Genomic DNA, 57,671 nt, shown 5'->3' with positions numbered 1-57,671 from the left:
GTCCTCGATGCCGTCGATGCCGACGATCGGGATGGTCTTGCCGGCCTCCTTGAGGGCCTGCAGCGCGCCGAGGCCCATGTCGTCGTTCTCCGAGACCACACCACTGATCCGGTCGCCGAAGGCGGAGATCCAGTTCTTGACCTTGTTGACGGCCTCGTCGCGCTTCCAGTTCGCGGTGTCCATGGCGAGCACCTCGATGTCCGGGTACTTCGCCAGGACCTGCTTGATGCCCTTGGTGCGGTTCAGCTCCCCGGACTGGCCCAGCGGGCCCTGCAGGACGACGATGCCGCCCTTGCCGCCGAGGGTGTCGGCCATCATCTGCATCTCCGCGGCACCGGCGGCGACGTCGTCGGGCTGGACGTTGCCGGAGATGTCGGTGGAGTTCAGTTCGGCGTTGACCGGCACGAGGGGGATCCCGGCGGCCTTGGCCGCGGCGACCTGCGGCTGCAGGGAGTCGGCCTGGACGGGGACGACGATGATGGCGTCCACGCCGGCGTTGACGTACTGGTCGACCTGGGAGGCCTGGGTGTTGACGTCCAGGCTAGCCGAGTTCCAGAGCAGTTCGATCCCCTTGGCCTTGGCGTAGGCGTCCATGCCCTCCTTGCCGGCGGTGATGAACGAACTCATGTCGTACACGCTGACGCCGATGCGCAGCTTCTTCGCGCCGCCGGAGGCGTCGTCACCGGAACCCTTGTTCGCGGTGGGGTCGCCGGCCCCGCAGGCGGCCAGGGCCAGGGACAGGGCGCCGATCCCGAAGGAGGCGCTGAGCAGCGTGCGGCGGTTCAGGGCGGGGTTCGTGGACACGGTGGAGCTCCTCGGGGTTCGGGTGGCGTTCTGGTGCGGGTGGGCGGCGGGTCAGGCGCGGCGCTTGGTGGACCACACGTCGACGGCGACGGCGGCGACGATCAGGACGCCCTTGATGACGTCCTGCCAGTAGGTGGGGACCAGCAGCAGGTCCAGGCCGTTGTTGAGGGTCTGGATGAGCAGCAGGCCCAGGGCGGTGCCCCAGACCGTGCCGCGTCCGCCCATGAGGGACGCGCCGCCGATGACGACGGCGGCGATGGCGTCCAGTTCGTAGCCCTGGCCCAGGTTCGGGGGGCCGGAGATGACGCGGGAGGCGAGCATGACGCCCGACAGCCCGGCCAGCACCCCCGACAGGGCGTAGACGCTGAACAGGGTGCGCCGGGCGTTGACGCCGGCGATCTCGGCGGCGACCCGGTTGCCGCCGACGGCGTAGACGCGCATGCCGTAGCTGGTGCGGCGCATGACGATCCCCAGCGCGACGATGCCGACGATCATGACGATGACGGGGATCTGCAGGCCCAGCACCTTGGTGTTGGCGATGGAACCGAACTCCGCCGGCAGCCCGTTGATCGGGGCGCCGCCGCCGATGACGTAGGCGACCCCCGAGCCCGCGGTGAGCATGCCGAGGGTGGCGATGAACGGCGGGACGTCCACCCGGGACACGAGGATCCCGTTGACGGTCCCGGCCAGCAGGCCGACCACGAGGGCGGACAGGACGGTCAGCCATACCTGCCCGGGGTTCGCCTTGGCCACCGCGGCCGACGTCATGGCGGCCACGGCGATGACCGAGCCGACGGACAGGTCGATGCCGCCGGTGAGGATGACCAGCGTCTGCCCGAGGGCGATGAGGGCGAACGGGGCGGCGGCGATGAGGATGTTCTGCAGGTTCTCGGGGGAGGAGAACCGCAGGGAGCGGTAGGAGAAGAACGCGATGACCAGCAGCATCACGATGAGCATCGCGCGGCGGATGAGCTGGGCGACGATCCACTCCCGGGAGAACCGCCGCCGCTGGGCGGGGACCGCGGTGGTGTCGAGCTGGGTGGTGGCCATCAGGCGTCCTTCGTGTCGGTGCGGGGGGACAGGCCCGAGCTGAGCCGGAAGATGAGTTCCTGCACGCCGGGGTCGTCGAGCTCGTCGCGGTCCAGTTCGCCGACGACCCCGCCGTCGCGCAGGACCAGGGCCCGGTGCGACAGGCCCAGGACCTCGGTCATGTCCGAGGAGGCCATGACGACGGCCATCCCGGCCGAGGCGAGGTCGGCGATGATGCGGTAGATCTCCGAGCGGGCCCCGACGTCGACGCCGCGGGTGGGTTCGTCCAGCAGCAGCACGTCGACGTGCTCGGTGAGCCAGCGGGCCAGGACGACCTTCTGCTGGTTCCCGCCGGACAGGGTGCCGACGTCCTGGGACAGCCCGCGGCTGCGCAGCCGGACCGACTCCATGGCCTGGCCCACGGCGCGGGTGCGGGAGGCGCCCTTGAGCCAGCCGGCGACGGAGAAGTTCCTCAGCCGCGGCAGGGTCCCGTTGTCCAGCACGGACAACCCCATGACAGCCCCGGCGTGCTTGCGGTCCTCGGGGACCAGCGCCATCCCGGCGGTGATGGCGGCGGCGGGGTTCTTGCGCCGCACGTCGCGGCCGGCGACGGTGATCCGCCCGGCGGTGGTGGGCCGGACCCCGAAGATCCCCTCCAGCAGTTCGGTGCGCCCGGCTCCGACGAGCCCGGCCAGACCGAGGATCTCCCCTCGCCGCACCTGCAGGTCCACCGTCCCCGGCTGCCCGGTGACGGCGAGGCCCTGCACAGTGAGGACGACGTCGGCGTCGGTGGGCACGGTCCGCACGGGCGGGAACAGGTCCTCCAGCTCCCGGCCGATCATGGCGGTGACGATGTCGTCGTCGGACACGTCGGTCATGGCCTCGTCCAGGACGAGGCCACCGTCGCGCAGCACGACGACCCGGTCGGCCAGGTCGCGGATCTCGGCCATCTTGTGGGTGGTGAACATGATGGCCACCCCCTGGTCGCGCAGTTGCCGCACGACCCGGTACAGGCCCTCGACCTCGCGTTCGCTGATCGCCGAGGAGGGTTCGTCGAGCAGCACGACCTGGGCGCCGCGCGAGGAGTTCTTGACGATCTCGACGATCTGCTGCAACCCCACGGGCAGGGTGCCCATCCGGGCGCCGGGGTCGATGGCGACGCCGAACACCTCCAGCATCCGGCCGGCCTCCGCGGCCATCCGGCGGCGGTCCAGCGTGCCGAGGCGGGTCTTCAGCTCGCGGCCCACGAACAGGTTCTCGTAGACCGTCATGTGCGCGATGGAGGCCAGTTCCTGCGGCACGATCGCGACGCCGAGGCGGTGGGAGTCGCGGATGCTGCCCGCGGCGAGTTCCTCGCCCTGGACCAGCACCGACCCCTCGTCGGCGCGGTACTGACCGGCGGCGATCTTCATCATGGTGGACTTTCCGGCGCCGTTCTCGCCGGCCAGCGCGGTGACGGTCCCCAGTTCCAGGCGCAGGGAGACGCCCTTGAGGACGGGGACGCCGCCGAAGGACTTGCGCAGGTCCCGGCACTCCAGGACGGCGGTGGTGGTCTGCGTGCTCACGCGGCCCCACCGTCCGGGGTGCAGCGGGGGCGGGGTTCGGGGCGCGGGTCGCCGGGGGTGTCCGCGGCGACCCGCCGGACCGCACGGGTCATGGGGGTGCTCCAGTCGAGAGCGGGAGAACGGGGGGCGGTGCTGCCGTGCACCGGGTGGCCAGGTTTCCGGGACCGCGCTCAGGTGTCAATCAGGCTGCTCACGTGAGCAACGGGCCGGTGGATCAGCGGATCGTGTACCCGCCGTCGACGACGAGGTCGGCGCCGTTGACCATGTCCGAGGCCCCGGAGGCCAGGAACAGCGCCGCCCCGGCGATCTCGCGCGGCAGCGCGAAGCGGCCCGTGGGGATCTGCGCCTTGGCGGCCTCGCCCTTGGGTCCCTCCCACGCCTTGCGGCCCAGGTCGGTCAGGACGACGGTCGGAGAGATGGAGTTCGCGGTCACCCCGCGCCCGGCCCACTCCGAGGCCAGGACCTTGGTGAGGCCGACGACCCCGGCCTTGGAGGCGCAGTAGGCGGCGTGACCGTCGAGGGCTACGGTGGCGGCCTGGGAGGCCATGGTGATGACCTTCCCGCGGCCGCGCTCGAGCATCCCGCGCCCGACGGCCTGGGCGGTGAGGAACGTGCCGGTGAGGTTGATGGCCAGCGTGCGGGTGAACACCGCGGGGTCCAGCTCCTCGGCCGGGGCCAGGTCGACGATGCCGGCGCAGGTGACCAGCACGTCGACGGAGCCGGCGGCCGCCGCGAACTCGGCGACCGAGGCGGGGTCGGCGACGTTCCCGGCCAGGGCCAGGTGCTCGCCGGCGCTGGAGCGGGGCAGCGCCTCGGCCCGCGCCCGGGCGGCCTCGGCGTTCAGGTCGACCACGACGACCCGGGCGCCGGCCTCGGCGAACGCCCCGGCGATGGCGCTGCCGATGCCGGAGGCGCCGCCGGTGATGAGGGCGGTGCGCCCGTCGAGGCGGAAGGACAGGTCGACGGCCTCGTCGGTGGGTTCGGTGCTCGTCTCGGTGCTCACGGCGTCCTCCTGGTCGGGGTGCGGGTCGGGGTGCGCGGTCGTGCGCGGGCAGGTCCCGGCTCTGGAACCCGTGCGCACCGCCCGGTCTCGACGGCGAGGACCCGGCGCTGCGACCCCGGCGGAATGTTCGGCGCCGCCGCGCGCCGGGTCAACCGCGCTGCTCACGTGAGCACCGGGTGTGCGCACGTGAGCCGCCGTCCGCTTTCATGGCCGGATGGGCCCGGAGGAGCTGACCGAGCTGGTGGCCATCGCGCGCCGTCACCACGTCGACGGCGTCTCGCGCATCGACATCGCCGCCGAGCGCGGGCTGTCCCGGTTCAAGGTGGGCCGCATCCTGCAGGCCGCGCGCGAGGCGGGCATCGTGCGCGTCGAGGTCCGCGCCCCTGCGGGCATCGACTTCGAGCTGTCCGAGGAGCTGCGCACCCGCTACGGGCTGCGCCGGGCCCTGGCCGTCCAGACCGCCGACGAGACGCGGGTGCGCGAACCCCTCGGGCAGGTCGCCGGTGACCTGCTGCGCGAGATCGTGACCGCCGACGACGTGCTGGGCATCGACTGCGGCCGCACGCTGCGGGAGATGACCGGGCACCTGGCCGGCATCGCCGGCTGCGACGTCGTGCAGATCACCGGCATGGGCGGGCAGCTGGGCGACACCGCCACCGACATCACCCGCGTCGTGAGCGAGGCCAGCGGCGGGCGGGTCTTCTCGCTGTTCGCGCCCATCGTCGTCGCCGACGCGCGCACCGCCGAGGCCATGCGCACCCACCGCGCCTTCCGCCCGACCTTCGCGGCCTACGCGCGGGTGACCAAGGCGGTCGTCGCCATCGGCGCCTGGTCCCAGGAGCTCTCGCAGATCCCGGCGCTCATCGGCGAGGAGGAGTTCGCGCGGCTGGCCGCGACCGGCGTCGTGGCCGAGACCGGCGCTCTCCTGGTGGACGCCGAGGGCCGTCGGATCCTGGGGCTCGACGCGCGCCGGGTGGCGATCACCGAGTCCCAGCTGCGCGCCGTGCCCGACGTGATCGGCGTGGGGGGCGGGCGGGGGAAGACGACCGCCGTGCACGCGCTGCTGCGGGCGGGTCTGCTGAACTCCCTCGTGACCGACGTGCACCTGGCCCGGCGGCTGCTGCGCCGCGCGCCCTGAGACCGTGACCTACCGGGTGGCGGTCAGCGCCTCGGCCACGACCCGCACGGCGCCGGGGAACCGCTCGGGGTCGGGCCCGGAGTAGTTCAGCCGGACGAACGCCCCGGACGGTTCGGCGGGGAACCACTCGGCGCCGTCGGCGATGACGACGCCGCGCACCTCGCAGGCGCGCACCAGCGCCGCGGTGTCCGTCCCGTCGGGCAGGCGCAACCACAGGTTCAGGCCCCCGGCGGGCACCCGGTCCAGGACGGCCGCCGGCAGGTGCTCGCGCACGGCGGCCACCAGCAGGTCGCGCCGGGCCCGCAGCTGGGTCCGGGTGCGGCGCAGGTGCGCCCGCCAGGCGGGCTGGCTCACGACGTCGAGCGCCGCGGCCTGCAGCAGACCGCTGACGTACATCGTCTCCGCGGCCCGGTCGGCGCCGATCCGCTCGCGCACGGGGCCGCGCGCGACGATCGCCGCGACCCGCAGGGCCGGCGACACGCTCTTGGTCAGGGACCGCAGGTGCACGACGTGCCCGGCGTCGTCGTGGGCGGCCAGCGGGTGCGGGTCGGTGTCGATCGCCAGGTCGTGCGCCCAGTCGTCCTCGACGCAGAACGCCTGGTGGCGCCGGACGACGTCGAGGACGGCCTGCCCCAGCTCGGGCGTCCACTGCGTCCCGGTGGGGTTGGCGTACGTCGGCTGGGCGTAGAACGCGCGGGCCCCGGTGCTGCGGAACGCCTGGTCGAGGGCGTCGGGGTCCGGGCCGTCGGCACCCACCGGCACGGGGACGAGTTCCACCCCCACCTGGGCCGCGGCCAGGATCGCCCCCCAGTACGTCGGGGACTCCACCAGCAGCGGCCGGCCCGGGCCGACGACGGCGCGGAACACGGAGCTGAGCGCGCTCTGGCTGCCCGGGACGACGAGCACGTCGCGCGCCCCCGGCGGCTGGACGCCGGGCGGGGTGTGCCGGGCGAGTTCGCCCGCGAACCAGGCCTGCAGACCCGGCTCGCCGCCGGCGGGGGAGCGGGACACCGCGGCCGCGCCGCGGGTCGCGCGGGCCAGCGCCGCGCGCACGAGGCGTTCGGGCAGCAGTTCGGGGGCGGGGTAGCCGGAGTGCAGGGCGACCGCGTCGGGGTTCACGGCCCGCTGGGCGGATGCCGTGCCCAGCGGGGTGCTGCGCGAACCCAGCGTGGCGCTCTGCCAGGAGTGGTCGACGAGGCGGGGGGTGCGCTCGGCGCGCACGAACGTCCCCACGCCGGGACGGCTCTCGACGAGCCCCAGGGTCGTCAGGGTGCGTACCGCCTTCTGCACCGTCACCGGGCTGGCGGCGTGCCGGGCGCACAGGGCCCGGTTGGAGGGCACCCGGGTGCCGGCGGGCACGGTGGCGATCCACGCTCGCAGGCTCGCGACGATGCGGTCGCTGCTACCCTCGTCCATGGCTAGCAACAGTAGCGTTACTCACCAGGGTGCCCCGGTGTTACCGGGTGCCCCGGTGTCACCGGCCGGCCGCGCCGGGCTCGGGTGGGGTCTGCTCGGCGTCCTCGCCTTCTCGTTCACCGTGGTCCTGACCCGGGTGGCCGTGGTCGGGCTGTCCCCGCTGTTCATCGGGGCGGGCCGGGCCGTGGTGGCCGCGCTGCTGGCCGCCGTCGCCCTGCGCCTGACCCGCCAGCGCCGGCCGACCCGGGCCCAGCTCGTGCGCCTGGGCGTGGTCGCCGCCGGGATCGTCCTGGGTTTCCCGCTGCTGACGTCGTACGCGCTGCGCACCGTGCCCGCCGCGCACGGCGCCGTCGTCATCGCGGTCCTGCCCGCCGCCACCGCGCTCGCCGCCGTCCTGCGCACGGGGGAACGCCCCGGCCGGCGGTTCTGGGGGTTCGCCGCGGCCGGAGCCGTCGCCGCCGTCGGGTTCGCCACCACCGGGCCCTCGGGGTTCGGCGACGTCCGCGGCAGCGACCTGCTGCTCGTCGGCGCCGTCGTCGCGGCCGCCGTCGGGTACGCCGAGGGTGGTCTGCTCGCCCGCGAACTCGGTGCGTGGCAGACGGTCTCGTGGGCCCTGGTGGTGGCGCTGCCCGTGGTGCTCGCGCTGAGCGCCGTCTCGGCCGCCGCCGAACCCCCGCACGCCAGCGCCGGGCAGTGGCTGGCGTTCGGCTACCTGGCGGTCGTGAGCATGTACCTGGGGTTCTTCGCCTGGTACCGAGGCCTGGCGATCGGGCCGATGGCCCGCGTCAGCCAGGTGCAGCTCGTGCAACCCGTCCTGACGATCGCCTGGGCCCTGCTGTTCCTGCGCGAACCGCTGTCGTGGTCCGTCGTCGTCGGCGCCCTCGTCGTCGTCGGCTGCGCCGCCCTCACCGTCCGGAACCGCTCCGGGCAGAACCAGAACCAGAACCGGAACCCGGAGGAGAACCGCTGATGCTGCGCTCACCCCACTACCGCCTCGACGATGTGACCGAGGTGCGCCGGCTCGTCGCCGGGCACCCGTGGGCGACGTTCGTCTCCGCGACGTCGCAGGGCCTGGTGGCCTCGCACTACCCCGTCGTCCTGGACCCGGCCGACCCCGACGGGCTCACCCTCGTCAGCCACTTCGGGCGGCCCGACGACGAGTACCACGAGCTCGGGCGGCACGAGGTCCTCGTCGTCGTGGCCGGGGCCCACGACTACGTCTCCCCGAGCTGGTACCCGGCCGGGGAACTCGTCCCGACCTGGAACCACGTCACGGCCCACCTGTACGGGACCCCCGAGGTCCTGGACGAGGAGGAGAACTACCGGATGCTGTGCCACCTCACGGACCACTTCGAACGCGGCCGCGAGGGAGGCCGGTCCCTGCTGGAGGACGAGGAGGGGACCCGGCGCACCGCCCGCGGCACGCGGGGTCTGCGGCTGCGCGTCACCCGGTTCGAGGCGCGCTGGAAGCTGAGCCAGACGAAACCCGCCACGACCGTCGCGAACGTCGTGCGCGAGCTCGAACCGGTGAACCCCGACCTGGCCGCGGAGATGCGGGCCGTCCACCCGGGGTGCCCGGTCCGGGGCTGAGCGCGGGGGCTGGTGCGCAGGACGGGCGGGTGGGACCGTGGGCGCAGCGACGCCGAGGACCGAGGACGAGGAGGTGTCCGTGACCGACAGCCCCGACCCCAGGGCCCGCTGGCGCGAGCTGCCCGAACCCGTGCGGCTGGAGGACACCGTCGAGAGCCGCGACCCCGACCCCTTGCCACCGTTCGGCCCGGCGCAGGACCCGAACCGGCAGGCCGCGCTGCGGTTCGTCCCGGGGCTCTGAGCGGGCGGGCGCGGCGGGCGGGGAGGATGGGGCGGTGAGCACCCGTACCCGCGTCCGCGCCCCGCACCTGACCGGCCGCCGCTGGCTCAACACCGCCGGGGACGTGTCCCTGGCCGACCTGCGCGGCAAGGTCGTCCTGCTCGACTTCTGGACGAGCTGCTGCGTCAACTGCCTGCACGTCCTGGACGAGCTGCGGCCCCTGGAGGAGAAGTTCGCCGACGTCCTCGTGACGATCGGGGTGCACTCGCCGAAGTTCGCGCACGAGGCCGAACCGGCCACCCTCGACGCGGCCGTGGACCGCTACGGCGTGCACCACCCCGTCCTGGACGACCCCGAGCTCGCGACGTGGCAGGCGTACGCCGCCCGGGCCTGGCCCACCCTCGTCGTGATCGACCCGCAGGGGTACGTCGTGGCGTCCATGTCGGGGGAGGGGCACGCCCACGGCCTGGACGTGCTCGTGTCCGAACTCGTCGCCGAGCACGATACGAAGGGCACGCTGCACCGCGGCAGCGGCCCCTACGTGCCCGCGCCGGCGGCCGGTTCGGCGCTGCGGTTCCCGGCCCGGGCGGTCCGCCTGCCCGACGGCGGGGTGCTCGTCGCGGACACCGCCCACCACCAGGTCGTCGAGCTGGACCCGGACCTGGAGACCGAACGTCGCCGGTTCGGGACGGGTGAGCGGGGTCTCACCCCCGTCACCTTCGCCGAACCCCAGGGCCTGGCGCTGCTGCCGGCCGAGGTCGCCGCGCGCGTCGGGTACGACGTCGTCGTGGCCGACAGCGTCAACCACGCGCTGCGCGGCATCACCCTCGCCGACGGCACCGTGCGCACCGTCGCCGGGACGGGGAACCAGCTGCGCCGCCGCGAGGGCGGCGGTGCGGCGCTGGAGCAGGACCTGTCGACGCCGTGGGACGTGGCGTGGTTCGACGGGCAGGTCGTCGTGGCGATGGCGGGCGTGCACCAGCTGTGGGCGTTCGACCCCGTCGACGGCGTCGTGCGGGTCCTGGCCGGCACGACGGCCGAGGGCATCAAGGACGGCGCGGCCGAGCAGGCGTGGTTCGCGCAGACGTCCGGGTTCGCGGTCGGCGAGGACGACGGGGCCGAGGTGCTCTGGTTCGTCGACGCCGAGACCTCGGCGCTGCGGTCGTTGCGCCGCACGGGAACCCCCGACCGCTCCGTGCCCGAGGTGCACGACGAGCGGCTGGCCAACGTCGAACCCGTCGCGGGGGGCGGGTACGAGGTGCGCACTCACGTCGGGCAGGGGCTGTTCGACTTCGGGTTCCGCGACGGCCCGGCGGACCGGGCGCTGCTGCAGCACCCGCTGGGCCTGGCCGTCGCACCCGACGGATCGGTCCTGGTGGCCGACACGTACAACGGCGCCGTGCGGCGCTTCGACCCCGCCACGGGTGAGGTGTCCACGGTGCTGCGCGACCTCGCCGAACCCTCCGACGTCCTCCTCGACGGGGACACCCTCGTCGTCGTGGAGAGCGCGGCCCACCGGCTCACCCGCGAACTCGTCCCCGCCGCCCTGCGCGTGGACGCCGGTGCGCACCGGGTGCAGCGGCCGCCGACGGACCTGGCCCCCGGGACCGTGGAGCTCGCCGTGGGGTTCACCCCGCCGACGGGGCAGAAGCTCGACGACCGCTGGGGGGACCCGACGCGGCTCGTCGTGGCCGCCACGCCGCCGGAACTCCTCGCGGAGGGTTCGGGCTCGGCCGAGGGCCTGACGCGCACCCTGCGGTTCGCCGCGGGTTTCGACGGCGGGGTGCTGCACGTCAGCGTCCAGGCCGCGGCGTGCGACGGCGACCCGGTGACCGGCGAGGTCCCCGAGTTCGCCGCCTGCCACCTCTACCAGCAGGACTGGGGCATCCCCGTGCGGCTGGTGGAGGGTGCCCCCGCCGAGCTGCCGCTGGACCTGCGCGGGGTCTGAGGGTCGCGTCGACGGTCCGGACCCCCGGGGGCGGCCCGGTCGCCCGGCGGGGGCGGTCCGGCGGTCGGCCGCGGGGCCTGCGCCATCATGGCGCGGTGAGCCCAGCGGGAGGTCGACGACGTGTCGAGGCGTGAGGACATCGTGCGGGCCAGCGCCCAGGCGATCGCGGACCACGGCGTCCGCGGGCTGCGGGTCAGCGACGTCGCGGCCCGCGTCGGGGTGGCGACGAGCCTCATCTACTACCACTTCAAGGACCGCGACGCCCTCGTCGCGGCGGCCCTGGACCACGTGACGCAGCGGGCGCTGGAGTTCCGGCGCCGGCCGGGGGCCCAGCCGGCCCGGACGCTGGACCGCCTCGTGGAGCAGTTCGCGGCCGAGTTCGTCGACGAGCCCGACGTCGTCGACAACGCGCGGGCCTGGAACGAGCTGCGGGCCAGCGCCGTCCACGAACCGGGTCTGCGCGCGGCGATGACGGCGGCCTCGCTGGCGTGGACGCAGGACATCGCCGACGGGGTGCGCGACGCGCACGCGGCGGGCAACGTGGCCGCCGACGTCGACCCCTGGGACGCGGCCGTGCAGATCGCGGTGTTCATGGAGGGCCTGGACAGCCGCTGGCTGACCGGCGAGCTCACGACGCCGGAGGTGGTGCGCCTGCTGACGGACCTCGCGGTGCGGTTGCTGCGACCCGTGGATCCTGACTGATTTTTCAGTCTAGACTCCGCGGCACCCCCGACGATCGGAGCTGACGTGCCGGACACCGCCGACGGCGCCCTGTTCGACTTCTTCACCGCCCCCGCCCTGCCCGCCCCCGACGTGCCCGCCGACGAGCTCACCGGCCTCGTCGCCCGCGAGTTCGGGCTGCGGGTGCGGCTGCGGTCCCTGGGTAGCCAGCAGGACCAGAACTTCACGGCCCACGACCTCGACGACGACGAACCCGTGGCCGTGCTCAAGATCAGCAACCCGGCCTTCAGCGCCGCCGAGATCGACCTGCAGGACCGGGTGGCCGCGCTCCTGGCCCGGGAGCTGCCCGACCTGCGCGTCGGGCACGTCCTGCGCCGCGACGGCCGCGACCTGGCCGGCTGGTTCGACACCTCCCGCGGCCGCCTGCACCTGCGTCTGCTCACCGTCGTCCACGGCCGGACCCTCCACGGTTCGGGGTACCTGGCGCCGGCCGTCGTGGAACGCCTGGGGTCGCTGGCCGCGGCGGTCAGCGGGGCCCTGGAGCACGTCGAGGACCCCGCGGGGGAACGGGTCCTGCAGTGGGACCTGCAGCACGCCCGCCGCGTCGTCGAACTGCTGGCCCCCCGCGAACCCGACCCCGCCGTCCGCGAGCGCGTCCTGACCGCCACGGCGTCGGCGCTCGCGGTCCTGGAACCCCTCGCCGAGCGGCTGCCCGCGCAGCTGGGGCACTTCGACCTCACCGACGACAACGTCGTCGTCGCGCCCGGCGGCCGCCTGCCCGACGGGATCGTCGACTTCGGCGACGTCCTGCGCTCCTGGCGGGTGGGGGAGCTGGCCGTGACGATCTCCTCCGTCCTGCACCATGCCGGAGCCGACGCGCGCACCACCCTGCCCGCGGTGCGCGCCTTCGACGCCGTGCGGTCGCTGACCGAGGAGGAGGTCGAGGCGCTGTGGCCGCTGGTGGTCCTGCGCGGGGCGGTCCTCGTCCTGTCCGGGCGCGACCAGGCCGTCCTGGACCCCACCAACGCCTACGCCCAGGACGGCCTGGACCGGGAGTGGCGCATCCTGGAGCAGGCCGTGGAGCTGCCGCTGCCGGTGGTCACCGCGCTGGTCCGGAACGCGCTGGGCCGCTCCCGCCCCGCCCCCGCCCCGCTCACCGGCACGCTGCTGCCGGCCGGCACCAGGGTCGACGTGCTGGACGCCGGGACCCGCTCACCGCTGAACGACCTCGGCGCCTGGACCGACCCCGGCACGCTGGAGCGCGAGGCCCGGCGCCGGCTGCGGGCGGGGACCGCCGACGTCGTCGTCCTGCCGCACGCGGTGCCCGTCCTCACCGGCTCGCCCACCCTGAGCACCGAGGAACCCGCCACGGTCCCCACCGGGGTCACGCTCTGGGCCGGGGAGCCGTTCACGGCCCCCGCCCCGTTCGCGGGCGGGGTCCGCCCCGTCGACGGCGGCGTGGAGCTCACCGGCGCCGAGGGGGTCCTGCGCCTGTCCGCGCCCGGGCTCGGTGCCGTCGAGGGGGCGGCCCGCGCCGAGCCCGGCCGGCCCTTCGCCACCGTCCCCGCCGGCCGGGCCGTCCACGTCCAGGTCGTGCGTGACCCCGCCCTGGTCGTCCCCGCCCGCGTGCGGGCCGGGCACGCCCCCGGCTGGCTCGCGCAGGTCCACGACCCCGCGCCGCTGCTCGGGCTGGTCCCGGCGGCGCCGCCCACGTCCGCGGCCGAGGTGCTGGCCCGGCGCGGGCGGGTCCTGGCCGAGGTGCAGGAGCACTACTACGCCGAGCCCCCGCAGGTCGAGCGCGGCTGGCGCGAGCACCTCGCCGACGTCGACGGCCGGGTGTACCTGGACGTGGTCAACAACGTCACCTCGGTCGGGCACGCGCACCCGCGGATCGAGCAGGCCGCCCACCGGCAGCTGCGGCTGCTCAACACGAACTCCCGGTTCCACTACGCGGCCGTCGCCGAGTTCGCCGAGAAGATCGCCGCGACCCTGCCCGACGAGCTCGACACCGTGTTCCTCGTGAACTCCGGGTCCGAGGCCGTCGACCTCGCGCTGCGCATCGCGATGGCGGCCACCGGCCGCCGGCACGTCGTGGCGATGCGCGAGGCGTACCACGGCTGGACGTTCGCCAGCGACGCCGTCTCCACGTCGATCGCGGACAACCCGAACGCGCTCGCCACCCGGCCCGACTGGGTCCACACGGTCGACGCGGCGAACTCCTACCGGGGCCGGCACCGCGGCGAGGACGCCCACCGGTACGCCCCCGAGGCCGTCGCGACGATCCGCGACCTCGCCTCCCGCGTCGACCTGGCCGGTTTCGTCGCCGAGACGTACTTCGGCAACGCCGGGGGGGTCGCGCTGCCGCCGGGGTACCTGCGGGAGGTCTACGCCGCGGTCCGCGAGGCCGGGGGCCTGGCCGTCGCCGACGAGGTGCAGGTCGGCTACGGCCGGCTCGGGCACTGGTTCTGGGGTTTCCAGCAGCAGGGCGTCGTGCCCGACGTCGTGGCCGTGGCCAAGTCGGTGGGCAACGGGTTCCCCCTCGGCGCCGTCGTGACCCGCCGCGAGGTCGCCGACCGGTACCGCACCCAGGGGTACTTCTTCTCCTCCACCGGCGGCAGCCCGCTGTCCAGCGTGGTCGGCTCGACCGTCCTGGACGTCATCGCCGACGAACGCCTGCAGGAGAACGCCGCCGTCGTCGGGGGGCACCTGGAGCAGCGACTGACCGGGCTCGCCGGGAAGCACGAGCTGATCGGCGCCGTGCACGGCGACGGGCTGTACCTGGGGGTGGAGTTCGTCCGGGACCGGGGAACGCTGGAACCGGCCACCGCCGAGACCGCCGCGATCTGCGACCGGCTGCTGGAGCTGGGGGTCGTGGTGCAGCCGACGGGCGACCACCAGAACGTGCTGAAGGTCAAACCCCCGCTGTGCATCGCCCGGGAGTCGGTCGACTTCTTCGTCGACGCTCTCGACCGGGTCCTCGTCGAGGGCTGGTGAACGCACCGGGCCGAGGACCGCGCAGGTCCCCGGCCCGGGAGCGGTTCAGTTCGCGCGGTTCGCCAGGTAGTAGCGGATCAGCGCACCGGTCGAGGGGTCCTGCGCCTCGAGGGCGGCGGTGTCACCGGTCAGGGCCGGCGCGATCTCCAGCGCCAGCTTCTTGCCCAGTTCCACGCCCCACTGGTCGAAGCTGTCGATGCCCCAGACCGCGCCCTCGACGAACGTGGTGTGCTCGTACAGCGCGATGAGCTGACCGAGGACCGACGGCGTCAGCGACGGCGCGAGGATCGACGTCGTCGGCCGGTTGCCGGAGAACACGCGGGCGGGCACGACGTCCTCGGCCGTGCCCTCGGCGCGCACCTCCTGGGCGGACTTGCCGAACGCCAGCGCCTTGGTCTGGGCGAAGAAGTTCGCCATGAACAGGGCGTGCACGTCCGCGTCGCCGTCGACCAGCGCGTGCGTCGGGGTGGCGAAGGCGATGAAGTCGGCCGGGATGACCCGGGTGCCCTGGTGGATCAGCTGGTAGAAGGCGTGCTGGCCGTTGGTCCCGGGCTCGCCCCAGAACACCTCGCCCGTGTCGGTCGTGACCGGCTCGCCGTCGTAGCGCACCGACTTGCCGTTGGACTCCATGGTCAGCTGCTGCAGGTAGGCGGCGAACCGGTGCAGGTACTGCGAGTAGGGCAGCACCGCGTGGGTGTGGGCGCCGAGGAAGTTCACGTTCCACACGTTGAGCAGCCCCATGAGCAGCGGGACGTTCTGCTCGGGTGCCGTGGTGCGGAAGTGCTCGTCGACGGCGTGGAACCCGGCGAGGAACGCGCGGAAGTGCTCCGGGCCGATCGCGACGGCCAGCGAGGTGCCGATCGCGGAGTCGACCGAGTACCGCCCGCCCACCCAGTCCCAGAACCCGAAGGCGTTGGCCGGGTCGATGCCGAACGCGGCGACCTTGTCCAGCGCCGTGGACACCGCGACGAAGTGCTTGGCGACGGCGTCCTTGCGGGCCGCGTCGTCGTCGGCCAGCACGCCCGCCGCGGACAGCCCCGCCCACAGCCACGCGCGGGACAGCCGCGCGTTGGTCAGGGTCTCCAGGGTCCCGAACGTCTTGGAGGCGACGATGAACAGCGTCGTCTCGGGGTCGAGGTCCTTCGTCGTCTCGGCGACGTCGGTCGGGTCGATGTTGGAGACGAACCGGCACTCCAGGCCGGCCTGCGCGTACGGCTTGAGCGCCTCGTAGGCCATGACCGGCCCGAGGTCGGAGCCGCCGATGCCGATGTTCACGACGTGCGTGATGCGCTTGCCCGTCACGCCCTCCCACTCGCCGCTGCGCACGGCGTCGGCGAAGGCGAAGACCTTGCCCAGCTCGGCCTGCACGTCGGCGTCGACGTCCTGGCCGTCGACCACCAGGGCGGGGGAGGCCCCCGCGGGGCGGCGCAGCGCGGTGTGCAGGACGGCGCGGTCCTCGGTGACGTTGATGTGCTCACCGGCGAACATGGCGTCGCGCCGGGCCAGGACCCCGGTCTGCTCGGCCAGCTCCAGCAGCAGCGAGACGGTCTCGGGGGTCACGAGGTTCTTCGACAGGTCGACGAACAGGTCGGCCGCGGTGAAGCTCAGCTGCTCCGCGCGCTGCGGGTCGGCGGCGAACCAGCCGGCCAGGTCGGGCGTGGTCGCGGCCTGGTGCGCGCCCAGCTGCGCCCACGCGGGGGTGGTGGTGGGATCGACGGGTCCGGTGCTCATGGGGGTGACGCTAGCCAGCCCGCGTTCGGGACGCCTCACCGGCTGCTGGCACAGTGTCTGCGTGCAGCGGTGGGAAGACCTGTCAGACGTCGGACCCGGGTTCGGCCCCTCGGTCGTCACCATCGGCAACTTCGACGGGGTCCACCGCGGTCACGCGGCCGTGCTCGCCCAGGTCGTGGGCCTGGCCCGCTCCCGGGGGCTGGCCAGCGTCGCGGTGACCTTCGACCCGCACCCGCTGCAGGTCCTGCACCCCGAGCGCGCGCCCGGCCTGCTGACGGGCCTGGAGCACCGCCTCGACCTGCTGGCGGCCACGGGGCTGGACGCCGTGCTCGTCATGCCCTTCACGCCCGAGCTCGCGGGCTGGAGCCCGCAGCGGTTCGTCGAGGACGTGTTCGTGCGCGCGCTGCGGGCCCGCGTGGTGGTCGTCGGGCACGACGTGCGCTTCGGTCGCGCCAACTCCGGGGACCTGGCGACCATGCAGGAGCTCGGCGCCCGCTCGGGGTTCGAGGTCGAGGTGCTCGACGACCTGGGCGACTCCGGACGGGCGCAGCGCTGGAGCTCCACCGCCGTGCGCGAGGCGCTGGCCGCCGGGGAGGTGGGCCGGGCGGCCGAGGTGCTCGGGCACCCCCACCGCGTCACCTCCACCGTCGTGCACGGCGACCACCGCGGCCGCGAGCTCGGCTACCCCACGGCCAACCTGGACACCGAGCACGCCGAGGGGCTCGTGCCCGCCGACGGGGTGTACGCCGGCTGGCTCACCCGCGCCTCGGGGGAGCGGCTGCCCGCCGCCGTGTCCATCGGCACCAACCCCACCTTCGACGGGGTGCGCCGCCAGCTCGAGGCGTTCTGCCTGGACCAGGAGGGGCGCGAGGGCGGCCTGGACCTGTACGGCGAGCGGGTCGACCTCGACTTCGTCGCCCACCTGCGCTCCACGCAGCGCTTCGACGGCGTGGAGGCCCTCGTGCAGCAGATGGAGCGCGACGTCGCCACCTGCCGGCGGATCCTGCTGGGCCGCAGCCCCGCCTGACCGACCCCTGCCGGACGTGGGGTAGTCTGGTCGCTGCCGTTCGATCGGCCGCGGACCCAGAGCGCCCGGGTGAACCAGCCCCGAGGCACCGCGCAACGAGTGATCAGGAGAGTCGAGTGCCCCTCACCAACGACGTCAAGAGCAAGATCATCGCTGAGTACGGCACCTCCGAAGGTGACACCGGCTCGCCCGAGGTCCAGGTCGCGATGCTGACCCAGCGCATCCGCGACCTGACGGAGCACCTGAAGCAGCACCAGCACGACCACCACAGCCGTCGTGGTCTGCTCCTGCTGGTCGGTCAGCGCCGCAACCTGCTGAAGTACATGGCCAAGAAGGACATCAACCGCTACCGCTCGATCATCGAGCGTCTCGGCATCCGCCGCTGACCCCGTCGCCGACGGAGTCAGGGGCCTGACGCGGCAGGGGTGGTCCCGACACACGGGACCACCCCTGTTGCGCATTCCCGCCGCACTCGCGGCAGACTCACCCTGACGAGTCGCGACATCGCGCAGCGTCGCGCCGGTCCTCGGTAGTGGCCTCCGGAACCCCGGGAGAGATCCCCGGTCCGTGGGTCTCGATCGAAGGCCGGGGGCGCGCGGGTGTCGCACACCGCACACAACCCTGAGGAGGAACCCCTTGGAGGGTCCCGAGATCACCGCCGCCGAAGCCGTCCTCGACAACGGCTCGTTCGGCACCCGCACCGTCCGCTTCGAGACCGGCCGCCTCGCCAAGCAGGCCGCCGGTTCCGCGAGCGTCTACCTCGACGGCGAGACGTTCCTGCTGAGCGCCACCACCGCCGGGAAGTCCCCGAAGGACCAGTTCGACTTCTTCCCCCTGACGATCGACGTCGAAGAGCGCAGCTACGCCGCCGGCAAGATCCCCGGCTCGTTCTTCCGTCGCGAGGGCCGCCCCTCCACCGAGGCGATCCTGGCCTGCCGCCTGATCGACCGCCCGCTGCGCCCGAGCTTCGTCAAGGGCCTGCGCAACGAGGTCCAGGTCGTCGTGTCCATCATGGCGATCCACCCCGACGACGCCTACGACGTCGTGGCCATCAACGCCGCGTCCATGTCGACGCAGCTGTCGGGCCTGCCGTTCTCCGGCCCGGTCGGCGGCGTGCGCGTCGCCCTCATCGACGGCCAGTGGGTCGCCTTCCCGCGGTACTCCGAGATCGAGCGCGCCGTCTTCGACATGGTCGTCGCCGGCCGCGTCGTGACCGCCGCCGACGGCACCGAGGACGTCGCGATCATGATGGTCGAGGCCGAGGCGACCGAGGGTTCCTGGAACCTCATCAAGGACCAGGGCGCCACCGCCCCGACCGAGGAGGTCGTGGCGCAGGGCCTGGAGGCCGCCAAGCCGCACATCGCCAAGCTCGTCAAGGCGCAGGCCGAGGTCGCCGCCAAGGCCGCCAAGCCCACCGCCGAGTTCCCGCTGTTCCCGGACTACGCCGACGACACCTACCAGGCCGTCTTCGACGCCTCCGCGACCGAGCTGGCCGCCGCGCTGACCATCGCCGGCAAGCAGGAGCGCGAGACCCGGATCGACGAGATCAAGGACCGCGTCAAGGGCGAGCTGGCCGAGGCCTTCGCCGGGCGCGAGAAGGAGGTCTCCGCGGCCTACCGCTCGGTGCAGAAGACGCTGATCCGTCAGCGCGTCCTGAAGGACAAGGTCCGCATCGACGGCCGCGGCCTGGCCGACATCCGGACCCTGTCCGCCGAGGTCGAGGTCCTGCCCCGCGTGCACGGCTCGGCGCTGTTCGAGCGCGGCGAGACCCAGATCCTGGGCGTCACCACGCTGAACATGCTGCGCATGGAGCAGCAGCTCGACACGCTGTCCCCGGTGACGCGCAAGCGCTACATGCACAACTACAACTTCCCGCCCTACTCGACCGGCGAGACCGGCCGCGTGGGCTCGCCCAAGCGGCGCGAGATCGGGCACGGCGCCCTCGCCGAGCGCGCCCTCGTCCCGGTCCTGCCGGCCCGCGAGGAGTTCCCCTACGCGATCCGCCAGGTCTCCGAGGCGCTGGGCTCCAACGGGTCCACCTCGATGGGCTCGGTCTGCGCCTCGACGCTGTCGCTGCTCAACGCCGGCGTTCCGCTGCGCGCGCCCGTGGCCGGCATCGCCATGGGCCTGATCTCCGACACCGTGGACGGCCAGACGCAGTACGCGGCGCTGACCGACATCCTCGGCGCCGAGGACGCCTTCGGCGACATGGACTTCAAGGTCGCCGGGACCAAGGAGTTCGTCACCGCGATCCAGCTCGACACCAAGCTCGACGGGATCCCGGCCTCGGTCCTGGCCGGTGCGCTGACCCAGGCCCGCGACGCGCGCCTGTACATCCTGGACGTCATGGCCGAGGCCATCGACACCCCCGACGAGATGTCGCCCACCGCGCCGCGCATCATCACCGTCAAGGTCCCCGTGGACAAGATCGGCGAGGTCATCGGGCCCAAGGGCAAGATGATCAACCAGATCCAGGAGGACACCGGCGCCGACATCTCCATCGAGGACGACGGCACGGTGTTCATCGGGGCCGTCGACGGCCCCTCGGCGGAGGCGGCCCGCGCAGCGGTCAACGCCATCGCCAACCCGACGATGCCCGAGGTCGGCGAGCGCTACCTCGGCACCGTCGTCAAGACGACCACCTTCGGCGCGTTCGTCTCGCTGCTGCCCGGCAAGGACGGCCTGCTGCACATCTCGCAGCTGCGCAAGCTGTCCGGCGGCAAGCGCGTCGACAACGTCGAGGACGTCGTCTCGGTCGGCCAGAAGGTCCAGGTCGAGATCGCCGAGATCGACCCGCGCGGCAAGCTGTCGCTGGTCCCCGTGGTCGCGGAGGACGCCGCCGAGGGCGACGCTCCCGCGACGGAGAGCGCCGACGCCTGACGTGACGACCCACGTTCCCGGGAACCCCGTCGAGCTGCCCACCGTGGCGGCCGGCGGGGTTCCCGCTACCACCGTCCTGTCCACCGCCGACGGGGCCGTCGTCAAGCGCACGGTCCTGCCGTGCGGGGCGCGCGTGCTCACCGAGGCCATGCCCGGGCAGCGTTCGGCCAGCATCGGCTGCTGGGTCGGCGTCGGCTCGCGCGACGAGACCAGGGGCCACTTCGGCTCGACGCACTTCCTCGAGCACCTGCTGTTCAAGGGCACCGAACGCCGCGACGCGATGGACATCGCCTCGGCGTTCGACGCCGTCGGCGGTGAGGCCAACGCCGCCACCGGCAAGGAGCACACGACCTACTACGCGCGGGTGCTCGACTCCGACCTGCCGATGGCCATCGACGTCGTCACGGACATGGTCACCTCGGCCGTGCTGGACGACGACGACTTCACCAGCGAGCGCGAGGTCATCCTCGAGGAGCTCGCGATGAACGACGACGACCCCGGCGACGTCGCGCACGAGAAGTTCGCCGAGCTCGTCCTGGGGCAGCACCCGCTGGCCCGGCCCATCGGCGGCACGCCGGAGACCATCCGCGCCGTCGGCCGCGACGACGTCTGGGCCCACTACCGCGAGCACTACCAGCCCTCCACGCTGGTGTTCACCGCGGCCGGCGGGCTCGACCACGACGAGGTCGTGACCACGGTCCAGCGCGAGCTCGACCGCGCCGCCGGGGACCTGGGCGAGGCCGCACCGCGCCCGCGCCGCGTCTCCGGGCAGGTCGAGGGGGGTCTGGAACGCGGCCAGGCGCTCGTGGTGGACCGCCAGACCGAGCAGGCCCACGTCCTGCTCGGCACGACGGGCATCACCGCCACCGACGAGCGCCGGTTCACGCTGTCGGTGCTCAACGCGGTCCTCGGCGGGGGGATGAGTTCCCGGCTGTTCCAGGAGGTGCGCGAGAAGCGCGGCCTGGCGTACTCGGTGTACTCGTTCAACGCCAACTACGCCGACTCCGGCTACGTGGGCCTGTACGCGGGCTGCTCACCGGCCAAGGCGCCGCAGGTCGCCGAGCTCATGCTCGCCGAACTGGTGAAGCTGGGCGAGACCCCGCTGGAGGCCGAGGAGCTGGGCCGCGGCATCGGCCAGCTCACCGGTGGTCTGGTGCTGGGCCTGGAGGACTCCGGGTCCCGCATGAACCGCCTCGGCAAGGCCGAGCTGACCCACGGGCAGTTCCTCGACGTCGACACCGTCCTGGCCCGCATCCGCGCCGTGACGGCCGAGCAGGTGCAGGCCATGGCCGTCGACCTGCTGGCCCGCCCGCGCTCGGTCACCGTCGTCGGCCCGTTCGACGACGACAGCGCCTTCACCGGCGTCGTGCGGTGACGACCGCGCCGATCAGGGTCTCGGTCGCGGGGGCGCGGGGCCGCATGGGCTCGCAGGCCGTCGCCGCGGTCGAGGCCGCCGACGACCTCGAGCTCGTCGCCGCGCTCGGGCGCGGCGACGACCTCGCCGCCGCGGCGGGTTCGGACGTGTTCGTCGACCTCACCGTGCCCGATCAGGTGATGGCCAACGTCGAGCACGCCCTGGCGCAGGGCATGCACGTCGTCACCGGCACCACCGGGTTCACCCCCGAGCGCGTCGAGCAGGTGCGCCGGTGGGCCGACGCGGCCGGGCGCAACGTGCTCGTCGCGACGAACTTCGGGATCGGGGCCGTGCTGGTCATGCAGCTCGCCGCCAAGGCCGCGCGGTTCTTCGAGTCCGTCGAGGTCGTCGAGCTGCACCACCCCGCCAAGGTCGACGCCCCCAGCGGCTCGGCCATCCGCACGGCCAGGCTCATCGCGCAGGCCCGGGCCGAGGCCGGCCTCGGCCCGTCCCCGGACGCGACCGAGACCGCGCTGGAGGGAGCCCGCGGGGCCGTCGTCGACGGGATCCACGTCCACGCCGTCCGCATGCGTGGGATGACCGCGCACCAGGAGGTCATCCTGGGCGGGCCGGGGGAGACCCTGACCCTGCGCGACGACACCTACGACCGCGCCGCCTACATGCCCGGCCTGCTCGTCGGCGTCCGCCAGGTCGCCTCCCGGCCCGGGGTCACCGTCGGCCTCGAGCACTACCTCGACCTGGACTGACGGGACCCCACCGGTGCGCACCAAGGTCGTCGTCGCCGTCAGCGTCGCGGCGCTGCTGTTCTACTTCGTGTTCCTCGGCCGGCTCGGCGCGGCGCTGATCGGCACGGGGAACTGGGCCGGGATCGCGCTGGGGATCGCCCTGTTCCTGCTGCCGCTCGTCGGCCTGTGGGCCGTCGCGCGGGAACTGATGTTCGGCGTGGCGACCGAGAGGCTCGGCCGCGAGCTCGCCGCCCGCGGCGAGCTGCCCGTCGACGACCTGGACCGCACGGCGGCCGGGCGCATCGACCGGGCCGCCGGCGCCGCGGCCTGGGAACGGGCCCGGGCCGAGGTCGAGGACGCCCCGGACGACGCCGGGGCGTGGTACCGCCTGGCCATGGCGTACGACGCGGCCGGGGACCGCCGGCGCGGCCGCGCCGCCGCGCGCCACGCCGTCAGGCTCCACCGCCGCTAGCCTGCCCGGCATGACGTCCTTCGCGGACCGCGCCGGCACCTGGGCCGGGCAGAACTCCTTCCGCCTGCTGGCGACCGACGAGCCCCGCCCCGCCCCGGCCTCGGCCGTGCTCGGCGTGCAGGGTCCGCTCACCACCCTCGCGTACGCGTGGGAGCACCCCACCGACGGCGACCAGGCGGGGTCGCTGACCGTCGGCCCGGGCCCCGACGACGGCTCGGCCGTGGCCCTGTGGGGTGACAGCTGGCACCAGGCCCCCGAGGCCAAGGTGCTCACCGGCCACCGCGACGGCGCGTCCGTCACGGTCGGGTACGACTACGCCCCCGGTCAGTGGCGGTGGGAGATCACCCTCACCGCCACCGACGACGGCCTGGAGCTGCGGATGGACAACGTCCCGCTCGAAGGCGACGAGGAGCGCTACGCCGCGATGGCGGCCCGCCTCCACCGCACCTGACCTCTGACCCTTCCCGCGCGACGCACACGTCGGACCCCGGGAGAGGTGCTCGCGGGGGTCCGACGTGTGCGTCGCGCGGGAAGGGCGGGATCAGTGGTCGCGGTGCACCGGGGCCCGGCCGGGCGGTTGCGCCGGGCGGGGCAGCAGCGGGTGCACCGGGGCCACCGGGAGCGTGACCGGCTCACCCGAGCGGACCGTGACCTCCTGCCCGGCGTGCAGCAGGGTCAGGCTCGAGCCGTGGTCGCGCGCCGCGTACGTCACCTCCTCGGGGGTGATGTCCACGCTCAGCTTCACCTCGTGCCAGCGGATCGTGAACCGCAGCCGGGTCAGCCCCTCGGGCAGGTGCGGGTCGAAGCGCAGCGTGCCGCCGTTGTCGCGCATGCCGCCGAGGCCGTGGACGAGGGCCAGCCACGTCCCGGCCAGCGACGCCATGTGCAACCCGTCGCCGGTGTTGTGGTGCAGGTCCCGCAGATCGACCGTCGCCGCCTCGTAGAGGTAGTCGTGGGCCAGCTCCAGGTGGCCCACCTCGGCGGCCGTGATCGCCTGCACCGCAGCGGACAACGACGAGTCCCGCACGGTCCGGGGTTCGTAGTAGTCCACGACGCGGGCCTTGTCCTGCGCGCTGAACGCGTCGGGGAACCAGAACAGGGCCATCTGCAGGTCGGCCTGCTTGACGACCTGCTTGCGGTACAGGTCGAAGTAGGGCGAGTGCAGCAGCAGCGGGTAGTGCGGGTTCGCCGCGAAGTCCCACTCCGGGCGCCGGGTGAACCCCTCGCACTGCTGGTGCACGCGCAGGTCCTCGTCGTAGGGGACCGCGACGGCGCCGCCGGCGTCCCGCCAGGTGGCCTGCTCCTCCAGCGTGACCCCCAGGGACCGCGCCAGGTCGGGCTGGCGGACGCAGGCCCGCGCCGCGGCCAGCAGGTTCTGCGCCGCCCCCAGGTTGGTGAAGACGTTGTCGACGACGACGGCGGTGTACTCGTCCGGCCCGGTCACCCCGGCCACGTGCCAGCGGCCCTGCGCGTCGTGGTGGCCCAGCGACATCCACAACCGCGCGGTCTCCACGAGGACGACCAGCCCGCCGTCGGTCTCCAGCTCCAGGCTGCCCGTGGCGACCCGGTACCGCTCGACCGCCGCGGCGATGTCGGCGTTCACGTGGAACGCCGCGGTGCCCGCCGGCCAGTACCCGCTGGACTCCTGCCCGCGGATCGTCCGCCACGGGAACGCGGCACCGGACAGCCCGAGCTCGCGGGCCCGCTGCCGGGCGTCGTCCACCGTGCGCGCGCGCCAGCGCAGGGCGTCCGCCGCGGCCCGCGGCGCGGTGTACGTCAGGACCGGCAGCACGTACGCCTCGGTGTCCCAGAAGATGTGCCCGTCGTAGCCCGGGCCCGTCAGACCCTTCGCGGGGATCCCGCGCTGCTCGGCCCGGGCCCCGGCCTGCAGGACGTGGAACAACGCGAACCGGACCGCCTGCTGCACCTCCGCGTCGCCCTCGACGTGCACGTCGGCGGCGTCCCAGAACTCCGCCAGGTACTCCCGCTGCTCGCGCAGCAACCCCTCGAAGCCCGTGAACCGGGCGCCCGCGAGCGCCCCGGCGACCTGGTCGCGCAGCGCCGGGCGGGATCGCAGCGCCGACCAGCCGTAGGCCAGGTACTTCGTCAGCCGCAGTTCCTGACCGGCCTCCAGGGCGCACACGACGGTGGTGCGCGCCCAGTCCTCGGCGTCCTGCGTCTCGACGTCGACCCGGCCCGGGGCGTGGACGTGGTTCTCCATCCCGGCGGCCATCTGCAGGCCGCTGACCCGGGTGCGGTGCACCAGCGTCGCGCCGCTGCTGCCCTCCAGGCGGGTCGTGTCGTGCTCGACGCAGACCAGCGGGGACTCCAGCACGGCCGCCACGCGCGGGTCGTCCGCCGTCCGGGGCATCGCCTGGTTGGCGACCAGCTCGGACTGCAGGGTGAGGCGGACCCCGGCGTCGACGGCCTCGACGACGTACTCCACCGCCGCGACCGCCCGCTGCACGAAGGAGACCAGCCGGGTGGAGCGCACGCGGATCCGCTTGCCCGCCGGGGAGACCCACTCGGCGGTGCGGGTCAGGGTCCCCGCCCTCAGGTCCAGGACGCGCTCGTGGGCCAGGAGGGTCCCGTAGCGGACGTCGAACGGCTCGTCGTCGACGAACAGCCGCACGATCTTGCCGTCGGTGACGTTGACGACGGTCTGCCCGACCTCGGGGTAGCCGTACCCGGCCTCGGCGTAGGGCAGGGGACGTTCCTCGTAGAAGGAGTTCAGGTAGGTGCCGGGCAGGCCGTGGGGTTCGCCCTCGTCGAGGTTCCCGCGGAACCCGATGTGCCCGTTGGACAGGGCGAAGACGGACTCGGCCGACCCCAGGAGGTCCAGGTCCAGGCGGGTCTCGCGGACCTGCCAGGGGTCGACGGGGAACGCGTCCTGGGCGATCACCGCCCCTGCTCCAGCAGGTCGGCGAGGTCGGTGACGACGACGGTGGCGCCGTGCTCGCGCAGCGCGTCGCCGTGCCCGTGGCCGAGGCGGTCGACGCCCACGACCGCCCCGAAACCCCCCGCGCGCCCGGCCGCGACCCCGGACAGCGCGTCCTCGAAGACGACGGCGCGAGCGGGGTCGACCCCCAGGACCCGGGCGCCCTCCAGGAAGCTGTCAGGTGCCGGTTTGCCCTCGATGCCCTTCTCGCGCAACGTCACCCCGTCCACCCGTTCCTCGACGAGGTCGGCCAGGTGAGTCACCTCCAGGACCTGCCGGGTGTTCGCGCTGGAGGACACCACGGCCCGCCGCAGGCCCGCCTCGCGCGCGGCCCGCAGGTAGCGGCGCGAGCCCTCGTAGACCTCGACGCCGTCGGAGGCGATGCGCCGCAGCAGGTCCGCGTTCTTGCGGTTGCCGAGCCCTGCGACGGTCGTCTCCTCGTACGGCTGGTCCGCCGGGTCGTCGGGCGAGCCGTCGGGCAGGTGGATCTCGCGGGAGGCCAGGAAGTCGCGGACCCCGTCCTCGCGGGGTTTGCCGTCGACGAACGTGGCGTAGTCGGCGTCGGCGTCGAAGGGCCGGAAGGCCTCACCCGTGCGCTCGGCGCGGGCCCGCAGGAACACGTCGAAGGTCGCCTTCCACGCCGCGTCGTGGACGGCGGCCGTGTTCGTCAGGACGCCATCGAGGTCGAAGAGCAGAGCGGTCACGTGGTCGGGCAGTCCCAGCACGGTGCCGACCCTAGGAGACCGGCGCCCGGGGTGCAGGTCGGGCACACCCCGGCCCGGGTGGGGCGTCCTCCTCGCCCGGGCCTCGAGAACCCGGGCGCCCCGGTGCCGTCGCCCCGACGGGCCAGGGGCTGCTGCCGGGGCCGGTGCCGCCCCACCCCGCACGTCGCGCCGCAGGAGGTGGTCCTGCCGGTCGTCCTGGTCGCGGTGACCGCCGGCAGCACTGGTGTCGTCGACGCCGGGCGGTGCTGCTCGACGTCACGGCGTGGCCTCGCGCTCCGGGCGAGGTCGCTCAGTCGCGGGGGTTCAGGGCCTCCGGGTCGGCATCGGGGTCGGTCTCGGGGTCGGTCTGCGCTGCGCCGTCCCCGGAGGGGGTGTCGCGCAGGTCGCGCGGGTTGAGCTGACCGGGGTCGGCGTCCGGGTCCGATGTCGTCGGCTCGGTCGTCGGCTCGGTCGTCGGCTCGGTCGTCGGCTCGGTCGTCGGCTCGGTCGTGGAGTCGGTCGAGGAGTCGGGGGTGGGGTCGGGGGACTGGTGTTCGCTCATGCCTCCACCCTCAGCCCGGCCCGCGGCGGCTGCCCGGTGGAACGCCCGCGCGCGGCCTCGAGCCAGCCGAACAGGTCGTCGGCCGGCATCGGCCGTGCGTGCACGAAACCCTGCACCTCGTCGCAGCCGAACCCGGCCAGGACGTCCAGCGTGGCCTCGTCCTCCGCGCCCTCGGCCACCACCCGCAGCCCGAGCCGGTGCCCGAGGTCGACGGTGGCCGCCACGATGGCCCGCACGCCCGCGTCGGACAGCAGCCGGCTGGTGAAGCTGCGGTCGACCTTCAGCTCGGTGGCGGGCAGGTCCGACAGGTAGGCCAGGGAGGAGTACCCCGTGCCGTAGTCGTCGATGCTCAGCCCGAACCCCTCCCGGCGCAGGGCGTGGCACAGCGCCAGGCTGGCCTCCCCGTCCTGCATGAGGGCCGTCTCGGTGACCTCCAGGACGAGGTGCCCGACGGGGAACCCGCTGCGCGCCAGCCCCTGCAGGTGGGGCAGCAGGTCGGGGTTCAGCAGGCAGCTCGTCGACAGGTTCACCGAGACCGACAGCTCTTCGTGCCCCGCGGCGTGCCACCGCTGGAGGTCGGCGGTCGCGCGCGCCAGCACGTGGGTCGTCAGGTGGCCCATGAGGCCCTCCTCCTCGAGCACGTCGAGGAAGGCGCCGGGACCGAGCAGGCCGCGCTCGGGGTGCCGCCACCGGACGAGGGCCTCGACGCCGCTCGCGGTGCCGTCGGCCAGGCTCACCTGCGGCTGGTAGAAGACCTCGAACCCGGACGGGTCGCCCGAGTCCCACACCCGGTGCAGCTCGTCGGCGACCCGGGCGCGTTCGCGCGCACTCACGTCGAGGCCCTGGTCGTACAGGCGCACACCCGAGCCGGTGGACTTCGCCTGGTACATCGCGGTGTCGGCCCGGCGGAACAGCTCCTGGGCCGCGTCGTCCCCACCGGCCGCACCGGCCACGCCTCCGCCGTCCCCGCCGTCGCCGGCACGGGCGACCCCGATGCTCACGCGGACGCGGTGCTGGTCGTCCGAGCCCGCCGCGGCGAACAGCGCCCACGCGAGGCCGAGCGCGGCCGCGTCGTCCTCGGCCGGGTGCAGGACGGCGAACTCGTCCCCGCCGAGGCGGCACAGCAGCGTCCCCTCCGGCACGGCCGCGGCCAGCCGCCCCGCCAGGTCGGTGAGCAGCCGGTCGCCGGCGAGGTGCCCGTAGCGGTCGTTGACCTCCTTGAACCGGTCGAGGTCGAGGACCAGCAGCGTCAGGGGGCCGGTGTCGCGGTCCGCGAGCGCACGGGCGAAGGCCCGCCGGTTCGCCAGACCGGTGAGCTCGTCGGTGAGCGCCTCCTGCCGGCGCACGGCGAGGGAGGCGAGGTCGCCGATCAGGTGGACCACCCGGAAGCTGACGCCCACGACCGCGACGGAGGCGCACACCACCGACCACGTCGTGAGGGCGGGGGCGAGCCGGGTGTCCAGGACCAGGACGGTCACGGCGGCCAGGAGCACCACGAAGGCGCCGATCGTCAGCGACTGGGTCGTGGCCGGCTGCGGCCGGCTGGGGCGCACGGGCAGCCGGCTCGCGCCGGCGGTGGCCAGCAGCAGGACCGTGGTCCCCGGGGCGGCCCAGCAGGTGCTGCGCGTGGTGGCGTCCAGGACCAGCCCGGTCAGGGCGGCGCCCGCACCCGCGGCCAGCAGCCAGGGCCGGGGGTCGCGCAGCAGCGCACCCATGCTGGCCACGGTCAGCGTGGTCCCGAGCACCACGAACAGGGACCCGACGCCGACCAGCAGCAGCTGGACCGCCACCGTGCCGCCCGCGTCCCAGCCGGTCCGGGCCAGGACCAGGTCGCCGACGGCGGCCACGGCCAGGATGGCGCTCAGGCCGTTCAGCCAGTCGCTCGGGTCGGTGGTGCGGGTGCTGATCCGGTTCCAGACGATGAGGCCGCGGTACAGCAGAGCGCAGCTGACCAGCGAGGTCACCGTCGACGGCGCGACCCCGCTCGCGCCCGGGCCCGGCACGACGTCGAGGAGCGCCCCGAGGACCGCGACCGCGGCGGCGTGCCGGAACCAGCGCCACACGTCGCGCTCGTCGTCCACGCGGCGCACCCGCTCGTGCAGCAGCACGACGGCCGCGGCGCACGACGCGGCCCGCAGCGCGGCGCCGACCCGGTGCCCGGAGCCGGGGTCGAGGAGCGGGAGGGCGCACACGAGCACGCCGGCGCAGACCAGCAGGACGGCGGCGACGCCCGTGGCGCGGCGGCGGCCGAGGGCGATGGCCCAGGAGACCCGGGAGGACATGACGCACCGCTTCCGTGGAGGTCGAGGACGATCACCCGGTGGCTGCAGGCAACGAGGTCCCATCGGCGCCCGGGAGCGCCGGCTGGACCCGCGCGCGGACCGACGACCCGACCGGAGCAACGTCGCGGCCCCGGGCCGCGGCCCGGGGACCACCGGCGGGACCACCGGCGGGACCACCGAGGGGGCACGGGCCGGGTCACCCGGCCAGCACAACGCGGCACGGCGCAGGCTTGCCCCGCCCTCACGTTCGAGACAGGCTGCGCCCGTGAACAGAGTCGTGCGCTTCGAACGCTGGGGTGGGCCCGACGTCCTGGAGGTCGTCGACGTCCCCGCCCGTGAGCCGGGACGCGGCGAGGTCAGCGTCACCGTGCGCGCCGCCGGCATCACGGCGGGGGAGTCCGCGGCCCGCGAGGGCGCGCTCGCGCAGCTCTACCCCATGGCCTTCCCCACCGCGACCGGGTCGGAGTTCGCCGGCGTCGTCACCGCGACCGGGCCCGGTGCCCGGTTCGGCGTCGGCGACGAGGTCCTCGGCTGGAGCCCCGAGCACGCCGGCCACGCCGAGACCGTCGTCGTGCCCGAGACCGCGCTCGTGGTCAAGCCCGAGGCGGTCTCCTGGGAGGTCGCCGGGGCCCTGTACGTCGCCGGCGTGACCGCCTGGACGTGCGTGGAGAGCACGAAGGTCCGCGACGGGGACGTCGTCCTCGTCGTCGGGGCGGCCTCGGACGTCGGCACCCTCGCCGTCCAGCTCGCCCGCCTGTGCGGGGCGGCCGTCGTGGGCGTCGCCGACCCCGTGCACCACGACTGGCTGCACGCGCACGGAGCCGACGCGGTCGCCCCCGCCGACGCGGGCGCGCTCGCGCGCGTCGTGCACGAACGCGCCGGCCGGGTCGACGTCATCCTCGACACCACCGGAGCCGACGTCGAGCACCTCGCCGAGGCGCTGGGGGTCCCGGCGCAGCGGTGCGTGGCCACCCTGCCGCTGGAGGCCGACCTGGAGTTCGGCGGCGGCGGACCGCAGCGCGCCGACGTGCTGGCCGAGCTCGTCGACCTCGTGGCCGGCGACCGGCTGCACGTGCCGATCGCGGGGGTCTTCCCCCTCGCCGACGTCGTGGAGGCGTTCGCGACGGCCGAGCGCCCGCACCGTCAGGGGCGGATCGTCCTGCTGCCCTGAGCGCTCCCGCCCCCGGAGCCGTCCCCGGGGGCGGGGTGCTCGCGCTGCGCCGCCAGGCGCACGGGGGTGTTCGCGGCGCCGTACCCCCGGTACCCGCCGCGCCGTTCGACGACCTCGACGAAGAACTCCCGGCTCACCGCGCGGGTGAAGAAGTGCAGGAACTCCCCGCCGTCGGGGTCCCGGTCGTAGAGGACGTGGTGGCGGCGCAGGGCGTCCAGGAACCGCTTGTCCAGGCCGAACCGGGCCTGCAGGTCGTCGTGGTAGTTCACCGGCACGGGCAGCGGTTCGCCGCCGGCGGCGACGAACGCGGCGACCACGGCCAGCACGTCGGTGGTGGCCAGCGCCACGTGCCCCGAGGCCAGCGGGCGACCGCGCAGCGTCGCCGAGGTCGGGCCCACGTTGAGCGCGATCCGGATGCCCGCCGTGGACGTGTACGCCCGCGAGCGCACCAGGCCGTCGGGGGCGGCGACCTCGGCGAGCTCGCCCGGGCTCATCCCCAGGACGGTGGTCAGGAACAGCCCCGCGGAGTCGAACCCCGCGAAGGGCTGCGGCAGGGCGACGTGGTCGATCCCCGTGAAGGACCGTGCCGTGGCGGCCTCACCGGTGGGCAGGAAGTCGCCGCGCCAGTCGGGGTCGTCCCCGCAGAACTGCACCCACGTCCCGTCCGGCGCCACGAGCGAGGGGATCTCGGCCTCACCGGGCCCCACCGGGCGGTGCACGAGGGGGGCCAGCAGCTCGCGGGCCCGGGCGGCCAGGACCTGCGGGGCGTCGGAGCGCAGACCGAGGGAGGACAGCCGGGCCCGCTCGGCGCTCGCCCGGTGGTTGACGACGACGCGGACGTCGCCCCCGGTCCACAGGTCGACGTCGCCGCGGCGGTGCGCCCCCGTTCGGGCCAGGCCGAGGGAGCCCAGCAGCGCCGCGACCGCCGGCGCCCCCTCGGCGGAGGCGGCGACCTCGACGAACGCCCACCCCGACGGCGAGGGGGCGGCGGGCAGGGTGCCGGGTGCGGTCAGGTCGGCGAGGTGGCGCAGCGACCGGGCGGCGTCCACGGCGGCGCGGCCGGGGTCGGACTGGCGGTAGAGGTCGTTGAAGACCTCCAGCGAGACGGGCCCGCCGTAGCCGGAGGCCGTGACGGCGCGCTGGAACCGGGCCAGGTCGAAACCGCCCTGACCCGGGAAGAGCCGGTGGTGGCGCGACCACGGCAGGACGTCCATCCCCAGCAGCGGGGCGTCGGCCACCTGGCAGAAGAAGAGCTTGTCGAGGCCGGCGATGTCGTCGGGGTCATCCCCGCGGGACAGGACGTGGAAGGAGTCGACGCACGTGCCCAGCGCCGGGTGGCCGGCCAGGGCCACCACCCGGGCGCCGTGGCGGTAGTCGGCCACGTGCGCCCCCCACGCCAGCGCCTCGTAGGCGAGCCGGACGCCCTCGCCGGCGGCCACGTCGGCCAGCGCGGTGAGCTGGGCGGCGAGCTCGTCGTCGTCGTGCACGGCGCCGGCGTGCACCGAGGAGCAGACGAGGATGAGGTCGCAGCCCAGCTCGCGGGTCAGTGCGGCCTTGTGCCGCAACCGTTCCCGGCTCCGGGCCGCGGCCGCGGGGTCGACGTCGTCGGGGTCGCGGAAGGGCTGGAACAGGGCGACGGCCAGGCCCAGGTCGCCGGCCAGGGCCCGGACCTCGGCCGGGCGCAGCGGCGAGGCCAGCAGGTCCGGTTCGAACACCTCGACGGCGTCGAAGCCGGCCGCGGCCGCGGCGCGCAGCTTCTCCGACAGGCTCCCGGCCAGGCTCACCGTGGCGATCGAGGTCCGCACGCACCCACCCTGCCACGACCGGTCGCGGCGCAGGGCCGGTGCGGGGGCCACGTAGGGTGCGCGGGTGAGCCACCCCGTCCTGGACCGCCCGTTCGCCGCAGTCCTGTTCGACATGGACGGCACCCTCGTCGACTCCACCGCGGCCATCGCCCGCAGCTGGACGACGTGGGCGCTCGAGCACGACGTCACCGCCGAGCAGCTCGCCGGCGCCGCCGGGCACGGCCGGCCCGCCCCCGAGATCGTCGCCGACCTGGTGGGCGGCGAGGGCCTGGCCGCCGCGGCGGCGCGCATCACCGAGCTGGAGATCGCCGACGTCGACGACGTCGTGCAGCTGCCGGGCGTCGCCGACCTGCTCGCGGGGCTGCCCGCCGGGTCCTGGGCCATCGTGACGTCCTGCTCGGCGCCGCTGGCCGACGCCCGACGGCACGCCGCCGGACTGCCCGACCCGGAGGTCCTGGTCACCTTCGACGACGTCGAGAACGGCAAACCCGCACCCGACTGCTTCCTGCTCGGCGCCGCCCGGATGGGCCTGGACCCGGCCGACTGCCTCGTCGTGGAGGACGCCCCCGCCGGGCTCAGCGCCGCCCGGGCCGCCGGCTGCGCCACCCTGGCCGTGCGCACGACCCACCCCACCGGCCCCCTGGACGCCGACCTCGTCGTGCCCCTGCTGTCCGCCGTCCGCATCACCGCCGGGCCGGACGGTCTGCGGGTGCGCCGGGCCGGGGAGCCGGGGCCGGCCACGGACCTGTAACGCCCCGGCCCCCGGCGCCGATGTGCCCGCGGGACCCGGTCGCTGCCCGGACCCCCGAGCGGGCAGCGACCGGGCTCCTCCACGTCCGGGTCACGTCCGGGCCGGGTCCGGGCCCGGCGCCCGCGCCCGGCGCGGGTCTGGTGAGCCGTCGAGTCGCCCCCTCGCGGTAACCTCCCACCATGCCGACCGTCACCGCCGCAGTGCCCCCGCGTCCGTTCGGGACGGTGCTGAGCGCGATGGTGACCCCCTTCACGCCCGACGGCTCCCTGGACCTGGCCGCGGCCGCCGCCCTGGCCGAGCACCTCGTGGCCACCGGGCACGACGGCCTCGTGGTCAGCGGCACCACGGGCGAGTCGCCCACCACCTCGGACGAGGAGAAGGACGCGCTGCTGCGCGCCGTCCTCGACGCGGTCGGGGACCGGGCCGTGGTCGTGGCCGGCGTGGGCACCAACGACACCCGGCACACCGTCGAGCTGGCCCGCGCCGCCGAGAAGGCCGGCGCCCGCGGGCTGCTGGTCGTCACGCCCTACTACAACAAGCCCCCGCAGGCCGCGCTCCTGGCCCACTTCACGACCGTGGCCGACGCGACCGGCCTGCCCGTGATGCTCTACGACATCCCCGGCCGCGCGGGGGTGCCGATCGAGACCGAGACGCTCGTGCGCGCCGGCGAGCACGAGCGCGTCGTGGCCGTGAAGGACGCCAAGGGCGACCTGTTCGCCTCCGCGCAGGTCCTGGCCCGCACCGACCTGGCCTACTACTCCGGCGAGGACGCCCTCAACCTGCCGCTGCTGGCGCTCGGCGGGTCCGGCATCGTCTCGGTCGTCAGCCACGTCGCCGGCCGGGAGTACGCCCGGATGATCGCCGCGCTCGACGCCGGCGACCTGCCGGCCGCCCGCGCGCTCAACGCCCGGCTGCTGCCCGCCGTGCGGGGGATCATGACGCGCACCCAGGGTGCCGTGGCCGTCAAGGCCGCCCTCGAGCTCACCGGCGTCCTGGCCAACCGCACCGTCCGCCAGCCCCTGCTGCCGGCGAGCGGCGAGGAGGTCGGTGCCATCGCCGCCGACCTCGCCCTGGCCGGCCTGGACACCTCCCGGTCCCAGACCCCGCAGAACGCCTGACCACCCACCCTTCCCACGGTCGCGGCCGCCACCAGGCCGCAGGAGGAGCCGCATGAGCCACCCCCACCCCGAACTGAGCACGCCCCCGAAGCTGGCGAAGGGCGCCCTGCGCGTCTTCGGCCTCGGTGGTCTGGGCGAGGTCGGGCGCAACATGACCGTCTTCGAGTACGACGGCAAGCTGCTCGTCGTCGACTGCGGTGTCCTGTTCCCCGAGGACCACCAGCCCGGCGTCGACCTGATCCTGCCGGACTTCGGCCCCATCGCCGACCGGCTCGGCGACATCGTCGCCCTCGTCCTGACCCACGGGCACGAGGACCACATCGGTGCCGTCCCGTACCTGCTGCGGTTGCGTCCGGACATCCCGATCCTCGGGTCGCAGCTGACGCTGGCCCTCATCGAGGCCAAGCTCAAGGAACACCGCATCAAGCCGTACACCCACGCGGTGCGCGAGGGCCAGAAGGAGCAGCTGGGGCCCTTCGACTGCGAGTTCATCGCCGTCAACCACTCCATCCCCGACGCCCTCGCCGTCGCCATCCGCACGGGCGCGGGCCTGGTCCTGCACACCGGCGACTTCAAGATGGACCAGCTGCCGCTGGACAACCGGATCACCGACCTCAACGCGTTCGCACGCCTGGGCGACGAGGGCGTGGACCTGTTCTGCGTCGACTCCACGAACGCCGAGGTCCCGGGCTTCACCGCCCCCGAGCGCGACATCGGCCCCGTGCTGGAGCAGCTGTTCGGCCGCGCCGAGCACCGCATCATCGTGGCCTCGTTCGCCTCCCACGTGCACCGCGTCCAGCAGGTCCTCAACGCCGCCGACGCGCACGGGCGCAAGGTCGCCCTCGTCGGCCGCTCGATGGTCCGCAACATGGGCATCGCCGCGGACCTGGGGTACCTGCAGGTCCCCAAGAACATCCTCATCGACCTCAAGCAGGTCGACGACCTGCCCGACGACCGCGTCGTGCTCATGTGCACGGGGTCGCAGGGCGAGCCGATGGCGGCCCTGTCGCGCATGGCCAACCGCGACCACCGCATCTCCGTCGACCGCGGCGACACCGTGATCCTGGCCAGCTCCCTCATCCCGGGGAACGAGAACGCGGTGTTCCGCGTCGTCAACGGCCTGGCCCGCCTCGGCGCGACCGTCGTGCACCAGCAGAGCGCCAAGATCCACGTCTCCGGTCACGCCAGCGCCGGGGAACTGCTCTACTGCTACAACATCCTCAAACCGCGCAACGTCATGCCCGTGCACGGGGAGATCCGGCACCTGCTGGCCAACGGGGACCTCGCGGTGAAGACGGGCGTGCCGCGCGAACGCGTCGTCATCGCCGAGGACGGGGTGGTCGTCGACCTCGTCGACGGCAAGGCGAGCATCGTCGGGTCCGTGCCCGTGGGGTACGTCTACGTCGACGGCTCCAGCGTCGGGGAGATCACCGAGGCCGACCTGAAGGACCGGCGGATCCTCGGCGAGGAGGGGTTCATCTCCATCTTCGTCGCCGTCGACTCCGTCACCGGCAAGGTCGTGTCCGGGCCGGAGTTCAACGCCCGCGGGTTCATGGGCGAGAACGAGGACCGGTTCGACGCCGTGCGCAAGCGCGTCGAGAACGCCCTCAACGAGGCCTCGACCGGGCCGGTCGACACGTACCAGCTGCAGCAGATCGTGCGCCGCACGGTGGGGACCTGGGTGTCCCAGGCCCACCGCCGCCGGCCGATGATCGTGCCGGTCGTCGTCACCGCCTGAGCGCGCACCGCGCCGCGGCCGCCTTCACTCCCGGGGGCGGCTGCGGCGCAACGCGACCCACACGACCAGGTTGACCACGACGGCGACCCGGACGACGCCGGCCGCCACGCCGAACGTCACCGTCGAGGCCGGCAGCAGCGCCACGGTCAGCGAGGCCAGCAGCAGCAGCGCGGCCACGACCCACGCGACGACGAGCGCCGGACGGGCCCGCACCCGCTCGCGCACCGCGTGCCGCAGGGCCGGCGGCGTCCGCCGCCACGTCGGCACCACCCACGCCGCCAGCGCCCCCCACGCCACCACGAGGACCCCCCACCGCCACGGTGCGCCGCTGCCGCGCGCGTGAGCGGCGGCCCCGGCGAGCGTGACGGCCAGCACCGCGAGCAGGGCACCGGCCCACACCCGCCGGGCCAGACCGACCGCCAGGACGTCGACGTTGTGCCGGGCGACGGCGCTGTGCGGGTCCAGCGCCAGCGAACCGCCCAGCAGCTCGGCCCCCCGGCCCAGCCGGTTGCGGTTCAGGGCCATGGCCCCGAGGTTGTTCAGCGCGTCGGCGTGCTGCGGGTCGATCGCCAGCACGGCCTCGTAGGCGTGCCGGGCCCGGCCGTGACGGCCGCGTCGGTGGTGGACCAGCCCGAGGACGAACAGGGGCTGGGTCAGGCCCGGCCCGGTCGCGACGGCGCGTTCGGCGACGGTGACCGCCTCGGCGCGGGTCGCGCGGCGCGCGGACAGGACGGTGGCGAGCTGGCTCAGCGCGTACGGTTCGCGCGGTTCGAGCCGGACCGCCTCGCGGGCGGCGGCGACGGCCTGCTCGTGCTGCCCGAGGGCCTCCAGCGCGAGGCTGGCCAGGCGGTGCCCGTGCTCCTCACCCGGGTCCGCGCCGACGGCGGCGTTCGCGGCGCCCAGCGCCGCCGCGTACCGGCCCAGGCGCAGTTCGGCGACGGCCGCCAGGCGCAGGGCCACGGGGTTGCCCGGATCGCTCGCGAGCACCTCGTGGACGGTGCGCAGGGCCTGTTCCCAGCGCCCGGCGTCGACCAGCGCACCGGCGCGGCGCAACGCGACCTCGGTCGGTGACGGCGCCGGTGGCGAGGGTGACGGGTCGTCCGGCCAGGGCGTCACGAGGCCTCCTCCGTTGTCGCAGAGCGGGTCCTGCCGCCCTGCCAGGATGCTAGGTTCTGCGCCGTGGAAGATCCCCGGCGCCCCAGGTCCGAGGGTCCCTACTCCCCGCGGCACTCCACCGGCGGTCTCCTCGGCAGCCGCCCCGCGCGCCTCGTCGCCGCGGGGTTGACCGTCTCCCTCGGGGTCGTCGGCGCGGTCGTGATCACCGGGCACGACGACGAGCGGGCGCCCGCGGTGCAGGCCGCCCCCGGCCTGCCCACCGCGCAGTCCTCCTCGCCGTCCTCCGGACCGTCTTCCGCGCCGTCCCCATCCCTGCCGGCGCCCGCTGCGGCCGGAGCGACCGCGTCCGCCGCGCCGCCGACCCCGCGCGTCGTGGACCAGGCCCCCGCGCCCGCCGGGACCGCCGTCGTCGGGCGGGCACGGGCGGACGACACCGGCACCGCGCAGAGCTCCCGGAACTCCACGGACTCCGGCAACTCCGGCAACTCCGGGAACCCCGGGGACTCCCGCCAGTCCGCGGGCCGCGCCGTGCCCGAACCCGCCCGGCCCGTCACCCCGGCCCCACTGGCCCCCGCCGCCCCGCCCGCCCCCGAGGTACCCCCCGTCGTCGCACCGGCCGAGCGGTTGGTGCTCACGGTGTCCGTGGGCGTCCCCGGACGCGTCCAGGTCCCGCCGCAGTCGCTGCAGATCCACCTCCCCGGCCCCGACCCGGTCGAGGTGACGGGGTCGGTCACGAGCCCCGAGCCCGGCCGCGTCGACGTCGGCGTCACGGTCGACCCGGGGCCCCGGCACGTCGTCGAGGACCCCGCCCCGGAGACGGCCGGGGTCCTCGCCGCCGCGCTGCAGCGGGTGGCACGGCACGCCGCGGCGCCGGCCGGGCAAACCCCTGTCGCGCCCTGAGGCGCGCCGCGTAGCGTTCCGGGCGTGAACGGACGGGCGCTGGTCCTCGGGGGCGGGGGATCGGCCGGCAACGCCTGGTCGATCGGGGCCGTCGCGGGCCTGGCCGACGCCGGCCTCGACGTCCTCGGCGGCGATCGTGCCGCGGACCTCGTCGTCGGCACCTCGGCGGGCGCCACCGCGGCCGCGCAGCTCCTGGCCCGGCCCGCCGCGGACCTGCTCGCCGACGTGCTCGCCACGGCGCGCCCGCGCGGACGTCCCGCCCGGTCCGCCGGGCACGACGTGCTCGCCGCGTCGAACGCCGTCATCGCCGCCTCCACCGGACCGGAGGACGTGCGCCGCCGGTTGGGGGCCTCGATGCTCGCCGGCGAGGAGCCCGGGTCGATCGCCGAGGTGGTCGCGCGCCGCCGCGCGCTCGTGGCGTCCCGCCTCCCCAGCGCCGAGTGGCCCGCCCGACGCCTGCTGATCACCGCCGTCGACGCGACCACGGGCGAACCGGTCGTGCTGGACTCCGGCAGCGGCCTCGACCTCGTCGACGCCGTCTGCGCCAGCACCTCGGGCCCCGGCGGCGCCCCGCACGCCGCCGGGGGGCGGCGCTTCCTCGACGGGGGCTACCGGGCTGGGGAGAACGCCGACCTCGCGCAGGGGTTCGCCCGCGTCCTGGTGCTCGCGCCGCTGGGCGGCCGGACGCGGATGCCCCTCTCGTGGGGCATGCACCTCGCCCCGCAGGTCGAGGCGTTGCGCGCCGCGGGGTCCCGGGTCGAGACCGTGTTCCCGGACGGGGGCGCCCACGCCTTCGGGACGGACCTCATGGACCCGGCGGCGCGCCCGCCCGCGGCCCGGGCGGGGTTCGCCCTGGGGCGGCACCTCGCGCGGTCGCTGGACGGGTTCTGGTCCTAGCGCCGGCGGGTGCGCAGGTGGGCGACGAGGTCGTCCCACGACCCGTCGGTGTTCGCGTACGTCGCGACGTTGCGCGCCGCCTCGAACCAGGGACCCGTCGAGGGCCGCACCTGCCGCCAGGCGGTGTGCAGGTCCTGACCGGTGATGGGCCGCACCCGCCCGGAGCGCAGCGAGTCCCGCAGCGCGAGCTCCGCGGCGGTCTCGACGACGTGGGCGAGGTCGGCACCGGAGAAACCCTCGGTGTGCGCGGCCAGCGGGGCGAGGTCGAGGGAGTCGGTGGGGCGCTCGCGCAGGTGGTGCTCCAGGACGGCCAGGCGCGCGCGTTCGTCCGGGGGCAGGACCAGCAGCATCCGGTCGAGGCGGCCGGGGCGGCGCAGCGCCGGGTCGACGTCCCACGGCGCGTTGGTCGCGGCCAGGACGAAGACGCCCTCGTTGTCGCCGTCGACCCCGTCGAGCTCGGCGAGGAACTGCTGCACCGTCGTGCGCATCCCCGAGGACCGGTTGCCGCTGCGGGACATGCCCAGACCGTCGACCTCGTCGAAGAACAGCACGCAGGGCGCGTTCCGCCGCGCCTGCTCGAAGAGGGCGTGCAGGTTCTTCTCCGAGTTCCCGATCCACATGTCGAGGACGTCGGACAACCCGACGGACAGGAACTGCGCCCCCATCTCACCGGCCACGGCCCGGGCGATGAACGTCTTGCCGCAGCCGGGCGGCCCGTACAGCAGCAGGCCTCCGCGCAGGCTCTTGCCGTAGAGCCTGCGCAGCTCGGGGTTGCGCAGCGGTCCGAGGAAGGCCAGTTCGAGGCGCTCCTTGACCTCCGCCATACCGGCGACGTCGGAGAGGGTGACCCGCGGGCGCTGGACCTCGGCGGTGGTGCCGGGGTCGGGTTCGTCGTCGTGGGCGGCCAGGCCCGTGGTGTCGAGCGGGCCGAGGTCGGCCTCGGCGCTGGCCCAGTCGAACGCGGGTGCCGGTGCGCTCGGGGGGGCGGCCGGCGGCCGGGCCAGCGCCTGCTGGACGAGCTCGCGGGCCGCCGTCGAGGTCGGGTCGAGGGCCAGGACGCGCGAGGCGTGGGCCAGGGCGCCGTCGTGGTCCCCGGCGGCCAGCAGCAGCTGGGCCACGTGCAGGCGCAGGGGGGCGTCGTCGGGGGAGGCCTCGACGGCGGCGAGCAGACTGCGCAGCAGCGGGTCCTCGGAAGCGCTCACGACGTCAGCGTAGGGCGCGTGAGGAGACGACCGGCGCCGTCGGCCACCCGGCCGACGAGGAGCTCCAGCGGCCCGCGCCCGAGCGTGAGCCGCCACAGCGTCGCGAACGCCGCACCGAGCAGGACGTGGAACGCGAGCAGCGTCAGGGAGGTGTCGTCGGTGCCCGCCAGCGCCAGGACGTGCGCGGTGTAGATCGTCAGGGGCATGCCGCCGAGCGCGGCGACGGGGTACAGGAACCGCGTCACCGTCCCCGGCAGCAGGCACGCCGCGCCGAGGACCACCAGCGCGGTCCCCGCGGTGTGCAGCAGGTCGAACGGGGTGCCCGAGTGCGGGACGAGCACCGTGAGCCACCACCGGCTGTCGGTGGGGACGCTGCCGTAGAGGTCCAGACCGTCCAGGGGGCCGTGGAGCCGTTCCAGCGCGGCGCGGCCACCGGCGGGGCCCAGCAGCAGCGCGCTGGCGGCCCAGGCGCCCGCCGCCAGCAGCAGGCCCGCGCCCAGCACCCGCACGCACGCGGCCGTCCCGGTCAGGTCGAGCTTGGCGACGGCCAGCCCGAGCAGCAGGTACCCCGCCCACCCGACGACGGGGTAGTAGCCCGTCAGCGCCAGGGCCTCGAGCAGGTCGCCGGGGCGGGCCAGCCACGGCAGCGTGGGCTGGTCGTACTGCGCCTCGAGCCCCAGGGCGTCGCGCACGGCGAAGGACACCAGCGGGGCCAGGGCCAGCCAGCAGCCGGCCAGGACCGCGAGCCGCCGGGCCGGCCACCACAGGAACGGCAGCACGACGACGAAGGCGACCCCGTAGTACGGCAGGATCACCGCGACCCGACTCCCGGACTCGACGAGCAGCAGCCCGAGGAGGGCGATGAGCAGCCCGCGCACGGCGACGCTCGTGCGGGCCGCGGCCCGCCGGTCGGCCGAGCGCCGCGTGGCCAGCCCCAGGGACAGGCCGGCCAGCACCGCGAACAGGCCCGAGGCCCGGCCGTGGGCGAGGGCGTGGAGCGTGCCGCCGGGACCGTCCGGTCCGGGCAGGACGTGGACCGCCATCATGCCGACGACCGCGACGGCGCGGGCGAGGTCGATGCCGACGAGGCGCTGCGGGTCCGGTCCTCGGAGCATCGGGCCAGTCTGTCGTGCCGGTCCGACGCGCAGGACCCGGCGTGTCGGCGACGGTCCCGCGGGCGCCCGGGAGACGCTGAGGTCCGGCTGGGTGCTCGCCCGGTCGGGGCACTCGCGCCCGGGTACGGTGATCCGCATGGCCTCCCGGACGAACGCGCGCACGACCAGCGGTAGGGGAGGGGCCTCCAAGGTGGCGACCGGTTCGCGCAGTGGCACGAAGTCCTCCGGGGGCAAGACCCCGGCGCGGTCGACGGCGGCGCGGGGCGGGTCCCGTCCGGCGGCCAACCGCGCCCCCGCCAAGGCCGCGCCCGCTCGTCGCGCCCCCGCCCGCCCGGTCCCCAGCGGACCCTCGTGGCCGGTGCGGGCGGTCTCGGCGATCTGGATGGGGTGCGCGCACCTGGTCGGCGGCACGGCCCGCCGCATCGGCTCCGGCGCCCGGGACCTGGACCCGGAGCTGCGCCGCGACGGCGCCGGGTTCGCCCTGCTGGCCCTCGCGATCGTCGTCGCCGCCCGCGAGTGGTGGGGCCTGCCCGGCCGGGCCGGCGCGGTCGTCCACGCCGTGGCCGCGGGCACGTTCGGCGAGGTCGCGCTCGCGCTGCCCGTCGTCCTCGTCGGGTTGGCGGTGCACCTGCTGCGCCACCCCGACCACACGCAGACCACGACCCGGGCGGTCGTCGGCTCCATCGCCCTGACCCTGTCGGCGGCGGGCCTGGTGCACCTGGCCACCGGTGCCCCCTCGCCGACCGGCCCCGAGGGCGCGGGGGCCGTGACCGACGCCGGGGGGATGCTCGGGTTCCTCGTCGCCGGTCCGCTGACGACGGCCCTGACGCCGTGGGTGATGGTCCCGATCCTGGTGCTGCTGGGGTTCTTCGGGGTCCTGGTGCTGACCGCGACCCCGGTGCACGCGATCCCGGCGCGGCTGCACGAGGCCTACGAGCGCCTCACCCACCACCCGCACCGGCCCGAACCGCAGGAGCGCGGTGACCTGCCGGCCCGGGCCCTGGCCCGCCAGCGGGCGGCCCGGGCGATCGAGGCGGCTCCGGACGCCGAGCTCGAGGAGAAGCCGAAGCGGCGTCGCAAGAAGGACGACGTCCCCCTCGACCCCCGGGTCGGGGACGAGGCGTTCGAGCAGGCGGCCGTCGTCGACGCCGGCTCCGAGCCCGGGGCGGACGCCGCCGCCCGGCCGCGGCCGGGGGAGCGCCGGGTCGTCCCCTCCGACGTGCCCTCGGTGCGCGAGCAGCTCGAGGACCGCCCCCGCGTCGACGGGTCCTCGGTCCCGGCGAGCAAGCCCAAGGACCTGGTCGCGCCGCCGTCGACGCCGATGCCCCCGCGCATCGAGCAGCTGGTGCTGGCCCCCGACGTCACCTACACCCTGCCCGAGCCGATGGCCCTGGCGCCCGGCACGGCGCCCAAGGAGCGCAGCGCCGCCAACGACCGCGTCGTCGAGGCGCTGTCGGGCGTGCTGGACCAGTTCGACATCGACGCCCGGGTGACGGGGTTCTCCCGCGGCCCGACGGTCACGCGCTACGAGGTGGAGCTCGGTTCCGGCACGAAGGTCGAGCGCGTCACGCAGCTGTCCAAGAACATCGCCTACGCGGTGGCCAGCGCCGACGTCCGGATCCTGTCGCCGATCCCCGGCAAGTCCGCCATCGGCATCGAGATCCCGAACTCCGACCGCGAGACCGTGTCCCTGGGCGACGTGCTGCGCTCGCACGTGGCGACGTCGAGCGAGCACCCGATGGTCATGGGCGTCGGCAAGGACGTCGAGGGCGGGTTCGTCATCGCCAACCTCGCGAAGATGCCGCACCTGCTGGTGGCCGGGGCCACCGGCGCCGGCAAGTCGAGCTTCGTGAACTCGATGATCACCTCGATCCTCATGCGGGCCACGCCCGACGAGGTGCGCATGGTGCTGGTCGACCCCAAGCGCGTCGAGCTGACGATCTACGAGGGCATCCCGCACCTCATCACGCCGATCATCACGAACCCGAAGAAGGCCGCCGAGGCCCTGGAGTGGGTCGTGCGGGAGATGGACATCCGCTACGACGACCTCGCCAACTTCGGGTTCAAGCACGTCGACGACTTCAACAAGGCCGTCAGGGCGGGCAAGGTCACGCCGCCGGAGGGCTCGCAGCGCGTGCTGCAGCCCTACCCGTACCTGCTGGTGATCGTCGACGAGCTCGCCGACCTCATGATGGTCGCCCCGCGCGACGTCGAGGCCTCGATCCAGCGCATCACGCAGCTGGCCCGCGCCGCGGGCATCCACCTGGTCCTGGCCACGCAGCGCCCGTCGGTCGACGTCGTCACGGGTCTGATCAAGGCGAACGTCCCATCGCGGCTGGCGTTCGCGACGAGCTCGCTGGCCGACTCCCGCGTCGTCCTGGACCAGCCCGGGGCGGAGAAGCTCGTCGGGCAGGGCGACGCGCTGTTCCTGCCGATGGGCGCGTCCAAGCCGATGCGCGTGCAGGGGGCCTGGGTCACCGAGAGCGAGATCGAAGCCGTCGTCTCGCACGTGAAGTCGCAGCTGCAGCCGGTCTACCGCGACGACGTCGTGGTCGCGGCGCAGAAGAAGCAGGTCGACGAGGAGATCGGCGACGACCTCGACGTCCTGCTGCAGGCCACCGAGCTGGTCGTGACGACCCAGTTCGGGTCCACGTCGATGCTCCAGCGCAAGCTGCGGGTCGGTTTCGCCAAGGCGGGCCGGCTCATGGACCTGCTGGAGTCGCGCGGGGTGGTGGGCCCGAGCGAGGGGTCCAAGGCCCGTGACGTGCTGGTCCGTCCCGACGACCTGCCGGCGACGCTGGCGCTCATGCGGGGCGAGGAACCGCCCACGGCGGTGGAGCCCACGGGGGAGCCCGAGGTCGTCGAGCTCGACGGGGGCGAGGACGCCTGGGAGCTGCTGGACCGGCGCTGACGCGGGGTCGCGCGACACGTCACGCAGAGCGAGCAGAGTGTCGCGCTGTGGTGACTCTCCGTGTAACTTTGAGGACATGGACGCGCCGCCCCGACCGCACGAGCCGGTTCGCCCTCTCGAGCGCCCGGCCGAACGCGCACCGGAACGCCCCGCGGAGCGCCCGGCGGAGCGCAAGGACCTCGACCTCCTGGTCTGGGACGCGCCCAACATCGACATGACGCTGTCGTCGATCCTGGGCTCCCGGCCGGCGTCCTCGGACCGCCCGCGGTTCGACGCCATCGCCCGCTGGTTCCTGTCCGAGGCGGCCGACCACGAGGTCGAGGGCTGCGTGTTCACCAACGTCCACCCCACGAGCGCCGTGTCCCTGCGCGGGTGGATCGAGGCCCTGCGCAGCTTCGGCTACGCCGTCTTCGCCCGCCCCAAGGTCCACCCCGAGGACGACGTCGACGACGCCATGCTGCAGCACATCGCCGCGCGGCAGAGCTCGCACCGGCTGCGCCGGGTCGTCGTGGCCAGCGGCGACGGGCGCAACTTCCTCGGGCCGCTGGAGGAGCTGCACCGCGCCGGGGTCCGGGTCGTCGTGCTGTCCTTCGCCGAGGTCGCCGGCTACGCCCAGGAGTCCCCGCTCATCGAGTTCGTCGACCTCGAGGACGTCCCCGGGGCCTTCCAGGTCTCCCTCGGCCGCACCCGGCTGACGGCGCTGCCGCCCGGCGGCGGCTGGTTCCGCCCGACCCGTCCCATGCGCGCCCTGCTCGAGGACGCGGCGGCGCTGGACCACCACGCCGCGGCCGACCCCGTGCCCGTTCCCGAGGCCCCCGCCGTCCCGGCCGAGGCCGCGCCCGTCCCCGAGACCCCCGGTGCCGGGGCGCCCGAGGTCGGCGATGTCGGGCGCGTCCACCCCCCGGGCGCCCCGCGCGTGCGCAGCGCCTGAGCCCTTCGGGCGCACGGGGTGTCCTCACGGGCACGTACCCTGGACCCGTGCCCCCCCTCTCCGGATCCCAGCGTTCCGTCGCGCTCGTGACGCTGGGCTGCGCCCGCAACGACGTCGACTCCGAAGAACTCGCCGGTCGGCTGGCCGACGCCGGCTGGACCCTCGTCGACGACGCGGACGGGGCCGACGTGGCCGTCGTGAACACCTGCGGGTTCGTCGAGCAGGCCAAGAAGGACTCCATCGACACCGTCCTGGCCGCCGCCGACCTCAAGGAGGCCGGGCGGACCAAGGCGGTCGTCGCCGTGGGGTGCATGGCCGAGCGCTACGGCAAGGACCTGGCCGAGTCGCTGCCCGAGGCCGACGCGGTCCTGGGCTTCGACTCCTACGGCGACCTGTCCGCCCACCTCGAGGCGATCCTGCACGGCGAGAAGCCGCAGTCCCACGTGCCCCGCGACCGTCGCTCGCTGCTGCCGCTGGCGCCGGTGGACCGGCAGGCCGCCCGCGCCGCCGCGCTCGCCGCCGAACCCGACCTGCCCGAGGGCCTGGCCCCCGCCAGCGGTCCGCGCGTCGTGCGCCGCCGGCTCGGCTCCGGCCCGTGGGCGCCGGTGAAGATCGCCGCCGGCTGCGACCGCCGCTGCACGTTCTGCGCCATCCCCGCCTTCCGCGGGTCCTTCGTCTCCCGTCCCGGCGACGAGGTCGTCGCCGAGACGCAGTGGCTCGCCGAGCAGGGCGTCAAGGAGGTGTTCCTCGTCTCCGAGAACACCACCTCCTACGGCAAGGACCTCGGCGACCTGCGCGCCCTGGAGGCCCTGCTGCCGCGCGTGGCGGCCGTCGAGGGCGTCGAACGGGTCCGCGTGTCCTACCTGCAGCCCGCCGAGGTGCGTCCCGGCCTGCTCGACGCGCTGACGAGCACCCCGGGCGTCGTCCCGTACTTCGACCTGTCCTTCCAGCACTCCGCGCCGAACGTGCTGCGCCGCATGCGCCGCTTCGGCAGCACCGAGTCCTTCCTCGCGCTGCTGCAGCAGGTCCGCGACCGCTTCCCCACCGCGGGCATCCGCTCCAACGTCATCGTCGGCTTCCCCGGCGAGACCGAGGCCGACCTCGAGGAGCTGTGCTCGTTCCTGGAGCAGGCCCGCCTCGACGTCGTCGGGGTCTTCGGCTACTCCGACGAGGACGGCACCGAGGCCGAGACGCTCGACGGCAAGCTGCCCGCCGAGGTCGTCGCCGCCCGCCTGGACCGGGTCAGCCGGCTCGTGGAGGAACTCGTCGCCCAGCGCGCCGAGGAGCGCCTCGGCGAGGTCGTGGAGGTCCTCGTGGAGTCGGTCGTCGACGAGGACGGCGACCCGCACGTCGTCGGCCGCGCCGCGCACCAGGGACCCGACGTCGACGGGGAGACCGAGCTCGACGTGCCGGCCGGCTTCGTCGTGGCGGTCGGCGACCTCGTGCGGGCCCGCGTGACGGGCGTCGCCGGTGCGGACCTGCTCGCCGAACCGCTCGGGACTACGGTCTGAGGATGAGCACCAGGACGGGACCGGAACGGCTGGGCGTGCACCGCGGGCACGTGCCGAACGCGCTGACGGTCCTGCGCCTGGTGTTCGTCCCGGTCTTCGTCTGGTTCCTCTGGACGGACGGCGGGCAGGACTGGCGCTGGCGCACGGCCGCAGCGGCCGTGTTCATCGCCGCCAGCATCACCGACCGCTACGACGGGCACCTGGCCCGCCGGTGGGAGGTGGTCAGCGACTTCGGCAAGATCGCCGACCCGATCGCCGACAAGGCCCTCATCGGCGCCGGGCTCGTGGTGCTGTCCCTGCAGGGGCGGCTGTGGTGGTGGATGACCGCCGTCATCCTCGCCCGCGAGCTGCTCGTGACGCTGCTGCGGTTCATCGTCATCCGCCGCGGGGTCATCCCGGCCGCCAAGGGCGGCAAGATCAAGACGGTCGTGCAGACCGTCGCCGTCGGCCTGTTCGTGCTGCCGCTGCCCGCGGCGCTGGACCCGCTGTGCCTGGCCGTCATGGCGGTCGCCGTCGTGCTGACGATCTGGAGCGCGTGGGCGTACTTCGTCGCCGGGGCCAGGCTCCTGCGGCCGTGAGCACCGCGGAGGAGGTCGTGGCGGCCTTCGCCGCCGCCGGCCTGACGGTCGCGACGGCCGAGTCCCTCACCGGTGGGCTGCTGTGCGCGACGCTCGTCGACGTGCCCGGGGCCTCGGTGGTGGTGCGCGGCGCCGTCGTCGCCTACGCCACCGAGCTCAAGGCGTCCGTGCTGGGGGTCCCGGCCGACGCGCTGGCCCGGACCGGGCCGGTGGACGGGTTCGTCGCCGAGCAGATGGCCCGCGGGGCCCGGTCGGTGCTGGGGGCCGACGTCGGCGTCGCCACGACGGGGGTCGCCGGTCCCGGTCCGGCCGACGGGTTCGCGCCCGGCACGGTGTTCCTGGGCCTGGCCGCCGACTGGCTGCCGGGCGGGGCCCGGCACGTGCGGCTCGCCCTCGCCGGCGAGCGGGCGCAGGTCCGGCGCGGCAGCGTCGAGCGGGCCCTGGCCGAACTGGGGCACCTCGTGCGCGATCGGCGGGACGAGCCCGCGGAACAGGATGACCGCGCCAGGAGTTGAGCCAGACGTGCGCAACCCTGCTCCCACCACCCCCTCCGTGCCCCGGCCGGGGTACGGTGGTGGTTCCACTACTGGCAGCCACCGAACGGCTCCGGACGGACGTCCGGCTCTGCGCGGTCTGCCACCTCGACTCCCTGAGGGAGGCCGCCGCATGGTCGTGCTCCGACGGACGATCGGTGACGTGCTGCGCGACGAACGTCGCGGGCAGCAGCGGACCCTGCGGGAGGTGTCCTCCACCGCCCGGGTCTCGCTCGGTTACCTCAGCGAAGTCGAACGCGGCCAGAAGGAAGCCTCCAGCGAACTCCTGGCCTCCATCTGCACCGCCCTGGACGTCCCCCTTTCCCAGGTCCTCGGTGAGGTGACGCGCCGCATCGCCGACGAGGAGGGGCTGGGCCGTCGCCGCTACGCGGCCGAGGGCATCGTGCCGACCAAGGCCGTCGCCCCCGCCGTCAAGCCCGTCGCGGAGACCGTCGTGGAACCCGCCGATGAACCGGCCCCCGCTTCCGACGACCTCGACACCCTCGTCGAGCAGGCCGTCGACTCGGTCGTGGACCACGTCATCGACTCGGCCCTGAGCGGTGTGGCCACCGACAGCCGCGAATTCTCCGTCGAGCTCGAGGGCCTGCCCGACGAGCTCGAGCTCATCCTGCGGCGACGGCTGGTCTCCGCCGCCTGATCCCTGCCCGACCTACCGCCGCGTGCGGTACGTCGCCCGGCCCGACGGCCGTCCGGAGCTGCCCAGCGGGCGCTGCGGGCGGCCGTCGTCCGTCGGGGCCGGCCCCCGCTGGCAGCCGGGGCAGTAGAACGCCGTCCGGTCCTGCGGGGGTGTCCCGATCATCGCCACGCGCACCGTCGCCCCGCACCGCAGGCACGGCAGCCCCGAGCGGGCGTGCGCGAAGTTCTGCCGGCCCCGGCGCAGGTCACCGGTCGTCACCTGGTCCGCCCGCGACTTGTTCGCGTCCAGCAACCGGTGCACGAGCGCGATGAACGCCGCCGGGTCGTCCAGGTCCGCGACCGGCGACCACGGTGTCAGGCGCGCGAGGAAGCACGCCTCGGCCAGGTAGAACGTCCCCACCCCCGCCAGCACCCGCTGGTCCAGCAGCGCCGCCCCCAGTTCCCGCTCCGGCCGTTCCAGCAGGCGCCGCTCGGCCTCGGCCGGGTCCCAGCCCGGGCCCAGCAGGTCCGGGCCGAGGTGGCCGACGAGCTCGTCCTCGCGGTCGGTGGGCACGAGGTCGAGCATGCCGAGCTTGTGGCCGACCGCCGTCCAGTCCCGCGTGGTCAGCACCGCGCGGATCCCCGACGCCGACCGGCGCTGCCCCGGCTCGCCCGTGCGCTCGACGAACCAGGACCCCTCCATCCGCAGGTGGCTGTGCAGCGTGACCGGTGGGTCGTCCCCACCGGCCGCGACCCGCGTCAGCAGGTGCTTGCCCGCGCTGACCGTCTCCAGGACGGCGCGTCCGGACAGGTCCACGGTCGCCAGGCTCGGCCACCGCAGGTCGCTGCCGGTCAGCTCGCGCCCCGACAGCGCCTTGTCCAGGCGTCGCGCCGTGCGCCACACCACGTCACCCTCGGGCACCGCTCAGCTCCGGATCCGCAGACCCCGCGGGGTCGCGTGGAACCCGGCGGCCTCCAGCGCCGTGCCCAGCGGGGAGTCCGCGGCCAGGACCCCGCTGCCGTCGGCCTTCTCGACCGTCAGCTTGCCCAGGACCCCCTCGCGGACCGCGAGCGCCAGCACGTCCGCCGCCGGTTGCAGCAGGTCCTCCTCCTGCGTCCAGGACAGCACCGAGCGCCCGCCGCGCTCGACGTAGAGCACGAGGTCGCCGTCGACGAGCACCACGAGCGCCCCGGCCTTGCGGCCCGGCCGGTGCCCGCTGGCCCCGGCCGTCGCCTCCGGGCGCTCGGGCCACGGCAGCGCCGCGCCGTACGGGTTCGCCGGGTCCGTCGCCGCCAGCACCAGCGCCCCCGGCCCGGTGTCGCGGTCCTTGCCCCGCTGCTGCGACGGGCTCGCCCCGCCGACGGGCCGGGCGGTGTCCCGCAGCCGGTCCACGGCACCGGCCGTGGCGAACTGCGAGGCCCCCAGCCCCTCGACGAAGTACCCCCGCCGGGCCCGGCCCGCCTCCTCGAACGCCGACAGCACCTTGTAGACCGCCGCGAACCCCCCGGGGACCCGTTCGCTGCCCACCGCCCCGCGGGTCAGGACCCCGTGCCGGTCCAGCAGCACCTCGGCGCTGGCGTGCGCGCGCACCGTCGCGTCCGTCTCCACCGGCGGCAGCAGCGACCACCGCCCCGCGGCCGACGGCGGGCCCGAGCGCGAGGGCAGCTCGACGCGCCGGAGGCCGCGGGAGGGCCGCGCGTACCGCGAGCGCGGCGCCGCGGCCCGGGGCTTGTGGGCCCCACGACCCCCGATGCGGTTGCGCAGCGGCGTCAGGGTGTCGTTCGTCAGGCGCCCGGCCCACACGAGGTCCCACAGGACGCTCGTCAGACCCGTGTCGTCGCTCGAGCCGACCGCGTCCGACAGGGCGCGGAAGAAGTAGGCGCCCCCACCGGCCAGCGCGTCGAGCACCGCCCGGTGCAGCTCGGTGTCGACCTCCACCTCGGACTCGCCGGGGCCGGGCAGCGTCAGCGGCGCCAGGTCGGCCGGGTGCAGCGAGACCCAGCCGTCGTCGCCGGGCAGGCTGCCGTGCCCGGACCACACGACCTCCCCGGCCGCGGTCAGCTCGTCGAGCATCGACGGCGCGTACCCCTCGACGCGCGAGGCCAGGACCAGCGGTTCCAGGGCGCTCGCGGGCACGACCGCCCCGGCGAGCTGCTCGACGGCCCGCAGGACCCCGTCGACCCCGCGCACCCGCTGCCGCAGGCCGGTGCTGACGCCCTGCCAGGCGGGCAGGAACCGGGCCAGGTCGCGGGGCGGGACGGGTTCGACGTCGGCGCGCAGCGTGGCCAGCGACCGGCGGCGCAGGACGCGCAGCACGTCGGCGTCGCAGAACTCCAGGCCCGTGCCGCCCGGGCGCAGCTCGCCCTCGACGAGACGGCCCTTGGCCTGCAGACGGCGCAGCGCGTCGTGCGCGACGGCGCGGCCCACGCCGAACCGGGCCGCGGCGTCGGGGACCGTGAACGGCCCGCGGGTGCGGGCGTAGCGGCCGAACAGTTCCGCCAGGGGGTCGGCCACGGGTTCGGTGAACGCCTCCGGGATGCCCACGGGCAGCGGGGTCCCCAGCCCGTCGCGCAACCGGCCCGCGTCCTCGATGACGGCCCAGTGCTCCTGCCCGGCGATCCGCACGCGGATGAGCCGGCGGGCCTCCTCCAGGTCCACCAGCCACCGCGAGGGGTCGTCCGCGCTGCGCGCGGCGACCTCCGCCGTCGTCAGCGGGCCCAGGACGCGCAGCAGGTCCGCGACGTCCTCGGCGTCGGTCGACTTCCGCTCGGCCACGAGGCGCTGCAGCTCGTCCTCGGTGCGCTGCACGGCCTCGGGGTCCAGCAGGTCCCGCAGCGCGGCCCCCTCGCCGCGGCCCAGCAGCTCGGCCAGCAGGCTCGGGTCCAGGGCGAGGGCCGCGGCCCGGCGCTCGGCCAGGGGGGAGTCGCCCTCGTAGAGGAACTGCGCGACGTAGCCGAACATCAGGCCCCGGGCGAACGGGGACGGCTGCGCCGACTCGACCTCGACGACGCGGACCGTCCGCGAGGCCAGGTCCTTCATGAGCTGTTCCAGCCCGGTCACGTCGAACACGTCGGACAGGCACTCGCGCACGGTCTCCAGCACGATGGGGAAGCTGGCGAAGCGGCTGGCGACCTGCAGCAGCGACGCGGCGCGCTGGCGCTGCTGCCACAGGGGCTGACGGCGCCCGGGCTGGCGGCGGGGCAGCAGCAGGGCTCGGGCGGCGCACTCGCGGAACCGGGAGGCGAACAGCGCCGACCCGCCGATCTCGGCCGTCACCAGCTCGGCCACCTCGTCCGCCTCCAGCGCCACGAGGTCGGCCACGTCCGGGCCCTGCCCCTCGGGCAGGTCCAGGTCGGGCAGCCGCAGCACGATCCCGTCGTCGGCGGGCATGGCCTGCACGTCGACGCCGAACCGTTCGCGCATCCGGGCCCCCAGGGCCAGGGCCCACGGGGAGTGCACCTGCCCGCCGAAGGGGGAGTGGATGCAGACCCGCCAGTCGCCCAGCTCGTCGCGGAACCGTTCGACGACGATGGTGCGGTCGTCCGGGACGTGCCGGGTCGCCTCCTGCTGCTCGGAAAGGTACGTCAGCAGGTTGCCCGTCGCCCAGTCGTCCAGCCCGGCGGTCAGGACCCGCTCGCGCGCGGCGGTGCCCGAGAAACCCCCGTCGAGGGACCCGAGCTCGCGGACGAACTCGCCCAGGGCCCGGCCGAGCTCGGCCGGGCGGCCCAGGGCCTCGCCGTGCCAGAACGGCAGCTTGCCGGGCTGGCCCGGTGCGGGAGTGACCAGGACGCGGTCGTGGGTGATGTCCTCCACGCGCCAGGCCGAGGAGCCCAGGGTGATGACGTCGCCGACGCGGGACTCGTAGACCATCTCCTCGTCCAGTTCCCCGACCCGCCGGCCCGGTCCCTCGCCCGAGGCCAGGAACACGCCGAACAGGCCGCGGTCGGGGATCGTGCCGCCGCTGGTGACCGCGAGCCGTTGCGCCCCGGGGCGTCCGGTGAGGGTGTCGGTCACGCGGTCCCACACCAGGCGGGGGCGCAGCTCGGCGAACTCGTCGCTGGGGTAGCGGCCCGAGAGCATGTCGAGGACCGCCTCGAGGATCGGGCGCGACAGCGTGGCGAACGGCGCGGCCCGCTGCGCCAGGACCAGCAGGTCCGGCACCGTCCACTCGTCCATCGCCACCATCGCGACGATCTGCTGGGCCAGCACGTCCAGCGGGTTGGCCGGCACGTGCAGTTCCTCGATGCGCCCGTCGCGCATGCGCTCGACGACCACCGCGGTCTGCAGGAGGTCGCCGCGGAACTTCGGGAACAGCACCCCGCGCGAGACCGCCCCGACCTGGTGGCCGGCGCGGCCCACGCGCTGCAGCCCGCTGGCCACGCTGGGCGGGGACTCGACCTGCACGACGAGGTCGACCGCGCCCATGTCGATGCCCAGCTCCAGGCTCGACGTCGCCACGACCGCAGGCAGCCGGCCGGCCTTGAGGTCCTCCTCGATGAGCGAGCGCTGCTCCTTCGACACCGACCCGTGGTGGGCGCGGGCCAGCAGCGGGGGCTTGCCCCCGGCCGTGCCCGCCTGGGCCATCACCTCGGCCGGCGTCCGCGCCGGTGCCGCGTCCTCGGTGTCGGGGTTGAGCCGCTCGTCCCAGATCTCGTTGAGCCGGGCCGTCAGCCGCTCCGACAGCCGGCGCGAGTTCGAGAACACCAGGGTGGAGCGGTGGTCGGCGACGAGGTCGACGATGCGTTCCTCGACGTGCGGCCAGATGCTCGCCCGGCGCGGGTTACCCGCCGCCTGCCCGGACAGGTCCTCGGGGTCCTCGGCGCCGCGGCCGGAGTTGTCCAGCTCGCTCATGTCCTCCACGGGCACGACGACCTTGAGGTCGAACTCCTTCGTCGACGGCGGCTGGACCACCTCGACGGGCCGGCCGCCCGAGACCCACTCGGCGACGGTCTGCACGGGCCGGACCGTCGCCGACAGCCCGACCCGCTGCGCCGGTTCCCCGCCCGCGGCGGTGACGAGGGCGTCGAGCCGTTCCAGCGACACCGCCAGGTGCGCCCCGCGCTTGGACCCCGCCATGGCGTGCACCTCGTCGAGCACGACCGTGCGGACGCCGCGCAGCTGCTCGCGGGCCTTGGAGGTCAGCAGCAGGAACAGCGACTCCGGCGTGGTGATGAGGACGTCCGGCGGGGTGCGGGTGAAACCCCGGCGCTCCTCCGTCGACGTGTCGCCCGAGCGGACCCCGACGCGCACGTCGGGCACCGGCAGCCCGAGCCGTTGCGCGGCCTGCCGGATGCCGGTCAGCGGGGAGCGCAGGTTCCGCTCGACGTCGACGGCCAGGGCCTTCAGGGGCGAGACGTACAGCACCCGGCAGCGGTGGTCCTTGTCCTCGGGGACCGGTTCGCCGGCCAGCCCGTCCAGGGCCCACAGGAACGCCGACAGCGTCTTGCCCGACCCCGTGGGGGCCACGACGAGGGCGTGCTGCCCGCGGCTGACGGCGTCCCACGCGCCGAGCTGGGCGGGGGTGGGGGCGTCGAAGGCGCCCGTGAACCACGCGCGGGTGGCCTCGGAGAACCGGCCCAGCACCTCGTGCGCGTCCAGGGGGGAGGGGACCTCGCCGGGGCTGCCGGGTCGCGTCGGGCTCATCGGGTCATGACACCACCGACCTCCGACACACGCCGCCCGTGGCACCCTGTCCCGGTGCGAGTCAGCGAGTTCTGGACCCTGGTCACCGACGAGTTCGGGGACGCCTACGGCCGCTCCCTCGTCGCCGACCAGCACCTGCTGGCCCTGGAGGACCGGACCGGGCGCGAGGCCCTCGACGCCGGGGTCGACCCCAAGGCGGTCTGGCGGGCCCTGTGCGACGCCATGGACGTGCCGGAGGAGCGCCGGCTGGGCAAGGACCCGCGGCCGCCGAAGCGACGCTGACGCCGGGCCTCAGGTGAAGACCGCCCCGATCTCCAGGGCGATCTGCCCGAGCGCGGGCACGGCCTGCAGGGGCAGCAGGAAGCCGACGGGCACCGCGTGGACCGTGCAGCGCAGGGTGTGCTGCCCCCGGCGCCGCCACCGCGCCGCGGCGTGGACCGCACCCACCGCGCCCGACAGACCGGTCAGGCCGAGGGCGGCCGCGGCCACGACGCGGTGCGGGACGAGCACTCCGACCCCGGCGCCGACGCCGTACCAGAGCAGCGCACCGGCGATCGCGAGGACCCACCCGCCGACCGACGCGCCGTCGGGGCGACAGCCCACCGCCGTCTTCGTCCCCCGCTCCTGCGCGGGGCACCGTCGGGCGAGGACCTGGGCGCGCACCCGCCCACGCTAGGTGCGCCGTCGGAGCCCGGACGGCGTGCCGCCGCGGGGACCACCCGTTCGCGCTACTCGCCCGTCGCGCCGTCGATCCGCTCGCGCAGCAGGTCGGCGTGCCCGTTGTGGCGGGCGTACTCCTCGACGAGGTGCACCAGCACCCAGCGCACGCTCGTCGTGCCCTGCCGGCGGTGCTCGAACGTGTCGTCGAGGGAGTGCGCGGCCAGCACCGCGCGGGCGAGGTCCTGCTGGGTGGCCAGCTCGGCCAGGTCCACCGCCGGGTCGGCGTCGTCGACGTCGTCGAAGTCCCCGTCGGGGTTGGTGTCGTCGTAGTAGCGCGGGGCGACGTCCTCGCCGGCCACTCCGGCCTGCCACCAGCCGCGCTCGACGTCGGCCAGGTGGCGCACCATCCCCAGCAGCGACATCGAGGACGGCTCGACCGAGCGCCGCCGCAGCTGCTCGGTGCTCAGCCCGGCGACCTTCTGCGCGAACGTCGTGCGGTGGTAGTCGAGGAACCCCGCCAGCGTCGCGCGCTCGTCGGCCACGTACGGCGCCTCCGCCCGCGGCGGTGCGGGCGGGACGGTGAAGCTCACCGCCACTTCAGGTCCGCGCCGACGGCCGTGGTCCGCAGCCGGTACAGGCTCGTGGAGCCGGCGACGAACAGGTCGGTGCCGTCGGTGCCGCCGAAGCAGACGTTCGCGACGACCTCGCCCACGACGACCTCGAGCAACCGGGCGCCGTCGGGGGCGAAGACCGTCACGGCGTCCCCGTTCGAGGTCCACACGTTGCCGTCGGTGTCGACGCGGAAGCCGTCCGCCAGGCCCCGGTCGACCTCGACGAAGACCCGCCCGTTCTTCACGACGGGCCCGGACGGCACGGCCTCGGGACCGCGGCCGCCCTTGATCCCCGTCAGGACGTCGTAGACGCGGATGAGGCGGTGGCTGCCGTTGCCGGGGGTGCCGGCCGCCGAGGTGTCGGCCACGTAGAGCAGCGACTCGTCGGGGGAGAAGGCCAGGCCGTTGGGCTCCTCGACGTCGGTGACGACGACGCGCAGCTCCTCGGTGTCCGGGTCGTAGCGGAAGACGAAGTTGTCGCCGTACTCGCGGAAGCCCTCGTGGCCCTCGACGGCGACCGTGATGCCGTAGGGCGGGTCGGTGAACCAGATCGCCCCGTCGCGGGCGACGACGACGTCGTTGGGGGAGTTGAACCGCTTCCCGGCGAAGCGGTCCACGAGCACGTGGGTCGTCCCGTCGGCCTCGGTGCGCTCGATCGCGCGCCGGCCGTGCGAGCACGCGACCACCCGGCCCTCGCGGTCCAGGGTGCGGCCGTTGGTGAACTCGACGCCGTCGCGGTGGACGCTCAGCCCGCCGTCCACCCCCGAGGCGGCGTCCCAGCGCAGGATCCGGTCGCCGGGGATGTCGCTGAAGACCAGCGCCTGCTCCTGCGGCAGCCAGACCGGGCCCTCGGCCCACGTGCTGCCGGTGCCGAGGCGTTCGAGGACGGCGCCGTCGGGGACGAGCGCGGCGCCGCGCGGGTCGAGGACCTGAGGGGTCTGCGTCACGGGCACGACCCTAGTGATCCTCCGGCCGACCCGACACGCCCGGTCACGGTCGACTTCCGATCGAACACGTGTACGGATAGCATCACGGTGTCCACAGGGGGCGGCTCCGGCGTGTCGTCCACAGCCGCCGGCGCTCGCGGGGGTCGTGTCGGAGGTCCCCTCTAACGTTCCCGTCGTCAGTCAGACAGTCACTCGGAACCACGACCACGAGGTGGAGACATGCCCGCTCCTGCGGACCGCGAGAAGGCGCTCGACGCCGCGCTCGCCGCGATCGACAAGAACTTCGGCAAGGGCTCGGTCATGCGGCTGGGCGACGACGTCCGCCCGCCCATCGAGGTCATCCCGACCGGGGCGATCGCCCTCGACGTCGCGCTCGGCATCGGGGGTCTGCCCCGCGGCCGCGTCGTGGAGATCTACGGCCCGGAGTCCTCCGGCAAGACGACCGTCGCCCTGCACGCCGTCGCCAGCGCGCAGAAGAAGGGCGGCATCGCCGCCTTCATCGACGCCGAGCACGCCCTGGACCCCGACTACGCCGCCAAGCTGGGCGTCGACACCGACGCCCTGCTGGTCTCCCAGCCGGACACCGGTGAGCAGGCGCTGGAGATCGCGGACATGCTGATCCGCTCCGGCGCCCTCGACATCATCGTCATCGACTCGGTCGCGGCCCTGGTGCCCAAGGCCGAGATCGAGGGCGAGATGGGCGACAGCCACGTCGGCCTGCAGGCCCGCCTCATGTCGCAGGCGCTGCGCAAGATCACCGGTGCGCTGAACCACTCGGGCACCACGGCGATCTTCATCAACCAGCTGCGCGAGAAGATCGGCGTCATGTTCGGTTCGCCCGAGACGACGACGGGCGGCAAGGCGCTGAAGTTCTACGCCTCGGTGCGCCTGGACGTGCGCCGGATCGAGACGCTGAAGGACGGGACGAACCCCGTCGGCAACCGCACCCGCGTCAAGGTCGTCAAGAACAAGGTCTCCCCGCCGTTCAAGCAGGCCGAGTTCGACATCATCTACGGCCAGGGCATCTCCCGCGAGGGTGGTCTCATCGACCTCGGCGTCGAGCACGGCTTCGTGCGCAAGTCCGGCGCCTGGTACACGTACGAGGGCGACCAGCTCGGCCAGGGCAAGGAGAACGCCCGCGCCTTCCTGCGCGACAACCCCGACCTCGGCGACGAGATCGAGAAGCGCATCAAGGAGAAGCTGGGCATCGGCGCCCGCCTGGACGCTCCCGCCGACGAAGAGACCAAGGTCGAGTTCTGAGTCGAGCGCAGCGGCAGGTGCCTCCCGGTCCGGACGAGAACCCGGACCGGGAGGCCGACCCGCGCGAGGTCGCACGCTCCATCGCGTTGCGGCAGTTGACGATGGCGCCCCGCACCCGGGCGCAGCTGGCCGAGAAGATGGCCGACCGCGACGTCCCCGACGACGTCGCGGTCGAGGTCCTCGACCGGTTCGAGGAGGTCGGCCTCGTCGACGACCAGGCCTTCGCCGAGGGGTGGGTGCGCTCACGCAGCACCGGCCGGGGCCGGCGGGCGCTGGCGCAGGAGCTGCGGCGCAAGGGCGTCGACGACGAGACCGCGGCCCAGGCGCTGGAGGCCGTCGACCACGACACGCAGATCGACGCGGCGCGCGACCTCGTGCGCCGCAAGCTGCGCTCGACCGCCGGGCTCGACCGGGCCGTGCGCGAACGGCGGTTGTTCGGGATGCTCGCGCGGCGCGGGTTCCCCACCGACGTCGTGCTGCGGGTCGTGCGCGAGGAGCTGGACGGCCTCGGCTAGCGTGCGGCGGGTGACCGTCATCGCGATCCTGGAACTG

General features: G+C 74.7%; 48 protein-coding genes and 1 pseudogene (2 of these 49 only partly in view). 30 read left to right on the top strand and 19 right to left on the bottom strand.

The window, feature by feature from the left end; all coding sequences use genetic code 11:
• From CLV37_RS03850 to CLV37_RS03835, 4 genes are all read right to left on the bottom strand, one after another.
• A protein-coding gene (locus CLV37_RS03850) for a substrate-binding domain-containing protein (protein WP_106207479.1) crosses the window boundary here: on the bottom strand, positions 1–786 show its 5' portion. The gene continues 282 nt to the left of window position 1, outside the view; 786 of the gene's 1,068 nt are visible here — the first part of the coding sequence; it begins with the start codon at positions 784–786; its stop codon lies beyond the left edge, outside the window.
• A 69-nt stretch (positions 787–855) separates the two neighbouring features.
• Positions 856–1,854 carry an ABC transporter permease gene (locus CLV37_RS03845; protein ID WP_245885224.1) on the bottom strand — a complete coding sequence of 333 codons (999 nt, stop codon included), beginning with the start codon at positions 1,852–1,854 and terminating at the stop codon, positions 856–858.
• Positions 1,854–3,398, bottom strand: a complete 1,545-nt coding sequence (locus tag CLV37_RS03840; protein WP_106207057.1) for a sugar ABC transporter ATP-binding protein — start codon at positions 3,396–3,398, stop codon at positions 1,854–1,856. The genes CLV37_RS03845 and CLV37_RS03840 overlap by 1 nt, the downstream gene beginning before the upstream one ends.
• Positions 3,399–3,612: 214 nt before the next feature.
• Complete coding sequence (locus tag CLV37_RS03835) at positions 3,613–4,401, bottom strand: GolD/DthD family dehydrogenase (protein ID WP_106207475.1); 789 nt, start codon at positions 4,399–4,401, stop codon at positions 3,613–3,615.
• A gap of 214 nt (positions 4,402–4,615) precedes the next feature.
• On the opposite strand from CLV37_RS03835, the gene CLV37_RS03830 reads away from it, so the two are divergent.
• The gene (locus tag CLV37_RS03830; RefSeq protein WP_106207055.1) at positions 4,616–5,539 is read left to right on the top strand and encodes a sugar-binding transcriptional regulator; all 924 of its coding nucleotides are present in this window, start codon (positions 4,616–4,618) and stop codon (positions 5,537–5,539) included.
• 9 nt (positions 5,540–5,548) lie between these two features.
• Here CLV37_RS03830 and CLV37_RS03825 read toward each other — a convergent pair whose 3' ends face one another.
• Complete coding sequence (locus tag CLV37_RS03825) at positions 5,549–6,955, bottom strand: aminotransferase-like domain-containing protein (protein WP_106207053.1); 1,407 nt, start codon at positions 6,953–6,955, stop codon at positions 5,549–5,551.
• Here CLV37_RS03825 and CLV37_RS03820 point away from each other — a divergent pair.
• From CLV37_RS03820 to CLV37_RS03800, 6 genes are all read left to right on the top strand, one after another.
• The gene (locus CLV37_RS03820; protein ID WP_425433596.1) at positions 6,954–7,925 is read left to right on the top strand and encodes a DMT family transporter; all 972 of its coding nucleotides are present in this window, start codon (positions 6,954–6,956) and stop codon (positions 7,923–7,925) included. The two genes, CLV37_RS03825 and CLV37_RS03820, sit on opposite strands and share 2 nt — an antisense overlap.
• Positions 7,925–8,545, top strand: coding sequence for an FMN-binding negative transcriptional regulator (locus CLV37_RS03815; protein ID WP_106207049.1), 621 nt, complete (start codon positions 7,925–7,927; stop codon positions 8,543–8,545). Before CLV37_RS03820 ends, CLV37_RS03815 begins: the two co-directional genes overlap by 1 nt.
• A 79-nt stretch (positions 8,546–8,624) precedes the next feature.
• Positions 8,625–8,786, top strand: coding sequence for a hypothetical protein (locus CLV37_RS27380; RefSeq protein WP_170127037.1), 162 nt, complete (start codon positions 8,625–8,627; stop codon positions 8,784–8,786).
• A 34-nt stretch (positions 8,787–8,820) separates the two neighbouring features.
• A complete protein-coding gene (locus CLV37_RS03810) occupies positions 8,821–10,713 on the top strand; it encodes an NHL domain-containing thioredoxin family protein (RefSeq protein ID WP_106207047.1) in 1,893 nt (630 codons plus the stop codon).
• 120 nt (positions 10,714–10,833) lie between these two features.
• The gene (locus CLV37_RS03805) at positions 10,834–11,415 is read left to right on the top strand and encodes a TetR/AcrR family transcriptional regulator (protein ID WP_106207045.1); all 582 of its coding nucleotides are present in this window, start codon (positions 10,834–10,836) and stop codon (positions 11,413–11,415) included.
• Positions 11,416–11,460: 45 nt separating this feature from the next.
• Positions 11,461–14,388 carry an aminotransferase gene (locus tag CLV37_RS03800; RefSeq protein ID WP_106207043.1) on the top strand — a complete coding sequence of 976 codons (2,928 nt, stop codon included), beginning with the start codon at positions 11,461–11,463 and terminating at the stop codon, positions 14,386–14,388.
• Between the two features lie 45 nt (positions 14,389–14,433).
• On the opposite strand, the gene pgi is transcribed toward CLV37_RS03800, so the two are convergent.
• A complete protein-coding gene (gene pgi / locus CLV37_RS03795; protein ID WP_106207041.1) occupies positions 14,434–16,119 on the bottom strand; it encodes a glucose-6-phosphate isomerase in 1,686 nt (561 codons plus the stop codon).
• A gap of 61 nt (positions 16,120–16,180) precedes the next feature.
• On the opposite strand from pgi, the gene CLV37_RS03790 reads away from it, so the two are divergent.
• The 7 genes from CLV37_RS03790 to CLV37_RS03760 all read left to right on the top strand — a co-directional run bounded on the left by CLV37_RS03790 (position 16,181) and on the right by CLV37_RS03760 (position 23,049).
• Positions 16,181–17,146 (top strand): bifunctional riboflavin kinase/FAD synthetase, encoded by a 966-nt coding sequence (locus CLV37_RS03790; protein WP_106207039.1) that lies wholly within the window; start codon positions 16,181–16,183, stop codon positions 17,144–17,146.
• A 116-nt stretch (positions 17,147–17,262) separates the two neighbouring features.
• Positions 17,263–17,532: a 30S ribosomal protein S15 gene (gene rpsO, locus CLV37_RS03785; protein WP_106207037.1), complete on the top strand. Its 270-nt coding sequence runs from the start codon at positions 17,263–17,265 to the stop codon at positions 17,530–17,532.
• A 250-nt stretch (positions 17,533–17,782) separates the two neighbouring features.
• Positions 17,783–20,026, top strand: a complete 2,244-nt coding sequence (locus tag CLV37_RS03780; RefSeq protein ID WP_106207035.1) for a polyribonucleotide nucleotidyltransferase — start codon at positions 17,783–17,785, stop codon at positions 20,024–20,026.
• Position 20,027: 1 nt separating this feature from the next.
• Positions 20,028–21,401, top strand: coding sequence for a M16 family metallopeptidase (locus CLV37_RS03775; RefSeq protein ID WP_106207033.1), 1,374 nt, complete (start codon positions 20,028–20,030; stop codon positions 21,399–21,401).
• Positions 21,398–22,147, top strand: coding sequence for a 4-hydroxy-tetrahydrodipicolinate reductase (gene dapB / locus CLV37_RS03770; RefSeq protein WP_211298337.1), 750 nt, complete (start codon positions 21,398–21,400; stop codon positions 22,145–22,147). Before CLV37_RS03775 ends, dapB begins: the two co-directional genes overlap by 4 nt.
• A gap of 13 nt (positions 22,148–22,160) precedes the next feature.
• Positions 22,161–22,598, top strand: a complete 438-nt coding sequence (locus CLV37_RS03765; protein ID WP_106207031.1) for a hypothetical protein — start codon at positions 22,161–22,163, stop codon at positions 22,596–22,598.
• A 10-nt stretch (positions 22,599–22,608) separates the two neighbouring features.
• Positions 22,609–23,049, top strand: coding sequence for a hypothetical protein (locus CLV37_RS03760; protein WP_106207029.1), 441 nt, complete (start codon positions 22,609–22,611; stop codon positions 23,047–23,049).
• Positions 23,050–23,139: 90 nt separating this feature from the next.
• On the opposite strand, the gene CLV37_RS03755 is transcribed toward CLV37_RS03760, so the two are convergent.
• The 4 genes from CLV37_RS03755 to CLV37_RS03740 all read right to left on the bottom strand — a co-directional run bounded on the left by CLV37_RS03755 (position 23,140) and on the right by CLV37_RS03740 (position 29,084).
• Complete coding sequence (locus CLV37_RS03755) at positions 23,140–25,500, bottom strand: glycoside hydrolase family 65 protein (RefSeq protein ID WP_106207027.1); 2,361 nt, start codon at positions 25,498–25,500, stop codon at positions 23,140–23,142.
• A complete protein-coding gene (locus tag CLV37_RS03750; RefSeq protein ID WP_106207025.1) occupies positions 25,497–26,261 on the bottom strand; it encodes a beta-phosphoglucomutase family hydrolase in 765 nt (254 codons plus the stop codon). Before CLV37_RS03750 ends, CLV37_RS03755 begins: the two co-directional genes overlap by 4 nt.
• A 289-nt stretch (positions 26,262–26,550) precedes the next feature.
• Positions 26,551–26,802, bottom strand: coding sequence for a hypothetical protein (locus tag CLV37_RS03745; RefSeq protein WP_106207023.1), 252 nt, complete (start codon positions 26,800–26,802; stop codon positions 26,551–26,553).
• Positions 26,799–29,084: a putative bifunctional diguanylate cyclase/phosphodiesterase gene (locus CLV37_RS03740; RefSeq protein WP_106207021.1), complete on the bottom strand. Its 2,286-nt coding sequence runs from the start codon at positions 29,082–29,084 to the stop codon at positions 26,799–26,801. The genes CLV37_RS03745 and CLV37_RS03740 overlap by 4 nt, the downstream gene beginning before the upstream one ends.
• A 265-nt stretch (positions 29,085–29,349) precedes the next feature.
• Here CLV37_RS03740 and CLV37_RS03735 point away from each other — a divergent pair, with 265 nt between their 5' ends.
• Positions 29,350–30,255: an NADP-dependent oxidoreductase gene (locus tag CLV37_RS03735; protein WP_106207019.1), complete on the top strand. Its 906-nt coding sequence runs from the start codon at positions 29,350–29,352 to the stop codon at positions 30,253–30,255.
• Here CLV37_RS03735 and CLV37_RS03730 read toward each other — a convergent pair.
• On the bottom strand, positions 30,228–32,060 hold the full coding sequence (locus CLV37_RS03730; protein WP_106207471.1) for a sugar phosphate isomerase/epimerase and 4-hydroxyphenylpyruvate domain-containing protein: 1,833 nt from the start codon (positions 32,058–32,060) through the stop codon (positions 30,228–30,230). The two genes, CLV37_RS03735 and CLV37_RS03730, sit on opposite strands and share 28 nt — an antisense overlap.
• Before the next feature lie 64 nt (positions 32,061–32,124).
• Here CLV37_RS03730 and CLV37_RS03725 point away from each other — a divergent pair, with 64 nt between their 5' ends.
• From CLV37_RS03725 to CLV37_RS03715, 3 genes are all read left to right on the top strand, one after another.
• A complete protein-coding gene (locus CLV37_RS03725; RefSeq protein ID WP_106207017.1) occupies positions 32,125–32,811 on the top strand; it encodes an HAD-IA family hydrolase in 687 nt (228 codons plus the stop codon).
• A gap of 179 nt (positions 32,812–32,990) precedes the next feature.
• Positions 32,991–33,929: a 4-hydroxy-tetrahydrodipicolinate synthase gene (gene dapA / locus CLV37_RS03720; protein ID WP_106207015.1), complete on the top strand. Its 939-nt coding sequence runs from the start codon at positions 32,991–32,993 to the stop codon at positions 33,927–33,929.
• 52 nt (positions 33,930–33,981) lie between these two features.
• Positions 33,982–35,667, top strand: a complete 1,686-nt coding sequence (locus tag CLV37_RS03715; RefSeq protein ID WP_106207013.1) for a ribonuclease J — start codon at positions 33,982–33,984, stop codon at positions 35,665–35,667.
• A 24-nt stretch (positions 35,668–35,691) separates the two neighbouring features.
• Here CLV37_RS03715 and CLV37_RS27375 read toward each other — a convergent pair whose 3' ends face one another.
• Positions 35,692–36,783, bottom strand: a complete 1,092-nt coding sequence (locus CLV37_RS27375) for a tetratricopeptide repeat protein (protein WP_170127036.1) — start codon at positions 36,781–36,783, stop codon at positions 35,692–35,694.
• Between the two features lie 63 nt (positions 36,784–36,846).
• On the opposite strand from CLV37_RS27375, the gene CLV37_RS27370 reads away from it, so the two are divergent.
• Both CLV37_RS27370 and CLV37_RS03705 read left to right on the top strand, forming a co-directional pair.
• Positions 36,847–37,683 (top strand): hypothetical protein, encoded by an 837-nt coding sequence (locus tag CLV37_RS27370; RefSeq protein WP_170127035.1) that lies wholly within the window; start codon positions 36,847–36,849, stop codon positions 37,681–37,683.
• Between the two features lie 24 nt (positions 37,684–37,707).
• Positions 37,708–38,580: a patatin-like phospholipase family protein gene (locus CLV37_RS03705; RefSeq protein ID WP_106207009.1), complete on the top strand. Its 873-nt coding sequence runs from the start codon at positions 37,708–37,710 to the stop codon at positions 38,578–38,580.
• Here the strand turns inward: CLV37_RS03705 and CLV37_RS03700 are convergent.
• Positions 38,577–39,782 (bottom strand): AAA family ATPase, encoded by a 1,206-nt coding sequence (locus tag CLV37_RS03700; protein WP_106207007.1) that lies wholly within the window; start codon positions 39,780–39,782, stop codon positions 38,577–38,579. The two genes, CLV37_RS03705 and CLV37_RS03700, sit on opposite strands and share 4 nt — an antisense overlap.
• Complete coding sequence (locus CLV37_RS03695; RefSeq protein ID WP_170127034.1) at positions 39,779–40,897, bottom strand: heparan-alpha-glucosaminide N-acetyltransferase domain-containing protein; 1,119 nt, start codon at positions 40,895–40,897, stop codon at positions 39,779–39,781. Before CLV37_RS03695 ends, CLV37_RS03700 begins: the two co-directional genes overlap by 4 nt.
• 136 nt (positions 40,898–41,033) lie before the next feature.
• Here CLV37_RS03695 and CLV37_RS03690 point away from each other — a divergent pair, with 136 nt between their 5' ends.
• The 6 genes and pseudogenes from CLV37_RS03690 to CLV37_RS28965 form a co-directional block, all read left to right on the top strand.
• The gene (locus CLV37_RS03690) at positions 41,034–43,808 is read left to right on the top strand and encodes an FtsK/SpoIIIE family DNA translocase (protein WP_245885223.1); all 2,775 of its coding nucleotides are present in this window, start codon (positions 41,034–41,036) and stop codon (positions 43,806–43,808) included.
• Between the two features lie 76 nt (positions 43,809–43,884).
• Positions 43,885–44,739, top strand: a complete 855-nt coding sequence (locus CLV37_RS03685; protein ID WP_106207002.1) for an NYN domain-containing protein — start codon at positions 43,885–43,887, stop codon at positions 44,737–44,739.
• A 47-nt stretch (positions 44,740–44,786) separates the two neighbouring features.
• Positions 44,787–46,250, top strand: a complete 1,464-nt coding sequence (gene rimO, locus CLV37_RS03680) for a 30S ribosomal protein S12 methylthiotransferase RimO (RefSeq protein WP_106207000.1) — start codon at positions 44,787–44,789, stop codon at positions 46,248–46,250.
• Positions 46,251–46,252: 2 nt separating this feature from the next.
• On the top strand, positions 46,253–46,828 hold the full coding sequence (gene pgsA, locus CLV37_RS03675; protein ID WP_106206998.1) for a CDP-diacylglycerol--glycerol-3-phosphate 3-phosphatidyltransferase: 576 nt from the start codon (positions 46,253–46,255) through the stop codon (positions 46,826–46,828).
• Entirely contained in the window at positions 46,825–47,343 is a 519-nt protein-coding gene (locus CLV37_RS03670) for a CinA family protein (RefSeq protein ID WP_106206996.1), read from the top strand. The genes pgsA and CLV37_RS03670 overlap by 4 nt, the downstream gene beginning before the upstream one ends.
• Before the next feature lie 151 nt (positions 47,344–47,494).
• Positions 47,495–47,812 (top strand): annotated as a pseudogene (locus tag CLV37_RS28965) (helix-turn-helix domain-containing protein); the annotation flags it as partial.
• A 219-nt stretch (positions 47,813–48,031) separates the two neighbouring features.
• Here CLV37_RS28965 and CLV37_RS03660 read toward each other — a convergent pair.
• Both CLV37_RS03660 and CLV37_RS03655 read right to left on the bottom strand, forming a co-directional pair.
• A complete protein-coding gene (locus CLV37_RS03660) occupies positions 48,032–48,919 on the bottom strand; it encodes a DNA-formamidopyrimidine glycosylase family protein (RefSeq protein ID WP_106206993.1) in 888 nt (295 codons plus the stop codon).
• A gap of 3 nt (positions 48,920–48,922) precedes the next feature.
• On the bottom strand, positions 48,923–53,641 hold the full coding sequence (locus CLV37_RS03655; protein WP_106206991.1) for an ATP-dependent helicase: 4,719 nt from the start codon (positions 53,639–53,641) through the stop codon (positions 48,923–48,925).
• 54 nt (positions 53,642–53,695) lie between these two features.
• On the opposite strand from CLV37_RS03655, the gene CLV37_RS03650 reads away from it, so the two are divergent.
• On the top strand, positions 53,696–53,923 hold the full coding sequence (locus CLV37_RS03650) for a DUF3046 domain-containing protein (RefSeq protein WP_106206989.1): 228 nt from the start codon (positions 53,696–53,698) through the stop codon (positions 53,921–53,923).
• A 9-nt stretch (positions 53,924–53,932) separates the two neighbouring features.
• On the opposite strand, the gene CLV37_RS03645 is transcribed toward CLV37_RS03650, so the two are convergent.
• The 3 genes from CLV37_RS03645 to CLV37_RS03635 form a co-directional block, all read right to left on the bottom strand.
• On the bottom strand, positions 53,933–54,304 hold the full coding sequence (locus tag CLV37_RS03645; RefSeq protein WP_106206987.1) for a hypothetical protein: 372 nt from the start codon (positions 54,302–54,304) through the stop codon (positions 53,933–53,935).
• A 65-nt stretch (positions 54,305–54,369) separates the two neighbouring features.
• Entirely contained in the window at positions 54,370–54,891 is a 522-nt protein-coding gene (locus tag CLV37_RS03640; RefSeq protein ID WP_245885222.1) for a DinB family protein, read from the bottom strand.
• Positions 54,888–55,859 (bottom strand): SMP-30/gluconolactonase/LRE family protein, encoded by a 972-nt coding sequence (locus tag CLV37_RS03635; RefSeq protein ID WP_106207467.1) that lies wholly within the window; start codon positions 55,857–55,859, stop codon positions 54,888–54,890. Before CLV37_RS03635 ends, CLV37_RS03640 begins: the two co-directional genes overlap by 4 nt.
• A gap of 219 nt (positions 55,860–56,078) precedes the next feature.
• Between CLV37_RS03635 and recA the strand changes: the two genes are divergently transcribed.
• The 3 genes in view from recA to CLV37_RS03620 are tightly spaced (at most 17 nt apart) and all read left to right on the top strand, a layout consistent with a single transcriptional unit that may run on beyond the window.
• On the top strand, positions 56,079–57,119 hold the full coding sequence (recA, locus tag CLV37_RS03630; RefSeq protein WP_106206983.1) for a recombinase RecA: 1,041 nt from the start codon (positions 56,079–56,081) through the stop codon (positions 57,117–57,119).
• A 17-nt stretch (positions 57,120–57,136) separates the two neighbouring features.
• Positions 57,137–57,634, top strand: coding sequence for a regulatory protein RecX (locus tag CLV37_RS03625; RefSeq protein WP_245885221.1), 498 nt, complete (start codon positions 57,137–57,139; stop codon positions 57,632–57,634).
• A gap of 10 nt (positions 57,635–57,644) precedes the next feature.
• Positions 57,645–57,671: the 5' portion of a putative quinol monooxygenase gene (locus CLV37_RS03620; RefSeq protein WP_106207462.1), read on the top strand. The gene runs 267 nt beyond the window's last position; 27 of the gene's 294 nt are visible here — the first part of the coding sequence; it begins with the start codon at positions 57,645–57,647; the stop codon falls past the right edge of the window.

Origin of the sequence: Kineococcus rhizosphaerae (assembly GCF_003002055.1) — a bacterium.
Classification (GTDB): Bacteria; Actinomycetota; Actinomycetes; order Actinomycetales; family Kineococcaceae; genus Kineococcus; species Kineococcus rhizosphaerae.
The sequence above is the reverse complement of the archived record's forward strand: the minus strand, read 5'-3'. Positions and strand labels throughout refer to the sequence as shown.

What these genes read in the sequence shown, in the direction of transcription:
- CLV37_RS03845 (WP_245885224.1), bottom strand. Translation starts at nt 1,854, where the DNA reads ATGGCCACCACCCAGCTCGACACCACCGCGGTCCCCGCCCAGCGGCGG.
- CLV37_RS03830 (WP_106207055.1), top strand. Translation starts at nt 4,616, where the DNA reads ATGGGCCCGGAGGAGCTGACCGAGCTGGTGGCCATCGCGCGCCGTCAC.
- CLV37_RS03820 (WP_425433596.1), top strand. Translation starts at nt 6,954, where the DNA reads ATGGCTAGCAACAGTAGCGTTACTCACCAGGGTGCCCCGGTGTTACCG.
- CLV37_RS03825 (WP_106207053.1), bottom strand. Translation starts at nt 6,955, where the DNA reads ATGGACGAGGGTAGCAGCGACCGCATCGTCGCGAGCCTGCGAGCGTGG.
- CLV37_RS03815 (WP_106207049.1), top strand. Translation starts at nt 7,925, where the DNA reads ATGCTGCGCTCACCCCACTACCGCCTCGACGATGTGACCGAGGTGCGC.
- pgi (WP_106207041.1), bottom strand. Translation starts at nt 16,119, where the DNA reads ATGAGCACCGGACCCGTCGATCCCACCACCACCCCCGCGTGGGCGCAG.
- CLV37_RS03760 (WP_106207029.1), top strand. Translation starts at nt 22,609, where the DNA reads ATGACGTCCTTCGCGGACCGCGCCGGCACCTGGGCCGGGCAGAACTCC.
- CLV37_RS03745 (WP_106207023.1), bottom strand. Translation starts at nt 26,802, where the DNA reads ATGAGCGAACACCAGTCCCCCGACCCCACCCCCGACTCCTCGACCGAC.
- CLV37_RS03740 (WP_106207021.1), bottom strand. Translation starts at nt 29,084, where the DNA reads ATGTCCTCCCGGGTCTCCTGGGCCATCGCCCTCGGCCGCCGCCGCGCC.
- dapA (WP_106207015.1), top strand. Translation starts at nt 32,991, where the DNA reads ATGCCGACCGTCACCGCCGCAGTGCCCCCGCGTCCGTTCGGGACGGTG.
- CLV37_RS03715 (WP_106207013.1), top strand. Translation starts at nt 33,982, where the DNA reads ATGAGCCACCCCCACCCCGAACTGAGCACGCCCCCGAAGCTGGCGAAG.
- CLV37_RS03695 (WP_170127034.1), bottom strand. Translation starts at nt 40,897, where the DNA reads ATGCTCCGAGGACCGGACCCGCAGCGCCTCGTCGGCATCGACCTCGCC.
- CLV37_RS03690 (WP_245885223.1), top strand. Translation starts at nt 41,034, where the DNA reads ATGGCCTCCCGGACGAACGCGCGCACGACCAGCGGTAGGGGAGGGGCC.
- CLV37_RS03685 (WP_106207002.1), top strand. Translation starts at nt 43,885, where the DNA reads ATGGACGCGCCGCCCCGACCGCACGAGCCGGTTCGCCCTCTCGAGCGC.
- pgsA (WP_106206998.1), top strand. Translation starts at nt 46,253, where the DNA reads ATGAGCACCAGGACGGGACCGGAACGGCTGGGCGTGCACCGCGGGCAC.
- CLV37_RS03655 (WP_106206991.1), bottom strand. Translation starts at nt 53,641, where the DNA reads ATGAGCCCGACGCGACCCGGCAGCCCCGGCGAGGTCCCCTCCCCCCTG.
- recA (WP_106206983.1), top strand. Translation starts at nt 56,079, where the DNA reads ATGCCCGCTCCTGCGGACCGCGAGAAGGCGCTCGACGCCGCGCTCGCC.